At 69.9% G+C, this 57,548-nt stretch carries 49 protein-coding genes, 1 tRNA gene and 1 pseudogene (1 of these 51 only partly in view); 32 read left to right on the top strand and 19 right to left on the bottom strand.

The features are described 5' to 3' along the window. Positions 1–210: 210 nt before the first annotated feature. Positions 211–1,077 (top strand): class A beta-lactamase, encoded by an 867-nt coding sequence (gene bla, locus ACIQGV_RS10550; protein ID WP_402493201.1) that lies wholly within the window; start codon positions 211–213, stop codon positions 1,075–1,077. 207 nt (positions 1,078–1,284) lie between these two features. Here the strand turns inward: bla and ACIQGV_RS10545 are convergent, their stop codons facing one another. Further along, positions 1,285–2,103 (bottom strand): hypothetical protein, encoded by an 819-nt coding sequence (locus tag ACIQGV_RS10545; RefSeq protein ID WP_402493017.1) that lies wholly within the window; start codon positions 2,101–2,103, stop codon positions 1,285–1,287. Between the two features lie 191 nt (positions 2,104–2,294). Continuing rightward, a complete protein-coding gene (locus tag ACIQGV_RS10540) occupies positions 2,295–3,188 on the bottom strand; it encodes a hypothetical protein (protein WP_402493016.1) in 894 nt (297 codons plus the stop codon). 627 nt (positions 3,189–3,815) lie between these two features. On the opposite strand from ACIQGV_RS10540, the gene ACIQGV_RS10535 reads away from it, so the two are divergent. Beyond that, complete coding sequence (locus ACIQGV_RS10535) at positions 3,816–4,067, top strand: hypothetical protein (protein WP_402493014.1); 252 nt, start codon at positions 3,816–3,818, stop codon at positions 4,065–4,067. A gap of 80 nt (positions 4,068–4,147) precedes the next feature. Here ACIQGV_RS10535 and ACIQGV_RS10530 read toward each other — a convergent pair whose 3' ends face one another. Next, positions 4,148–4,273, bottom strand: a complete 126-nt coding sequence (locus tag ACIQGV_RS10530; protein WP_402493013.1) for a hypothetical protein — start codon at positions 4,271–4,273, stop codon at positions 4,148–4,150. 387 nt (positions 4,274–4,660) lie between these two features. Continuing rightward, a complete protein-coding gene (locus ACIQGV_RS10525) occupies positions 4,661–5,158 on the bottom strand; it encodes a hypothetical protein (RefSeq protein ID WP_402493012.1) in 498 nt (165 codons plus the stop codon). A 561-nt stretch (positions 5,159–5,719) separates the two neighbouring features. Between ACIQGV_RS10525 and ACIQGV_RS10520 the strand changes: the two genes are divergently transcribed. From ACIQGV_RS10520 to ACIQGV_RS10460, 13 genes are all read left to right on the top strand, one after another. Further along, positions 5,720–7,564, top strand: coding sequence for a thiamine pyrophosphate-requiring protein (locus ACIQGV_RS10520; RefSeq protein WP_402493010.1), 1,845 nt, complete (start codon positions 5,720–5,722; stop codon positions 7,562–7,564). Further along, positions 7,561–7,686 (top strand): hypothetical protein, encoded by a 126-nt coding sequence (locus ACIQGV_RS10515; protein ID WP_402493008.1) that lies wholly within the window; start codon positions 7,561–7,563, stop codon positions 7,684–7,686. Before ACIQGV_RS10520 ends, ACIQGV_RS10515 begins: the two co-directional genes overlap by 4 nt. A gap of 1,031 nt (positions 7,687–8,717) precedes the next feature. Continuing rightward, positions 8,718–10,055 carry a cytochrome P450 gene (locus ACIQGV_RS10510; RefSeq protein ID WP_402493007.1) on the top strand — a complete coding sequence of 446 codons (1,338 nt, stop codon included), beginning with the start codon at positions 8,718–8,720 and terminating at the stop codon, positions 10,053–10,055. 129 nt (positions 10,056–10,184) lie between these two features. Then, positions 10,185–11,528, top strand: coding sequence for a cytochrome P450 (locus tag ACIQGV_RS10505; protein WP_402493005.1), 1,344 nt, complete (start codon positions 10,185–10,187; stop codon positions 11,526–11,528). A 201-nt stretch (positions 11,529–11,729) separates the two neighbouring features. After that, positions 11,730–12,152, top strand: coding sequence for a hypothetical protein (locus ACIQGV_RS10500; protein ID WP_402493004.1), 423 nt, complete (start codon positions 11,730–11,732; stop codon positions 12,150–12,152). A 519-nt stretch (positions 12,153–12,671) separates the two neighbouring features. Continuing rightward, a complete protein-coding gene (locus ACIQGV_RS10495) occupies positions 12,672–13,631 on the top strand; it encodes a hypothetical protein (RefSeq protein ID WP_402493002.1) in 960 nt (319 codons plus the stop codon). 187 nt (positions 13,632–13,818) lie between these two features. Beyond that, positions 13,819–14,145: a hypothetical protein gene (locus tag ACIQGV_RS10490; protein ID WP_402493000.1), complete on the top strand. Its 327-nt coding sequence runs from the start codon at positions 13,819–13,821 to the stop codon at positions 14,143–14,145. A 1,007-nt stretch (positions 14,146–15,152) separates the two neighbouring features. Then, entirely contained in the window at positions 15,153–17,846 is a 2,694-nt protein-coding gene (locus tag ACIQGV_RS10485) for a hypothetical protein (protein ID WP_402492998.1), read from the top strand. 2 nt (positions 17,847–17,848) lie between these two features. Continuing rightward, positions 17,849–21,601 carry a hypothetical protein gene (locus ACIQGV_RS10480; RefSeq protein ID WP_402492997.1) on the top strand — a complete coding sequence of 1,251 codons (3,753 nt, stop codon included), beginning with the start codon at positions 17,849–17,851 and terminating at the stop codon, positions 21,599–21,601. Between the two features lie 24 nt (positions 21,602–21,625). Further along, positions 21,626–22,528 (top strand): hypothetical protein, encoded by a 903-nt coding sequence (locus ACIQGV_RS10475; RefSeq protein WP_402492996.1) that lies wholly within the window; start codon positions 21,626–21,628, stop codon positions 22,526–22,528. Between the two features lie 259 nt (positions 22,529–22,787). Next, positions 22,788–23,501, top strand: a complete 714-nt coding sequence (locus ACIQGV_RS10470; protein WP_402492994.1) for a hypothetical protein — start codon at positions 22,788–22,790, stop codon at positions 23,499–23,501. 139 nt (positions 23,502–23,640) lie between these two features. Beyond that, positions 23,641–24,525: a hypothetical protein gene (locus ACIQGV_RS10465; RefSeq protein WP_402492993.1), complete on the top strand. Its 885-nt coding sequence runs from the start codon at positions 23,641–23,643 to the stop codon at positions 24,523–24,525. A gap of 210 nt (positions 24,526–24,735) precedes the next feature. Then, complete coding sequence (locus ACIQGV_RS10460) at positions 24,736–24,891, top strand: hypothetical protein (protein ID WP_402492991.1); 156 nt, start codon at positions 24,736–24,738, stop codon at positions 24,889–24,891. A gap of 696 nt (positions 24,892–25,587) precedes the next feature. Here ACIQGV_RS10460 and ACIQGV_RS10455 read toward each other — a convergent pair. Together ACIQGV_RS10455 and ACIQGV_RS10450 are read right to left on the bottom strand one after the other, a co-directional pair. Beyond that, on the bottom strand, positions 25,588–26,214 hold the full coding sequence (locus ACIQGV_RS10455) for an RICIN domain-containing protein (RefSeq protein ID WP_402492989.1): 627 nt from the start codon (positions 26,212–26,214) through the stop codon (positions 25,588–25,590). Positions 26,215–27,205: 991 nt separating this feature from the next. Then, positions 27,206–27,634, bottom strand: coding sequence for an organic hydroperoxide resistance protein (locus ACIQGV_RS10450; protein ID WP_402492988.1), 429 nt, complete (start codon positions 27,632–27,634; stop codon positions 27,206–27,208). Positions 27,635–27,734: 100 nt separating this feature from the next. Here ACIQGV_RS10450 and ACIQGV_RS10445 point away from each other — a divergent pair, with 100 nt between their 5' ends. Both ACIQGV_RS10445 and ACIQGV_RS10440 read left to right on the top strand, forming a co-directional pair. Then, entirely contained in the window at positions 27,735–28,436 is a 702-nt protein-coding gene (locus tag ACIQGV_RS10445; protein WP_402492986.1) for an alpha/beta fold hydrolase, read from the top strand. A 16-nt stretch (positions 28,437–28,452) separates the two neighbouring features. After that, the gene (locus ACIQGV_RS10440; protein ID WP_402492985.1) at positions 28,453–29,130 is read left to right on the top strand and encodes a winged helix-turn-helix transcriptional regulator; all 678 of its coding nucleotides are present in this window, start codon (positions 28,453–28,455) and stop codon (positions 29,128–29,130) included. 352 nt (positions 29,131–29,482) lie between these two features. On the opposite strand, the gene ACIQGV_RS10435 is transcribed toward ACIQGV_RS10440, so the two are convergent. The 3 genes and pseudogenes from ACIQGV_RS10435 to ACIQGV_RS10425 all read right to left on the bottom strand — a co-directional run. After that, entirely contained in the window at positions 29,483–30,028 is a 546-nt protein-coding gene (locus ACIQGV_RS10435) for a DUF3291 domain-containing protein (protein ID WP_402492984.1), read from the bottom strand. A 426-nt stretch (positions 30,029–30,454) separates the two neighbouring features. Beyond that, on the bottom strand, positions 30,455–32,053 hold the full coding sequence (locus ACIQGV_RS10430; RefSeq protein ID WP_402492983.1) for an MFS transporter: 1,599 nt from the start codon (positions 32,051–32,053) through the stop codon (positions 30,455–30,457). 129 nt (positions 32,054–32,182) lie between these two features. Next, a pseudogene (locus tag ACIQGV_RS10425) lies at positions 32,183–32,725 on the bottom strand (NAD(P)/FAD-dependent oxidoreductase); the annotation flags it as partial. Between the two features lie 98 nt (positions 32,726–32,823). Between ACIQGV_RS10425 and ACIQGV_RS10420 the strand changes: the two are divergent. The 3 genes from ACIQGV_RS10420 (at position 32,824) to ACIQGV_RS10410 (ending at position 36,015) form a co-directional block, all read left to right on the top strand. Next, positions 32,824–33,414 (top strand): helix-turn-helix domain-containing protein, encoded by a 591-nt coding sequence (locus ACIQGV_RS10420; protein ID WP_402492981.1) that lies wholly within the window; start codon positions 32,824–32,826, stop codon positions 33,412–33,414. 133 nt (positions 33,415–33,547) lie between these two features. Beyond that, entirely contained in the window at positions 33,548–34,414 is an 867-nt protein-coding gene (locus ACIQGV_RS10415; RefSeq protein WP_402492979.1) for a class I SAM-dependent methyltransferase, read from the top strand. 305 nt (positions 34,415–34,719) lie between these two features. Beyond that, entirely contained in the window at positions 34,720–36,015 is a 1,296-nt protein-coding gene (locus tag ACIQGV_RS10410) for an alpha/beta hydrolase family protein (RefSeq protein WP_402492978.1), read from the top strand. A gap of 90 nt (positions 36,016–36,105) precedes the next feature. Here ACIQGV_RS10410 and ACIQGV_RS10405 read toward each other — a convergent pair whose 3' ends face one another. The 4 genes from ACIQGV_RS10405 to ACIQGV_RS10390 all read right to left on the bottom strand — a co-directional run bounded on the left by ACIQGV_RS10405 (position 36,106) and on the right by ACIQGV_RS10390 (position 39,811). Further along, positions 36,106–36,453: a VOC family protein gene (locus ACIQGV_RS10405; protein ID WP_402492976.1), complete on the bottom strand. Its 348-nt coding sequence runs from the start codon at positions 36,451–36,453 to the stop codon at positions 36,106–36,108. A gap of 337 nt (positions 36,454–36,790) precedes the next feature. Continuing rightward, positions 36,791–38,056, bottom strand: coding sequence for an MFS transporter (locus ACIQGV_RS10400; RefSeq protein ID WP_402493199.1), 1,266 nt, complete (start codon positions 38,054–38,056; stop codon positions 36,791–36,793). A 17-nt stretch (positions 38,057–38,073) separates the two neighbouring features. Next, positions 38,074–38,613 carry an ArsR/SmtB family transcription factor gene (locus ACIQGV_RS10395; protein WP_402492975.1) on the bottom strand — a complete coding sequence of 180 codons (540 nt, stop codon included), beginning with the start codon at positions 38,611–38,613 and terminating at the stop codon, positions 38,074–38,076. Between the two features lie 511 nt (positions 38,614–39,124). Further along, positions 39,125–39,811 (bottom strand): hypothetical protein, encoded by a 687-nt coding sequence (locus ACIQGV_RS10390; RefSeq protein ID WP_402492973.1) that lies wholly within the window; start codon positions 39,809–39,811, stop codon positions 39,125–39,127. A 663-nt stretch (positions 39,812–40,474) separates the two neighbouring features. Here ACIQGV_RS10390 and ACIQGV_RS10385 point away from each other — a divergent pair. Then, positions 40,475–40,548: transfer RNA gene (locus ACIQGV_RS10385), tRNA-Ala, on the top strand. 170 nt (positions 40,549–40,718) lie between these two features. Here the strand turns inward: ACIQGV_RS10385 and ACIQGV_RS10380 are convergent. Next, positions 40,719–41,765, bottom strand: a complete 1,047-nt coding sequence (locus ACIQGV_RS10380; RefSeq protein ID WP_402492971.1) for an amidohydrolase family protein — start codon at positions 41,763–41,765, stop codon at positions 40,719–40,721. 454 nt (positions 41,766–42,219) lie between these two features. Between ACIQGV_RS10380 and ACIQGV_RS10375 the strand changes: the two genes are divergently transcribed. Next, positions 42,220–42,387: a hypothetical protein gene (locus ACIQGV_RS10375; protein ID WP_402492969.1), complete on the top strand. Its 168-nt coding sequence runs from the start codon at positions 42,220–42,222 to the stop codon at positions 42,385–42,387. A 290-nt stretch (positions 42,388–42,677) separates the two neighbouring features. Here the strand turns inward: ACIQGV_RS10375 and ACIQGV_RS10370 are convergent, their stop codons facing one another. Together ACIQGV_RS10370 and ACIQGV_RS10365 are read right to left on the bottom strand one after the other, a co-directional pair. Further along, the gene (locus tag ACIQGV_RS10370) at positions 42,678–43,073 is read right to left on the bottom strand and encodes a cupin domain-containing protein (protein ID WP_402492967.1); all 396 of its coding nucleotides are present in this window, start codon (positions 43,071–43,073) and stop codon (positions 42,678–42,680) included. 122 nt (positions 43,074–43,195) lie between these two features. Continuing rightward, the gene (locus ACIQGV_RS10365; protein ID WP_402493197.1) at positions 43,196–44,128 is read right to left on the bottom strand and encodes an NADP-dependent oxidoreductase; all 933 of its coding nucleotides are present in this window, start codon (positions 44,126–44,128) and stop codon (positions 43,196–43,198) included. An 88-nt stretch (positions 44,129–44,216) separates the two neighbouring features. On the opposite strand from ACIQGV_RS10365, the gene ACIQGV_RS10360 reads away from it, so the two are divergent. Next, positions 44,217–45,176: a GlxA family transcriptional regulator gene (locus ACIQGV_RS10360; protein WP_402492965.1), complete on the top strand. Its 960-nt coding sequence runs from the start codon at positions 44,217–44,219 to the stop codon at positions 45,174–45,176. A gap of 124 nt (positions 45,177–45,300) precedes the next feature. Here the strand turns inward: ACIQGV_RS10360 and ACIQGV_RS10355 are convergent, their stop codons facing one another. After that, positions 45,301–46,245: an SMP-30/gluconolactonase/LRE family protein gene (locus ACIQGV_RS10355; RefSeq protein WP_402492964.1), complete on the bottom strand. Its 945-nt coding sequence runs from the start codon at positions 46,243–46,245 to the stop codon at positions 45,301–45,303. A gap of 107 nt (positions 46,246–46,352) precedes the next feature. On the opposite strand from ACIQGV_RS10355, the gene ACIQGV_RS10350 reads away from it, so the two are divergent. Then, positions 46,353–46,805 (top strand): Lrp/AsnC family transcriptional regulator, encoded by a 453-nt coding sequence (locus ACIQGV_RS10350; RefSeq protein ID WP_402492962.1) that lies wholly within the window; start codon positions 46,353–46,355, stop codon positions 46,803–46,805. Continuing rightward, on the top strand, positions 46,802–47,488 hold the full coding sequence (locus ACIQGV_RS10345; RefSeq protein ID WP_402492960.1) for an HAD family hydrolase: 687 nt from the start codon (positions 46,802–46,804) through the stop codon (positions 47,486–47,488). Before ACIQGV_RS10350 ends, ACIQGV_RS10345 begins: the two co-directional genes overlap by 4 nt. Before the next feature lie 115 nt (positions 47,489–47,603). On the opposite strand, the gene ACIQGV_RS10340 is transcribed toward ACIQGV_RS10345, so the two are convergent. After that, positions 47,604–48,146 carry a hypothetical protein gene (locus ACIQGV_RS10340; protein WP_402492959.1) on the bottom strand — a complete coding sequence of 181 codons (543 nt, stop codon included), beginning with the start codon at positions 48,144–48,146 and terminating at the stop codon, positions 47,604–47,606. Here ACIQGV_RS10340 and ACIQGV_RS10335 point away from each other — a divergent pair. Further along, the gene (locus ACIQGV_RS10335; protein ID WP_402492958.1) at positions 48,133–48,306 is read left to right on the top strand and encodes a hypothetical protein; all 174 of its coding nucleotides are present in this window, start codon (positions 48,133–48,135) and stop codon (positions 48,304–48,306) included. The genes ACIQGV_RS10340 and ACIQGV_RS10335 overlap by 14 nt on opposite strands. Before the next feature lie 123 nt (positions 48,307–48,429). Then, positions 48,430–49,140, top strand: a complete 711-nt coding sequence (locus ACIQGV_RS10330) for a hypothetical protein (RefSeq protein ID WP_402492956.1) — start codon at positions 48,430–48,432, stop codon at positions 49,138–49,140. A gap of 52 nt (positions 49,141–49,192) precedes the next feature. Here the strand turns inward: ACIQGV_RS10330 and ACIQGV_RS10325 are convergent, their stop codons facing one another. Further along, positions 49,193–49,576 carry a hypothetical protein gene (locus ACIQGV_RS10325; protein ID WP_402492955.1) on the bottom strand — a complete coding sequence of 128 codons (384 nt, stop codon included), beginning with the start codon at positions 49,574–49,576 and terminating at the stop codon, positions 49,193–49,195. A gap of 983 nt (positions 49,577–50,559) precedes the next feature. Here ACIQGV_RS10325 and ACIQGV_RS10320 point away from each other — a divergent pair. From ACIQGV_RS10320 to ACIQGV_RS10300, 5 genes are all read left to right on the top strand, one after another. Next, positions 50,560–53,571: a hypothetical protein gene (locus ACIQGV_RS10320; RefSeq protein ID WP_402492953.1), complete on the top strand. Its 3,012-nt coding sequence runs from the start codon at positions 50,560–50,562 to the stop codon at positions 53,569–53,571. Beyond that, entirely contained in the window at positions 53,571–55,133 is a 1,563-nt protein-coding gene (locus ACIQGV_RS10315) for a hypothetical protein (RefSeq protein WP_402492952.1), read from the top strand. Before ACIQGV_RS10320 ends, ACIQGV_RS10315 begins: the two co-directional genes overlap by 1 nt. Next, complete coding sequence (locus ACIQGV_RS10310) at positions 55,133–56,488, top strand: hypothetical protein (RefSeq protein ID WP_402492950.1); 1,356 nt, start codon at positions 55,133–55,135, stop codon at positions 56,486–56,488. The genes ACIQGV_RS10315 and ACIQGV_RS10310 overlap by 1 nt, the downstream gene beginning before the upstream one ends. A 285-nt stretch (positions 56,489–56,773) precedes the next feature. Continuing rightward, the gene (locus tag ACIQGV_RS10305; protein ID WP_402492948.1) at positions 56,774–57,193 is read left to right on the top strand and encodes a hypothetical protein; all 420 of its coding nucleotides are present in this window, start codon (positions 56,774–56,776) and stop codon (positions 57,191–57,193) included. A 198-nt stretch (positions 57,194–57,391) separates the two neighbouring features. Then, positions 57,392–57,548: the 5' end (the start) of an SMI1/KNR4 family protein gene (locus tag ACIQGV_RS10300; protein WP_402492946.1), read on the top strand. It continues 524 nt past the right edge of the window; the window shows 157 of its 681 coding nt (coding positions 1–157); it begins with the start codon at positions 57,392–57,394; its stop codon lies off the right edge, out of view.

Below are 57,548 nucleotides of genomic sequence, written 5' to 3'. Positions count from 1 at the left end.
GGTTCGGGGCCGGGTCGTCGGGGCGGTCCTTGAGGGACTTGGTGAGGGCGTAGCTCCCCAGGTCCGCCCTGGCCGGGATGCGGCCGTCGCGCCGTCCTCCGACGGTCTGCGGCTGCGCAACCAAGGGATGGCGGAAAGCGTCGATCACTGCGGAGACCGTCGAAGGTCCCCCAACCGAAGGAGAGCGACGTCTTGACCCCCCACTCCCCCATGAGCCGCCGTACGCTGCTCACGGCCGGAACCACGGCCGCCCTGCTCGGCGGCGTCCCGGCCCACGCCGCCGCCCGCCACGACGTCACAGCGCGCTTAAGCGCCCTCGAGGAGCAGCACGGTGCCCGGCTGGGCGTGTTCGCGCACAATGTGGCCACCGGACGCACCGTGTGCCACCGTGCCGACGAACGCTTCCCGGTCTGCTCCTTGTTCAAGACCCTCGCCGCCGCGGCCGTGCTGCGCGATCTGGACCGGGACGGTGAAGTGCTGGCCAAGCGGGTCCACTACACCGAGGCCGACCTGGTGGAGAACTCGGACAAGACCCGCGAGCACCTGGCCACCGGCATGACCGTGGCCGAACTCGCGGACGTGGCCATCCGGTTCAGCGACAACACGGCCGGCAACCTTCTGCTGCGCGAGATCGGCGGCCCCACCGCCGTGACCCGTTTCGCCCGCTCCGTGGGCGATCGGGTGACCCGTCTGGACCGCTGGGAGACCGAGCTCAACTCGGCGGAGCCGTGGCGCGTCACGGACACCACCAGCCCGCGCGCCATCGGCCGTACCTACGCGCGGCTGGTCCTCGGCGACGCTCTGAACCGCCGCGACCGCGCCCTGCTCACCCACTGGCTGCTGAACAACACCACGAGCGCCAACCGCTTCCGGGCCGGCCTTCCCACGTCATGGACGGTCGCGGACAAGACCGGCGGCGGCTCCTACGGCGCCAACAACGACGTCGGCATCGCCTGGACGGAGGACGGCGTCCCGCTCGTCCTCGCGGTCCAGACCACACGGCCCCACCAGGACGCGGAGTACGACCACGCCCTGATCGTCGAGACGGCGGGGCTCCTGGCAGACACGCTCATCTGAACCTCCGCGTGCAGCGCTTCCGCCACGGCTCCTTCTCCACGTGGCGGTCGCAGCCAATCCGTGCAAGGTGCACGGCCTCCTCGGCCGCCACGCCGCCCGAGGGCCACGAGGCACACCGACGTGTCCCCGTACGGGAGGACTCCCGTCGAGGTCTTGTCGGCCTTCGGGCCGGCTCCGAGCCGCCGTCCGTGCACGAGACAGTCGTGCTCAGGAGGCGTCCAGATCCACACCCGCGAGCTCGGGCATCATCCGCAGAAAATCAGTGACATCGCGGAGTTCGTGCAGCCGCTGCTCGTAGGACTCGATGCGCTGCGCGCAGTCCGCGGCAAGGGCGGTCAGCGGGCCCCGCAGATCAGTGCATGACGCGACGACGACCGAGTCGTGGTTGCCCGCATCGGAACCGATCGTGAGGTCGAGGAAGATCCCGTCGTCGCCGAGGACGTCGCCCAGGACCGGCCGCACCGGGCCCCGCAACGCCGCGGTCAGACGCTCGAAGCGTTCGGCGCCCGGGGGAACGGCGAACACGGTGATCTCCGAGGAGGCATCGAAGATCACAGCGTGCAGCGCGGACACCAGGTCCCGCGGGGTCGCCAGCGGGAACAGGCCCGCGCGGCCGGCGTTCTCCACCTCCCACGCGGTGGGAGGTGGTCGGAGCGTGAGCGCGGAGCGCCCGGGAACGAAGCCGTTGTCGCGCGACTCGGCGGTCAGCCGCTCGGCGTCGACGTCGTACTCCCAGTCCACCAGAACCGGCTCACGTCCCAGCGTCCGTGCGGCGTCGTCGCGGTAGTACGCCGGAATCGCATAGCGGGCCAGCCCTGCTGTCAGGCGCCAGACCAGACCCACGTAGACGGCGACTTCCTCCGTGTTGTTGTTGTTCACCGCCCACTCGGAGAACGGTGTCCTCCCCTCGGGCCATTCTTCGGACAGCCCCGGCCAGTGCCTGGACACAGGCACGTCGTCGCCCGGGAGGTGGTGGAAGACATGGACGCCGTGGCGCTGGACGGCCTCGAACCGGATGGGATGCACGGAGTCAACCTAGCCGTCGTCCCGTCGCTGAAGCTCGCCGTTCTCGCCTCCGCTCCCGCAACAGGAGCAGTGTGACCTCCAGCCGGTGACAGCACTTCACCTCCACGCGGCACGGCCGCTTCGAGGAGCGCAGTCTCACCGCCGCCGAATGCCCCGGGGCGTCTCCCCGTCCCCGGCCCGGCCGCCCCGGGTCATGCCTCGGAGTCCGGAAGGCGCCAGCCGAAGGGCATCAGGTCCCGCTCCCATCCGGGCGATCCGGCCAGCGCGTCGGCGGCTTCAGGAGCGCGCAGGAGGCAGCGGTGGCGCAACAGCTCGCGCCGCTCGCCCGGTGTCAGGAGCCTCTCCTCAAGACTGAGGTTCTCCGGATGACCGGGGTGCAGGTCGGCAGTGCCGTCGATCGGGCGGTCCCCCGCCACGTTGAGCCGATCGCCGGCCGGGGTCCGGTAGTCGAGGCGGAAGTCGGTGCGCCACTGGGAATTGTGGCCCCAGCCCTGGGACAGGTCGATCGTCGGCCGGTGACGGCGCCGGAAGGCCCAGTACAGCGGCGAGCGGTCCGCGACGCCGCGCTGCGCGTGCTCGACGCCGGCGCGGATCCGCACGCCGGCCCGGTCGAACAGCAGCCGGCCCAGCATCAGGCCGGGCCACAGGACCTCGGTGATCTCGATCGGCGCACGCGGATCATCGGCCTGTTCGACCTCGGCGATCTCGTGGAGGAACGGATCGAATGCTTCGCCGTCCTCGAACGGCGTCATGCCGAGCGAGGTGAACATGCCGAGGTACTCACGCTCCGAGAGCAAGGGCGGCAGGTCCGGGCCTCCGGACTCGTCGGAGGGAGGCTGGAGGGCGGGCAGCAGCCGGTCGCTGACCCGGTGCAGGGCATAGAGCTCCCGCACGAGTTCCTGGCCGGCGGGCCCGGTTTCCTTCTCGGCCCACCATGAGCCGTCTTCGGCCGCCGCGGCCAGCCGGACGCGGTAGCCGTCCCGGGCCCGGTCGAGCCATGGCACGACGATCGTCTCGTAGGGCTCCGCCCCCTCGTACCGGTCCAGGGCCTCGTACAGTTCCCGCGCATCCACCCCGTAAGACATGCTCAGCAGCCTATGGGAGGCGCCTGGAACGTCCGGGCGACAGCCCTCACCCGCGCGACGGCCGCCTGCGCAGAGGCATACCGGGACCGCCCCGGAGCCGCTCGGCACTGCGGTCCCGGCCGAACTCCACGGCGGATGACGGATCTTCGACCGCCCTCACCGTCGCCGTCGACGCTTCTCACCACACTCATGCCCGATGTGCGGCGATACGCCTGAACCGACAGGCAGCGCCTGGACGCTGTGGTAGGCAGAACCTTGTGCGGACCTCCGATCCGTCGGTGCGCTCCGGGCAGAGGGGACGGCATGTCGCAGGGCTGGAAGGTCACCATCACCTCGATGTCGGCAGGCGTGATCGTCTCCACACCGTCGGCACGGCTGCTGAGCAGCCCGGCCGATTCTCAGTTCCGTGTTCCGTGTTCCGTGTTCCGTTTCCGTGTTCCGTGTTCCGTGTTCCGTTTCCGCTCGGACCCCAGGCCAGCATTTTCCTGCATGAATTCGTCACCGTTCGAAGGGACAGAGAGCTCCGTGGGCAACAATGAGGGGCGTCCGCACGGCGACAGCCGTACGGCAAGGCCAGGCCAGAGAAAGGCCGGCAGGTCCAAGCGCGCTGCCGGAAAATTTGTGCGCATGTACCGCCGCTACCACGCATGGCGTGCCCCGTTCCCGCTGTGGGCGCGGGTCGTGTGCGACATCCTGTTCTGGGCCGTCCTCGCCGCCGCGGCCTACGTGGCCATCGGCAGCCTGTGCGGAGCAGTCCTCGTCGCAGCTCCCCTTCTCGGGATCCTCGGCCTCGCGTCGAGCAAGGAGCACGACGACGGCATCGACTGGAGCGACCACCGGATGGGAGGACAGCCCAGGAACCCCGGGCCCAAATTCTAGGCTCTCCTCACGACCCAGAACACGACCCGACTGCCCCTCGACGCACCGAGCTTGTTGCCGAGCCGGTTTCGTGCCAGGCGTCAGCGGCGCGGTTTGCAGCTGACGCCGTACTTCGTCCAGGTCACGTCCAGGACGTCCTCGCACTCCGCCGGACCGCCGACGGCACGGTGGAAGCGGAACTGGACGAGGCCGTGATCCGGCGGCATCCGGAGTTGGACGGAGAGCGGTTCGACCCGGTCGAGAAGGACGCGAGACCGGCGTTCTTCGACTACGAGGGGGCTTCCTCGACGAGGACACCGCCGTCGTCGGGACCGCCGAGAGCGACGAAGATTTCGGCGCGGTCCGCCACTGGCTCATCGGCACCGCCCCCATGCGGCCGGCCGGATCGCCTGCCCCTGCGAGGTGTCCAGCCCCCCGACGGCCCTCGGTGACGGCACCTGGTACACCGTGTCCGACACCGACAACACCCTTCGTCTCTGGACCCTGTGACGGCACGACTCCAGCGGCCGGACAGCGAGCCGGACAGCGAGAAGGCACACGCCCCAGCCATCCGACACGCGCACCGCATCGGCCGATGTTCCGCCCCACCCGTTCTAGTCGGGGATTCCTGGCATGCCCCATCGGGCGGCTCTGTCGCCGACGTCGGCTCTCGGGCATGCATGGCGCCATGCCGTAAGGGCCGGGGGTCGGCCCGGGCGTCCGAAGAGGAGCTGCCTGCCGTGCAGGCTCAGGCGGAGTTTTGCCAGGTCGTGGACGTTGTCGTGGATGACGAGGACGCGGACCGCCTGGTGGGGGTCGTGTTCGGTGATCTGCCCGCCGACGCGGCGGAGGCGGAGTCTGGCGGGACCGCCGGCTTCGCCCGGGACGATGCGCGCCTCGACCAGGCGCCGTCGGTCCCACCCCCAGTGCACGATCTCCCCGAGCAGATAGAAAGCACCTGCGTAGAGGGCCCATGCGGCGTTCGAGTCCGTCCACAGCAGCAGGCCGAAGAAGCCGAGGAAGCCGGCCGTCACACCGATGCGCCGGAGCCGCGGAACCATCCGCATGCCTTTGTCGTCCGCGTCCCAGAGCAGGTCTTCGCCGGCAGCCATGCCGCCATCATGGGCCCTGCCCGTCATCGGGGAAAGCCCGGAGCCTACCTACAAGGACGTCTGGGCCCAGGTGACTTCGACTCGGAGTGCGCTTGTGCGCCGGTCCGGTTCCGTCGGCTCCGACGCCCGGTCACGGTCGCAGCCCGGGACCAGCCGCGCCTGCGTCACCGGACAACCCCGGCTCTCTGCCGTCCGAGTGCCCACGGCGCAAGGCCGGCGCTTTCCGGCCAGGGACCGCAGGGCTGGACTGACAGACCGAGTCCCGATGGGTGGAGAGGCGTGCGGAGCTCCGGGCGGACAGCTTGATCCTGGTCGACAAGCCGTCCGCCAGGAGCTCCGCTTCGTCACGCAGGCTGTCCTCATGGCGTGCGCCACTGTCTGACATGCGTGTGGTGGCGAGCGCGTGAGCCAGGCCGACCGGCACGAGCGCTGCCGCGCCTGCGCCGGAGCAGGCCGACGTTTCTCCGGTGCCCGCACGGTTACCCGGGAGGCGTCGTACCTTCGCGCGCCCTCTGTGCACGACCTGGACGCCGAGGACAGTCGTCCGGAAACGGAGCTTGCATGGCCAGCACCAAGGTGTCCGACTACATCCTCCAGCGGCTGCGCGAGTGGGACGTGGACCATGTGTTCGCCTATGCGGGCGACGGCATCAACGGTCTGCTGGCGGCCTGGGGGCGGGCGGACAACAAACCGAAGTTCGTACAGGCCCGCCACGAGGAGATGTCCGCCTTCCAGGCTGTCGGATACGCGAAGTTCTCCGGCAAGGTCGGAGTGTGCGCGGCCACCTCCGGACCTGGCGCCATCCACCTGCTGAACGGGCTCTACGACGCCAAGCTGGACCACGTGCCGGTCGTGGCGCTGGTCGGCCAGACCAACCGCAGCGCCATGGGCGGCTCCTACCAGCAGGAAGTGGACCTCGCGAGTCTCTACAAGGACGTCGCCTCCGAATTCTGCGAGACGGCGATGGTGCCCGAGCAGCTGCCGAACCTGATCGACCGGGCTTTCCGCACCGCCTACGCCAAGCGCACCGTCACCGCGATCATCCTTCCGGCGGACGTGCAGGACCTGGACCACAGCCCGCCCACGCACGCCTTCAAGATGGTCCCCTCCAGCCTCGGACTGGGCCGGTACGCGCCGGTGCCGGCCGACGAGGACGTCCAGCGGGCTGCCGACGTGCTGAACGCCGGTGAGAGGGTCGCGGTCCTCATCGGGCAGGGGGCCCGCGGCGCCCGCGCCGAGGTCGAACGGCTGGCGGACGTGCTCGGCGCCGGCGTGGCCAAGGCGCTGCTCGGCAAGGACGCCCTGCCCGACGACCTGCCCTATGTCACCGGCTCCATCGGGCTGCTGGGCACCCGCCCCTCCTACGAGCTGATGCGGGAATGCGACACCCTGCTGATGATCGGCTCCAGTTTCCCCTACACGCAGTTCATGCCGGAGCTGGACCAGGCGCGGGCGGTGCAGATCGACATCGACCCGCACATGATCGGCCTGCGCTACCCGAACGAGGTCAACCTCGTCGGTGACGCCCGCGAGACCCTCCAGCGGCTGCTGCCCAAGCTGCACCGCAAAGAAGACCGCCGGTGGCGGGAGAAGATCGAGAAGAACGTCGCCCGCTGGTGGGAGGTCATGCAGCGCCGCGCCGCCGTGGACGCCGACCCCGTCAACCCGGAGTATGTCGTCCACGCCCTGGACGGCAGGCTCCCCGACGACGTGATCCTGAGCGCCGACTCCGGCTCGGCCGCCAACTGGTACGCCCGCCACCTGCGGCTGCGCGGCCGGATGCGCGGCTCCCTGTCCGGCACCCTGGCCACCATGGGGCCCGGCGTGCCGTACGCCATCGGGGCGAAGTTCGCCCACCCCGACCGGCCCGCCATCGCCCTGGTCGGTGACGGGGCCATGCAGATGAGCGGCATGATGGAGCTGGTCACCGCCGCGAAGTACTACCGTGAGTGGTCCGACCCGCGGCTGATCGTGGCCGTGCTGAACAACGGCGATCTCAACCAGGTCACCTGGGAGATGCGCGCCATGTCGGGCGCCCCGCAGTTCGAGGAGTCCCAGCACATCCCCGACCTGCCGTACGCGGACATCGCCCGGCGCATCGGCCTGGACGGCGTCCGCGTGGAGAAGCCCGAGCACGTCGAGTCCGCCTGGGACCGCGCCCTCGCCGCCGACCGGCCCTTCCTCATCGACTTCCGCACCGACCCTGCCGTCCCGCCGGTCCCGCCGCACGCCTCCCTGGACCAGATCGAGGCCGCGGCCACCGCGATCCTCAAGGGGGACAGCGACCGCGGCTCCATGGTGAAACAGGGCATCAAGGCCAAGGTGCAGGAGATGCTGCCCGGCACCCGGCACCGCGGCGACCGGCCCGGCGCCGGACCCCACGACAGCGCCGAAGGGAACAGGTGACCCAGCCTGCGCACCGGGGCCAGGTGCCGGTGTTCCCCGACGGGCCTGTCGTGGAGCACCTGGCCCTCTGCGTGTACCTGATCCCCGCCGGCGTGCCGGACGGGGAGGCGACCCTGGCCTGAGACGCGACGGCTCTCGTGCTGGTCGAGGCCACGGCGGCGGGCCGGACGGACCTCGGCTCCGCCTGCGGTTCGCCCGCCGTCGCCCGCGCCGCCCCACAGAGCGGCATCCAGCACCTCAGCCCCAGGAACTGCGTGAGAAGAACCCCGACCTCGTCCAGCTCCGCGACGGCGAACTCGCCCTCGCCCAAAGGTTCCTGGGCCGCCTCCCGGTCTCCGAACCGCTGCCCGGGACCGACGCGGAAGCGCCTCCGTCCGGGACGAGATCGTCGCCCTCCCCTCAGCCCCGCCGCGGTCAGGACGATCTGGGGGACGAGAGCCACGCCCTGCTGACCAGCGACGGTCCCCAGGCGGTCGGCGAACAGGCCGACCGCCTCGCCGGCATCGTCCGAGCCCGGACGAACAGCACCCTCACCGGCCGCCGGCAACGGCCCCGTCTTTTCGTCCTCGTCGGCGGCAACGACTTCAACGCCGCTCACCTCGCGGCCTCTTCGCGCCATGAACCACCACCGCGGCAGCCATGCCGCCCGGGGCGCAGACGGCGCCGTCCGAGAGCAGGCGGCAACAGCGGAGCCACCGCGCCCACAAGGCGTCAGGAGTAAGATCAGCACGCGCCCCGGGCACCCTGCCGAGCAAGATCGTCAAGCGCAGGACCCGGGGCTCGGCCCGTTCCGAAACGATCAGCAAAAGGGGTCCGGTCAAGGTGAAACCATCCGCGCGGGGAACCCCGGGCCCGCGGGCCATGGACCCGACGGCCGGTCCGATGCACCGACGGTGTCGACGGACGGCCTGAACCGGCCCGGGACCCGGGGCAGTTGTGGCTGCGGTGACCCGTCGACCTGGGCCGCCTCATGCCACGAAGGCCACCCGGGGCGTCACGAGGAAGTCGCGCAGGACCGGCCCGCCCGACGTCGCTCCCGTCTCGTCTGCGACGTGCGGGTGCCGAAGGGGCTGTCGGAGTGCCGTCGGACGTCTGCCTCTGGTTTCGCACCGTGATGGACCCGTGCTACGAGGAAGAAGGAGCAAGACACGACATGGACACCCATTCCGTACCTGTGCCGCCGCCGGGGTGCCCCGCTCACGACTCGGACGGCAGGGTGCCGCTGTACCAGCCCGAGTTCGCGGCCGATCCGCAGGCATACTACGACTTCTTACGCCACTACGGGCCAATGGCACCCGTCGAACTCGCGCCGGGCGTGGAGGCCACCCTCGTCACGGACTACACGGCCGCGCTGAATCTGCTGCGAGATCCCTCATTCCGCAAGGACGCCCGCCAGTGGCGGGACCTCCGCAGCGGCAAGGTCCCGGAGGACAGCCCGGTCGTGCCGCTGCTCGCGTACCGGCCGAACTGCATGTTCGCCGACGGCGCCGAGCACCAGCGGCTGCGCCAGGCGGTCACCGAGAGCATGGCCCGCATCGACTCCCGCCGTCTGGCCCACAGCACCGAGCAGGCATCCACGTACCTCATAGCCCAGTTCAGCGCCCACGGCTCCGCCGACCTGATGGCCGACTACGCCAGGCAGCTTCCGCTGTTCGTCTTCAACGAACTCTTCGGCTGCCCCGCCGACATCGGCGACCGGGTGCTGTCCGGTATCTCCGGGATGTTCGACGGAATCGACGCCGCGGAGTCGGCCGAGGTGCTGTACGGGGCGGTCGGTGAGCTGGTGGCCCTCAAGCGCACCCGGCCCGGCGACGACGTCACCTCCTGGCTGATGCAGCACGAGGCCGACCTGAGCGACGAGGAGATGCTCCATCAGCTCTCCCTGCTCCTCGGGGCGGGCGCGGAACCCCTGCGCAACCTGATCGGCAACACCCTGCACCGCATCCTCACCCACGAACGGGGTGCCTACCAGGACGTTCGCAACGCCATCGACGATACGCTGTGGCAGAACCCGCCGATCGCGAACCTCGCTGCGCACTATCCGGCGACCGACCGGATGTACGCCGGTCAGCAGGTGGAAGCGGGCCAGCTGATGATGGTCAGTTTCGCGGCTGCCAACACCGGCATAGCGCGGACAGAGGCCCAGGCCAGCAATCGGGCCTCGCTGGCGTGGAGCGCCGGCCCTCACGCCTGCCCGTCGCAGAGGCCCGCGACGCACATCACCGTCACCGCCGTCGACAACCTGCTCGGTCAGATCCCCGACATCGAACTCGCCCTGCCGGAGGCTCTGCTGACCTGGCGCCCCGGTCCGTTCCACCGGGCTCTGGCCGGGCTCCCCGTCCGCTTCAGCCCGGTCCAGGTCATGGGGCAGCCCACGCCACCGCCTCCCCCGCAGCACACGACGACGCAGACCGAGCACCACACCGCCGGGCAGCGCAAGGCGAACAGCCCAGGGAAATGGAGCCAGTTCCTGTCCTGGCTGAGGAAGTGACCACATGCCCCGTGCGGTCTGCACGACGGCCCGCACGTCGTAACCTTCGACCCGACGCACGACCGTCGCCCTGAACACCCGCCCCCGGTCCACCCCCCGGACCCTGCCCCCAGGAGCAAGCAAGCCGTCATGGACGCCAACACCCCGGTGCCCCCGCCCGGATGCCCCGCCCACGCCGTCGGCGGGCGAATACCCCTGTACGGGCCGGAGTTCGCGGCCGACCCGCACGCGTACTACACCTATCTGCGGCACTACGGCCCCACCGCACCCGTCGAACTCGCCCCGGGCGTCGACGCCACGCTCGTCACCGACTACACGACAGCGCTGCGTCTGCTCCAGGACAACGGCGCCTTCCGTAAGGACGCGCGCCGCTGGCGGGCCTTCAACGAGGGGCTGATCCCGCCGAACAGCCCCGTCGTCCCGCTGCTCGCCTACCGCCCCAACGCCATGTTCAGCGACGGCGTGGAGCATCTGCGGCTGCGGCAGGCCATCACCGACACCATGGCACGCGTGGACACCCATCGGCTGGCCCGCAGCACCACACAGATCTCGGACTACCTGATCTCCCAGTTCGGCTCCCGCGGCTCCGCCGACCTGATGGCCGACTACGCCAAGCAGCTTCCGCTGTTCGTCTTCAACGAACTCTTCGGCTGCCCCGCCGACATCGGCGACCGCATCCTGTTCGGTATTTCCGGAATGTTCGACGGCATCAACGCCGAACGGGCCGCCGAGGTCCTGTTCGGCGCCGTCGGTGAACTCGTGGCTCTCAAACGCAGCCGCCCCGGGGAGGACGTCACCTCGTGGCTGATGCAGCACGAGGCCGACCTGAGCGACGAGGAGATGGTCTATCAGCTCTCCCTGCTCCTCGGGGCGGGCGCCGATCCGCTGCGCAATCTGATCGGCAACACCCTGCACCGCATCCTCACCCACGACGAGTACGCCCACCAGGGCGGACTGATCGACGAGGCGATGGACGACACCCTGTGGGAGAACCCCCCGGTGCCCAACCTCGCACCCCACTACCCCGCCGCGGACATGGAGTTCGCCGGGCACAAGTTCCAGGCCGGCGACCTGATCATGGTCAGCTTCGCCGCCGCCAACACCAGCCCGGCAGTGACCGCCGCACGGCAGTCCGGCAGCAACCGGTCACACCTGGCATGGAGCGCGGGCCCGCACGCCTGCCCCTCGAAGGACCCCGCACGGCAGATCACCATGGCTGCCGTCGAGAACATCCTCAACAAGATCCCCGACGTCGAACCCGCCGTTCCCGAGAACAGCCTGACGTGGCGCCCCGGGCCCTTCACCCGCGGCCTCACAGCGCTCCCGGCCCGCTTCACCCCGCTCCCGCCCCCCGACCGGGTGCACGCCCCGGGCCGGACACCCGCAGACGGGCACACCGAACAGCGCGGCACCGCGCGCAAGCCCGAGGGCACAGGCCGGTGGAGCCAGTTCCTGAACTGGCTCACGAGGTGACAGGCACAACAGGCCACCGGCGTCCGCCACCCGCGTAACGGGCCGAACCCGCCGGTACGGCTGCGGGAAACGGACCGCGCACGGCCACCGGACACCACGACCGTTCGCCGCAGCCCCCAGCACAACCCGACGTCACAGACCGCAGAAGGCTGCCCGTCCCCCCGGGGGCGGGCAGCTTCCTGCATCATTCGGAGGTACGCAATGATCCGCCCGGAAACAGCCTGGGTCCTCTTCGCCGCCGGCCTGCTCTTCATCGCATCACTGGTGGTCGGGGTATGGAAGTGGCAGCAGTCGCTATCGTCCCCGGACGGAACGGCACACCGCTATGTCAACGTCGCGCACAACGCCGGACTGATGTACTCCTTCGCGACGTCGGCCGTCGTCGCACCGCTCGTCCAGTTCTCCGGCTGGCCGTCCGCGGTGAACATCACCGCCGCCGCGGCGATCATAGGCATGTTCACCCTGACGATCTCGAACTACGTGCGGCTCGGGATCCAGGCCCGCACCGACAACCAGATGCGCGATCTGAGGCCCAGCCTGCTCGGTGCACGCGAAGCACTGATCATCGGTGAGATCGGCGGCACCGCCGTCCTGCTGACCGGGTTCGCCTCGGCCCAGCTGTAGGCAGGCAGAACGCCCGGCCTGGACGATGCGGGACGCCTTCCGGCCCGAGGCGTCGATCGTCGACGACACCGGGTTCCTCGTGGGCGGGGATGCCTCGGCGTGTGTCGCGGCAGTGCACAGGCGCCGCGGCCCCTGCGCCATCCCCGCCCAGGCGGAACACATGGAGAAGTGACAGCCGGCCCTGGACATGACCGACGAGGCACGCTCATGGCGGATTCCCTCGTGCCGGTCACGAGCCGATGACGTTGGAGTGACGCCCCGTTCGTACCGTCGACATGAGGCGCATGCTGTCCGAGCGCCCCGTCGGCCCGCTCGTGGGCCAGGCCGCGGAGACCATGATCCTCTGCGGTTGCGCACCGCACTCGCGGTGCAGATCATGAAAAGCGGCGACCGGGTCGAGCGCCACCGGCCCGCTCGGCATCTGACCATCGTGCGGCGTGAACCCACCCTCTGCAGCGTTGCTGCAAGGCTGCCGAACCACATCGCCCTCGAGGTCGATTCACGAAAGATCCGCAAGCCATGTCGATACGTATAACGCTTGACATTTTCTCTGGCCGCAACAATCCCTGCTGGGAGGTCCGGGACCTCGATCAGGAGCGTGAAACAGTCGAGGATTTCGCTCGGCATCAGAGTGCGCTTGGCGACATAGGCAGCGGTTTCACGGGGCTCGGGTTCCGCGGCATCAAGGTGGACTTCACCAGCGATGTCAAGATCGCCGGCCTTCCCTCGAGTTTCGAATTGGCAGGAGGCGGCGCCCAGGACCCCTTCGCGAGCGCCGGTCTGGCGGACCGAGTCCTGGATACGGCGCCACACGGATCGCACGACACCGACGTAACAGATGCCGAAACAAAGGAGTACTGGCTCGCGATGCGGGCTACCGCCCGAGAAGAGATCAGCCGTGCCACCCGAAGAGGGTTCACCGAGACGCAGACCTTCGAGCCGCTCTACCGGCAGGAAGACGACGGACTCGCCGCAGAGGCCGAGAAGCAGTTGCGAGAACTGAATCAAAGATCTGCAACCTGCGCTTGGGATGCTGCGCCATTTCAGCCGGACTTCTGGAACCAATCGAGCGTCCAGCCGTACAACAACTGCTACAACTACGCCGTGAACATCCGGACCGACACCCGAGCGAAGCCCGGACGCTATCACGGGTTTCAAATCTCACCTTGGGTGACCGGCTCCGAAGTGGCGGCCGGAGTGTTCAAAGACGGACTGAACGTCTGGGGCACCTGCCAGCCCGAAGGAAACAACCGTGTCATCGTAGCCATGGTGACGGGCGCTTTCTCCACAGGTGTCAGGGATTTCCACTTCTACCGCCTGGACATCGGCGGCCATTGGTCACACAAGATGGCAGAGAACATGGCTCGCCGCACCGACAACTCGGGTATTCCGATCACCAACCCATACCTTTGCGACCGCGGCATCTACACGGAATGGAATGGGTTCTTCCAATCACACAACTCCGTGCGGATCAAATGAACTGCACGGCCTGCAGCCGGACTCTTTCGCCCATCGCCATCGCGACAGGTCCGCACCGCGGAGCAATCCTGCGGGGGTGAAAAATCAGCCCCCGACGCCTCCTGGCGCATCACATCGACGACAGCCGGCTGCCGCCCATGAAGAAGCAGCACCGGACTCATGGATGAGATTTCGGAGGAAGCAAAAAATGACCTACCTCGCTTACGTCTACAACGCCGGCCTCGGAGCCAGCTTCCCTACGGCCAATGTCACGTTTCCCGGCTACGCCTCCTCACCGGTCAGTGGATATCCGGGCTGGTATGTCGTAGGCGTGGGAGAAAACCAGAACTTCTACGCCACGGCCCCTGGATTCCACCCCGGACCCGTGACCAACAGCGACCAGGTGGACCCCAACACCTACTACTTCATCTTCGCACTCCTGCCGATCGGGACTGCTCAAGCAGCACCGCCGAACGAGCTGCTGGAAAGAGCAGCCAAGCACCACGCCGACCCAAGCGGAGAACTCCCTTCCTGAGCTGAACGTCCGGGAGAGGCAAGGCCGGTGGGCGCCACTCGGCAGCGGCGTCCACCGGCCGTCACCACGTGTGGCAGAACCAGAGCGCAGCGGGGTCCGCTCAAACTCAAGTGGACCCACGTGACGTGCATCCGATGTCGGCGGTGGGAAACGGGCGTCATTCCGACGTCATCACGCCGTCACCGGCACGAGCGCTCCCCCGAAGGGCATGCCAGACTGATGGTGTGCGTCGAGGACGCGCTCCAGAGCCGCCTCGGAAGTGACGACCGAGCCGAGTGTCACAGGGTTTCCGGGCCGGCCTGTCGAGGTGCGGGAAAACCAGAAACTCTCCGCCGCAGTCCCGGGATTCCACCCCGGACCTGTGACCGCCGGCGGTCAAGTGGCCTCCACCACCTACTACTTCGTCTTCGCACCCCTGCCGCTCGGAACTGCTCAAGCAGCAGGCCGAATGAGCCGCTTGAGCTGCACATCAGAACGAGCGGTCGGACAGGGTCAGAACTCGCCCCGGAAGCATGGCAGTTGCGTCAGAAGCTCTCGCCGGATGCCGCAATGCAGCAGGCTGCATCTCGCACTGGAGGCAAGGATGGCACTCGAACTCGGCGACCACGCGTGGCACTGGAACCATGCGAACTCAGTGACAGCAGCCCTGAGTGGCCGGGCGTCGACCAGGGGCGGCGACCTCGACGACTCCCAGACGGCCGTCGTGCAGAACGAGATCCAGAAGGCCGAGGGAACCACCCCCGGCGCGAGCCTGACGTGGGACTCCGACGAGATCCCCGTCGAGACCTCGGACCTGCTGCCGGGAGGCGGGGGGACCGTCGGCTGCCCGCGCGCCCTCGTGCGGGTCGGCAGCACCTTCACGGCCGACGTCCCGGCTCCGGTCAGGGCAGCCCGCCGCCGGAGCCGGTCCGGCACTCGGCGCGGCTCGGCGTGCCGCATCGCTCGCACGTCCCGGAGCCCGCGAGCGCCTACGTCACCACCGTCTCGGACAGCTGGGAGCGTCTGACATGGCTGCCACAGAGCGGTACTCGGTCCTGCGCCCGAGCGATCTCGTGTCGCTGACGATCCGCTCGACGGGTCTGCAGGAACGGACCGGCACCACAGGGGTCACGGAATGGGTCGCCACAGGCGAAGGCCGCCTGATCGTCGACCTGCAGCCGCAGCACGTCGCGGAGAGCGTGGTCGGCTCGCCCTCGGCGCAAGGGCGACCGGCAGGGCCGTCCAGCCTGCACTTCCTCGTGCCGTCCGGTCACGTCATCCCCCTGTCCGTCGAGGGCGTACTCGCCGCGGCGAACGAGCTGAAGCTGGTCGGCACACCACGCGAGCAGGGAAAGGCCAGCACGCTCGAGCTGCCGTGGCGGCTGCTGCTCGCCGTCGAGCACGAGGCCCGTTGCCGGCACCGCCACCGCCCCGCGACCAGCAGCGACGGCGTCACCCCGATGTGGCACACCCGGATTCTGGCGCCGGCACCGCGCTCGCACGCGTACTCGGCAGTCTTCCCCTTCGCCAGCCTGCCGCTGGAGACGCCGTTCGCCGACAGCACCCCGCTCGGCGACAGCGTCAAGAAGATCGCCGCCCAGGGCCAAAACCACCCCGGTACGCCTGTCGCAGTCGACAAACTCGTCCTCACCACGTGCGGCGCATCGTTCTCCGGCTCGGTGAGCTACCCGGACCTGGAATGGACCCACCGCATCGCGATGGGGCGCGACGTCTACGTCCGGCTGCTGCAGCGCGGCGTCCTGTTCCCCTTCGGGCACGAAGCCTCCACCGTGGAGGTGACCGAGCGGAAGTTCGACCCGGGCACCGGGGTGGCCGGACTGCACCGCACCCTCACCCTGGTCGTCACACAGCCCGTCCGCGATTACGACATCAAGGTCGCTCAAGAGCACGAGTTCCCGTTCCACCAGGTCGCGATCGACCCCGTGCTGGTGACCCCGCTCGACCGGCCTGAATCCGGGGCCCGCGCCTTCTGGCTGACACGGGACGGCCGCCCGGTGCTGTTCACAGTCCGCGCGTCCTCCGCCGGTGACGTCATTCCCCTGCACCTGCCCCTGCTCTTCGCCGAGAAGGGCACCGACGTCGGGCACCTCAACACCCTGTACGCGGGCGGGCCGCGGGAGGATCTCGAAGCCGCCCCCGTTCCCCCGACGGCCGTCGTCGACCGGGCCGTTCCGCTGGTGGTGCGCCGACGAGCGGACGAGGTCGTGGAGGCGGTCGAGCGCACCGAACAGCACGTCCGGTCAATCACCCTCGCAGCCACCAGAATCGGAAGCGGCACGGCGTTCCATCCCCGGATCGCCGGGCTCGAGGTGACCCTCCCCGCCGTGCAGCAGCTGCTGGGCCAGCACCAGACCATCCGCGCGACACTGGCGCCGGATGTGGCGAAGGCCGCACAGACCGGGGCGGTGCCGGAGGTCCTGCTTCAGTTCCCCAAGGTCCTTCTGAACTTCGCCGCCGCTCGTGCCGGTGTCGCGGCCGCGCCGTCCATGGCCGTGGACCGGGTTCATCGCGCCGGTCCCACGGTGGCGAACCTGCCCACCGACCCGACGAAGCTGTTCGACCGCGGCGCCAAGCTGCTCGGTGTCGTACCCCTGGTGGACATCATCGGCCAGGTCACCGGGCGTCCGGCGATCACCTGGTCGCGTACCCCCACACCGAAAGCCACCCTGCACTGGAGCGAGCGCCTCACCGGCGAGAGAGGTGGCCCCTTCGAACCCATGGCCGGCTGCACGGTGACGCTCGACGTGCGGACGGAGCTGGTCGAGGGCCGGCCGCGGAGCACGACCGACGGCACCGTCACCGACTTCGCGATCGGCATCCCCTCCCCCAAGGAGGAAAAGTACCTGCTCAAGCTCGGGTTCGCCGCCCTGAGGTTCCACGCCGAACCGGACAGACTGCCGCAGACCACGCTCGAGATCACCTCGGCGCGGCTCGGCCAGCAGCTGAAGTTCGTGCAGAAGCTCAGCACCTACCTCCCGGGCATCGGCAGCAAAGCGCCCACCGTCGACGTCGGCGCCCGCGAGGTACGGGTCCGTTACGCCCTCGACGTCTCCCCACCGCCGCAGTTGGGGGTGTTCGTCCTGCAGAACCTGCTGCTGCAGGCCGGCGTCACCCTGTCGCTCGGCGACGATCCGGTGACGGTCGACTTCGCCTTCGGAACCCGGGACCGTCCGTTCCTGGTGACCGTGATGGGATTCGGCGGCGGCGGCTACCTGGAGCTGGGCATCCGGGCCGGCGGGAACGACTCCGGCCTGGAACGATTCGTCGGCGGCATCGAGTTCGGCGCCGCCGTGGCGATGGACTTCGGTGTCGCCCGCGGCGAGGTGCACGTCTTCGGCGGCGTCGTGTTCACCAAACAGGGCAGCAGAGTCGAAGTCACCGGCTACCTGCGCATCGGTGGATCCGTCCGCGTCCTCGGCCTGGTCTCGGTCTCCGTCGAGCTCACGATCAGCCTGACCTACGTCGAACCGAACGTCCTGCGCGGCAGGGCCCGGCTCATCATCGCGGTCGACCTCACCTTCTGGTCCACCTCGGTCGAGATCACGTGCGAGAAGACGTTCACCGGATCGGACGAGACGGTGGCCCTCAGCGACAGGGACGCCCTCGCGGCCGCGGGTCCGTCCCCGGTGCAGCAGGCGTGGGGTCCGGTCGGATCGTCGTTCCCTTGGCACACCTACTGCCAGGCATTCACACGGGAGTGACCATGGCACTCGCCCTCACCCGTCAGTTCGTCTGGACCGTCCTGCCCAGCGGCCGCACGGAGACCACCGGAGGACAGCGGGCGCTGTTCTCGGTGCTGCTCACCCCACGGCTGCTCGCCCCGCCCGGCACCACGCCGACCGTCGGACAGTTCGGTATGCAGACCTGGCCCTCCCGCCTGAAGAACATGAACTTCGCCGCGCACCGGGGCGACCGGCCGCTCACGCTCACCCGGGTCCAGATGACCTCCGAGGACGGCCGGCCGATCTGCACGCCGGACCAGCAGCTGTCCGCCTGGCAGACGATGTTTCCCGCCTCCATGCCGGTCCGGCCCCATCAACCGGCCACCTATCGGGATCGCCAGGTCCGGGACTTCCCGGCGGACGAGGCCGGCGCGGAGATCAAGCAGGCGTACGCCCGGGCCACACGGGCCCTCGCCCGAACCGGCGCCCGCGACCACCGGCAGCGCGCCCAGCGGGAGGCGGCGTTGCGGGAGATCGCGCGGACCTGGCAGGCCGCGGCGGTTCTGTCCGACCACGACACCGACGAAGCCGACACACCACCGCTGGTGCGGGCCTACCAGTTCTACCGTCGGGAGGAGGCCGGCCTCACCTCACACGCCGACGAGGAGGCGGCCCCGGCCCTGGACTTCCACGACGTCGTCGCCCGGCTGGCCGGTCACCCCCTCCTGCTGCGCACGCTGGGCCTGGTGGTCGACTTCGCGGTACCGGTGACCGAGCTGACCTCCCTGGACGGCCCCGCCCACATCCGCCTCGAACCCAAGTGGCCCGTTCCCGACCTCGCCGCCCCGGCAGGCTGGGCCGACGCACGCCAGGACGATCTCCGGCCGACGACCGCCTACTCGCTGGTCGGCTCCCGGTTCGTCCCGCTGATGCCGTCACCGGCGGGGACCACACGTCCCCAGGGGATGCTGCCCCTGGCCAAGGTCACCCTGGCGGGCACACCCACGAACTCCCCTTACACGATCATGCCGTTCGACGTCGACAGCGCGGCGCTGCGTATGGTCAGCGTCGCCCAGTCGGACCGCGGCCAGGTGCCGCCGGAGGCGGCGGGGGCCGCCGGCCTGCCCGCCCTGCGCTCCACCGGCTTCGCCTTGGTCGAACGCAACCGTCGGGAGGAGCACCTCGCGCGGCTGCAACGGGCAGGCGACCGGGACACGGCGCAAAAGCTCGTGGGCTCGCCGCTGACGGCGGAGAACCTGGTCGCGGGGTACCGGCTCGACGTCTTCGCCGCCGGACGGTGGCACTCGCTGTGCCGGCGCCGGGCCCGCTACACCGTCGGCGGGGTCACGATCCCCTCCGAGGCCGGTCAGCCCGGCCTGCTGGACGAGGGCTTCGTCCGCATCGGCTCGGCGACGACAAGCCCCGGTGCGAACGCCGCGCTCTACATCCACCAGACCGTGGCCCGCTGGGACGGCTGGAGCCAGGTGGTGCCCCGCCCCGAAAGGGTGGTCGATCCGGTCGCGGCCGAGCCGTCGCCGTTCACCATGGCCACCGAGACCGAGCCCGGGTCGCTGCCCCGGCTGAAGTTCGGCTCGACCTACCGGTTCCGGGCCCGGCTGGTCGACCTCGCCGGCGGCGGGTTGCGGCGCGACCAGCCCGGCGCGGAGGACGCCACCGAGAAGATCGTCCATCGGCGCTTCGAGCCCCATCCGGCACCGGCCCTGGTGCCGACCGCGGCCTACGTCGACGGCGCCGGGCCGCACCGCATGGCCGTCCGGACCGAGCGCGGCACCGACGCGGCCGCCTACGCCGCAGCGCACGGCTACCCGGCCGCCGAGCTCCGGTACCTGTTCCCCCCGAAAAGCTCGCTCGAACTGGCCCTGCAGTACAACGGGGCCTTCAGCAGCGCGTTCGGACCGGGTGTCGACATGGACGAGGTCCGCAAACAGTTCGAGATCGCGACACGCGCGGACAAGGACGTCGGAGACATCGCCGGGGCGCGGCACGAGAGCGCCTCGGACGGGTCAGGAACCTATGTGGTCGCCCCCGCCGACCCCCCGTTCCCGAAGCCGCCCTGGCTCGCCGACCGCGGGACGGTCTGGGTCAACCTCCAGAACCGGCCGCGGCCGACCGATCCGGACACCGGCTATCCGGGAACGGCCGACGGGTTCGACTCGAAAGAATCGCAGAGCCTGTGGCGGGGGACCTGGCCCGACATGGAGCCCATCGCGCTACGGGTCGAGCCGGCTGCCGGCGGGTGCACCATCAGGCGCAGCCCCGGCCTCGGCCCGCGCACGTTCACGGTCTCGCTGGGCCCGGCCGAGCAGGTCACCGTCGACATCCCCTCGTGCCCTTCCATGCTCGCCGTCCCGGATCTGGGCATCCCGTACTGGGCCGGTGCCACGCAGGATCCGAGCAACCCGGTCAACGTCGACGCGGAGCACGGCCGCAACCCGCTCGTCAGCCCGCCGCGCACGGTCACCATGGTCCACGCGGTGCAACGCCCCCTGGCTCACCCCACCGGCCGGTTCCTCGCCGCCCGGCGCATGGGCGACACGGATGCCGAGCTGGAGACATCGGCGTTCCACATCGACGTGCGCAGCACCGGGCGGATCGACGTACAGGCCGAATGGACCGACGTCGAGGACATCGCTCCCGAACCGCCGGTGTCGAGGCGGGTCGTGGCGAACGTCGGCTCGTTCGAGATCGCGCACAAGCCGCTCCTCCTGAAGCCACCCGACGGCGCGTTCCCGCTGATGCGCCACGAGTTCGGCGACGCGCGGCGACGGAAGGTCCGTTACACGGTCACGGCCATCTCACGCTTCAGCGAATACTTCGGCCGGGTCACCGCACAGGATCCGCGGGCATGCACGGTCACCAGGACACTCGAGGCCACCGACGTGGCGAGCACGGCCCGGCCTCCGGCGCCGGAGGTCCGCTACGTGGTGCCGAGCGTGCGGTGGACCCGGTCCCGTGAAAGCGGCGGGGCAGTGATCCGGTCCTCGCGCAGCGGCGGCGGCCTGCGCGTCGTCCTCGGACGGCCATGGTTCGTCACCGGCGTCGACGAGGCGCTCGCCGTCCTGGTCTGGCCGCAGTCGTCGGCCTCGCCCACCGACCGCCAGCGACGCCATCTCAGCCTGGCCGGCCGCGACCCGCTGCGAGCCACCGCGACACCGTCCGCCGTCCTCGACAAGACCCACGTCCGCGCGACCGTCGCCGAGACAGTGAACCTCGCGGAGCTGGGCGGTGTCCCGGTCGTGGCGATGGTCAGCCCCCTGGACCCCCGTTCGAGCTATGACGAGGACGTCGACTGCTGGTTCGCCGACCTCGACCTCTCCCCCCTGGCTGCGGCCTCGTACCGCCCGTTCGTCCGACTGGCGCTGGCCCGCTACCAGGCGAACACCGCTGACCGCGACCAGCGGCTGTCGCCGCCGCTGGCGATCGAGCCGGTCCAGCTCCTCCCGCCGCGCGAACTCGTCATCACCCGCACCTCCAGCCGGGCGGAGGCCGTCCTCAGCGGTCCGGGGCCGACCGGGTCTCCCTTCACCGCGGTCCGCGCCGAGCTGCAGGCTTTCGCCGGTGACCCGCGTGCGGCCCGGGACGGCCTGATCGGGCCGTCGGGCTGGACCGTGCTGGCCCAGGCGACCGGACGGCTGAGCGACAGCCTCGGACTCGATCTGCGGCCCACCGACGGACGGCCGATGCGTATCGCCGTCACCGAGACCGAGTCCGTCCCCGGGGCGGCGGGCGACCCGGGGCGCCTCATCTACGCCGACATCGCCGAACTCACGTGACCGCCCATGTCCTGAGGAGAACCGATGGTGTTCCAACTCTTGCCGGAGAGAGAGCCGATCGAGATCCGCGGGGGCGCGACCGGGCCGCTCGTCCCGTTCGTCGTGCCCCTCGAGGCAACCGAGATGTTCATCCGCGTGATCGCCCTCTGGCGCGACAACCGTCCGCTCGTCGGACGTGCCCCGACGTTCGAGCTCAAGTCCGGCCGTGACGGCCAGCTCACCGCCGTGGACGCCGGGACGGGCAAGGTCGAGATCCAGGAGATCAAGGGCGACATCGCGGCATTGGCCGAGGTCCAGCGGCTGCCCCTGGACAGCTACCTCATCACCCTGGCCGGGCTCGAGGAGAACCCAGGCCCCTGGTACCTGCGCATCACCAACAACGACGCGGAGACCTTGCGGTTCGCCTGGGTCTCGTCGCACTGCGAGGAAGAGACTCTCCAGCCCTGGATGGTGCTGGAGCGCGCCACGACATCCCAGGACGGTCTGCTGGCGCTGCACGGTGAGAACCCCGAGACCGTGATCACGGTACGGAACCAGGGCACCGCATCGCTGACCGTCAACGATCCACCGGGCACCCGGCTGGGTTCGGAACGATCGCCGGTGGTCCTGCGGCGGCGTCCCGCGTCGATCGCCCCGCACGACACGGACGAGCTGGTGGTCGAGTGCGAGCAGGTCCGCTTCGCGGATCGCTTCAGCCACACCTTCGACACCAACGACATGAACCGCGCACGGACGACGCTGTCGTTCGAGGTCCTGCCTCACTCCTCCGCGCACGACTCGCTGGACGACGAACCGGCCTTCTGCCGAGCCTGCGAGCGGTGCCCGGACTATGTGCCGCCACCGCTCGACATCGGCGGTCCGTGCGAGACCTGCGGGCATCGCGGTGCCCAGCACTTCGATGTCCCGCCGGATCACCGGAACGTCTAGGCAGGGCCCTTCTGATGGATCTCCGTGGGAGCGGGAGCGGCGTCCGGTGCGTGCGACCGGCGTGCGGTGCGGAGGGCCGTGCGGCGGAGCCATCCGGCCCTTCGCACCGTGCGGCGAGCGAGCGTGCGTGCGTGCCGGGCGTCGCGACGCCGCGGAGATCCGTCAGAAGGGCCCTGGGGCGGCGTTCACGGTGCACGAACCGCTGCCGCAACACCGCGCACGGACTTTCCACACCGGCATGAGAACTGGGTGATATGCGATGAGCGTGATCCAGATGTTCCCCCCCGACAAGCCGTTGACGCTCATGCCCGGCGAGACCGGCCCGCTGATCAAGTTCGACGTACCGATCGAGCCCGTGCCGATGTTCCTGCGGTTCATCGCGCTGTGGACCGACAACACACCGCTGGGGCGCGACGCTCCGACCTTCGGGATCAAGCTGGGCGAGGGCCTCATCACCACGGTCGCCGCGGACGGCACCGAGGTCGGCATTCCCGGGCCGAAGGAGGGAGGGACGGCGAGCTGTCGACGCCTGCCCGATGACATCTACCTCCTGACGGTCGTCAATCACTCGGAGTCGAGCACCACGTGGAAGCTGCGCATCAAGAACAGAGCCGATGAGACGTTGCGTTTCGTCTGGGTCAACTCGAACATCACCGACGACACGTTCCAGCCCTGGATGGCACTGGACGACCAGCTGTCGATCATCAGCGGGAGCCCGGGCGGCTTCGCCGCCGTGCGGAACTGGGGACCCGGAACGCTCACGATCGAGGACAGTCCGGGAACGCCGGTCGGCGGACAGGAATCCCCCGTCGTCCTCGTCCACCGTCCGGCGGAGATCGCCCCGCACGGCGTCGACCACCTGGCCTTCACCTGTGGGAACGTCTTCAACCGCATGAACCTCGAGCACACTTTCAAGACCAACGACGACAAGGCCGACCACGCCACCCTGCGGATCGTGGCCGACCCGTTCTGAGAGGCGAGCAGAAGAGGCCGACATTATTTCTCTTGAACTGCGGACGATCAACGGTTCCCGATGAACCGTCCGCGAACGAACTGACGCCTGCCCTCGGACGACTGCGTATTCGATCGCATGCAGCAAGGGTGAAGAGATCATGGTATTCAAACCGTTCCGGACCATCCGCCTGACCGAGAATCAGAAGAGCTCTCCGATCGAGTTCGTCGTGCTGCTGAATGCCGAGCAGACGTTCCTCCGCGTGATCGCACATCTGCACCCCAACGTCGTACACGGCGGCTCACCGCCGACGTTTCTGATCAAGGCGGGCATGGGCGATCCCACGGCCGTGGACGAGGGCACCGGCCCGGTCGGCATCCCGGGAAGCGGGGGAGCGACAGTGGCAACCGCCGTTTGCCGCCGTACCGCCGAAGACATAGACACATACCTGGTGACGGTCACCCACAGCGCCCCCTCCGGACCCTGGCAGGTTCAGATCAAAAACAACGAACCCGAAGCGCTGGAGTTCGTCGGCTTCATCTCGCACGAGGAGGACGAGACGCTTCAATCCTGGGTGGAATTCCCAAAACCGCAACTGCACGCACGAGAAGAAATAGAAACCACTCACGGGATCGGCGCCTACAACGCCGGCACCAAACCGTTGACCATCAAAGATCTAACCGGCTCACGATTCGGCGACGACGGATCCCCCTGCGTCATAAAGGCCCGTCCCGATCTGATCGCCCCTCATGACGAGGGCCTGATCACCGTCAAATGCAGCCCCCTTGTGGGAGGACGCAATGAACGGTCGGAGGGATTTGCGCACACCTTCAGCACGAACGATCCTGATCCCGCGCACTCCCGAATGAACTTCAAGGTCGTGTGGCCGTCCTTCCCCACCATGTGCCAACCTTTCGAAGGGTGTTTTGTCAGGTGCAAGGAGTTCGTTCGACGGTTGCCGCCGGACGAGTTCCAATGCGAGAACTGCTTCCATGACGCCGGCTTCCACGGACTCGAAAGCAACCCTGTCGAGAATCCACCCTGAGGGCAGAGCTCGGCAGTTGGGCCGCCGACGTGGTGAAGCCCTGGTGGATGGGCCTCCGGCCAGGAGAACCGTCTCCCCCGGAAACTCCACACACTCCCCCGCCTGCGGGTGGGACACACCTGTGCCCGGCTCCCGGCCGGAAGCGATGACGGCGGGGTGACAGAACTCGCCGATCCCGGAACACGGGCGGGCTCGTCCGGAAGGAGATCGGTGACGAACGCACTTCTGTACGATCGGAGCAACAGGATCGTCGAACTGATGGAGCAGCCCGCGCAGCGGCGTGACATCGACTGGATGCAGGACGCGGCGCAGCAGGCGGTCCTGCTGGAACTCGCCACGCTTCCCCCGTGTCTGTGCGGCCTGTGATCGATCGACACCTCGACCGGGGACGGCTCCGCCTTCGACGAGACGACGGCACCGAAGTACCCTGCTACGTGGGTCCATGAGGGTCTCGACACCGGTGAGGTCATCGTCCACGGGCCGCCGTTCGCCGACGCGGCCGATGAGTTCGACGCGCTGTTCACCACCTTCGAGCACACGGCCTGGCGCTGTGCAGTGCCGTACGCACGGTTCGGGAGTCACTGACGAACGGCCAGTTCACGGAGTGGCTCGGCGCAGCAAGTTCAGGACCGGCCCCGCCTTGGCCGCGATTGAACGTGCCTCCAGGGCCGCCGGCGCCTCGGAGACAGCCTTCTTCTGCGCCGACGATGAGGCGCACGTGGGCAGACCTGGCTTCTCGGGAGGCTGCGGAAGAGCCGGAGGAGTCCGTGAGGGCACGGTCGGCCGAGCTCAGCGAAGGACCACGGCCCCCGTGCCACCACAGCGGTGTACGGGGGCCGGATGTCCGACTACGAGCACCTTGCATGCAGGCGTTCGGCGGTGGGCCGACGTGAGCATTCGATCAAGCCGCCCCGGTCAGGGCTCGCTCACCGCCGGACAGACACGACCGCTGCGGTCCCGCGGCCGACCTCGGCCTCGATCCCGTCTCCCGAAGGGCCCTGGCTCCCGATCCGGCCTGCCCGGCGTGGCGCGGACCGGCTTGCGACGTCAGTACCAGAGCTGTCAGTACCAGAGCTGGTTGTCCCCACCGGTGTAGCGCCACACGTGGGTGTAGGCACCGTTGTTCGTGGCGTAGTTGGCGACATCGAGGAAGCCGCCGTTGTAGCGGTTCTGCCACTGGTAGACCGTCTTGTTCGAGCCTTCGAGAGATCTGGTGCCCCGCGGGATCATGATCCACTGCTGACTGCTCTGGTACACGTACCCACTGCAGTTCCACTGGTGCACCCGGACACCGTCACCCGTCCACGGGCCCTGGATGTCGATGCACTTGCCGGTGTAGAGGTTCCTGATCCGGTAGTACGAGTTCCCGCCCACGCTTCCTTCGTTACGGAAGCACCAGAGCTGGGGCTCTTCTCCGCGGTTCTCCCAGAGCGTCACCGGCTTGCCGTCCGAGAGGCTCGGTCCGTCGATCTCGGTGACCGTGCGCACTCCCCGTGCCCTGGTCGCCTGGACTGCCCCCATCCACTGGGGGTAACCGCCGGCGTTCCAGCCGCTGCCGTACTTGTTGAGACAGCGGTTGTCCGCCGCGCTCGCCGTGCCTGCAGTGGCGATCACCACGACCGTCCCGAGCGACACGAGCGTCACGAGACTCACGAACATGGAGCTGAGCTTCCTGAAGAGCTGCTTCACCTGTTCCTCGCCTTCTCGACCGGTGGAAAGGAACCGCCGACGGGCGCAGCTCACCACACACGAGATGCCGGCCGGCCCCGAAGAGAACGGGGCGCACACAAGACATCCCGCCTGGGACGAGATCAACGATGTTCCCCCGGTGGCACGTCCCCTCGCCCTGCACCCCGCAGGGCTCGCCGAGGCTATGGCCAAGGTTTCGGGCCGTCAAGATGTTCGGAGTGCAATCGTTTTGCCAGATGAAGATCGATTTTTTTAGGAATGTGCGGCGCTGCCAGTTTTGCAGCGTGCCGAGAATGCGCGGGGCGGGGTGAGGTGAGGGCGGGACGAGGGCGAGCAGCCCGGGGGCACATTCAGTGGTCCGAGCGCCGCGATCAGCACCGGCAAAGGCGGCGACCGGCTGTTGCACGGCGAGCCGCATCCGGGCAACCTCCTGGACACAAGGAGAGGACCACTTCTCGTGGACCTCGCCACCTGCTGCCGTGGGCCGATCGAGTTCGGCCTCGCCCACGCGCCCGGAGAAGCGGGAAAGCACTGTGCGGGGGCCGGCCACGACCTGATTCACCGGTGCCGCGCCCTGAACTGGGCGATGTTCCCGGCCTGGCGCCGGCGCCGGGACGACCGGATGCCCGACCGGGACCACCGGAGAGTGGAGGGCTCAACCGGGTTCGTGCCGCGCTCGATCCCTGCGGACCGGGCTGAACTCGAAGCAGAGGGGCTGCCGGGCCGGTTCCGATCCGCTGCACCGTATGCGGAATCCCGACACGGTGCGACGGTCGAACCCGGCCGGCTTCAGACGCCTTGGCACGGTGCAGAGAAAGGGCACTGCAGCTACGGCTTCTTCGCCGAACGGCCTGCGCCCGCCGCCCTTTCCACGTCCCCGAGGAGTCCACCGAGAGTCAGCGGCTCGGCGGACATCCCCGCACGCGCCGGGCGCTGTGGCGTGCCGGGCTCGGCGCGTGGGGCCCTGTCAGCAAAGGGACGTGAGCGGCCGTCAGAGCCGGTTGCCGTTGGCCACGAGGAGGACGTCGATGTTGCCGCGCGTGGCGTTGGAGTAGGGACAGACCTGATGTGCCGTCCTGACGAGTCCGGCAGCCTGCTCGTCGGTGACGGAGGGCAGGGTGATGCGCATCTCGACGCCCAGTGCGAACCGGCCGTCTTCGCCCGGGATCAGCGAGACCGACGAGTCGATCATCACGTCGTCCGCCGTGAGCCCACTCCGCTGTCCGACCAGTGTGAGCGTGGCGCCGAAGCAGGCGGCGTAGCCGATCGCGAAGAGCTGCTCGGGGTTCGCTCCCTCGCCGTCCCCGCCCAACTCCTTGGGCCGGCGCAGCACGAGATCGAGCGTTTCGTCCGTGGTGCGCCCGCGGCCGCTCCGGCCACCGGTGACGTGCGCATGTGCCGTGTACAGAGCCTTGCTCATCCTCAACTCCCCTCATTTGCTTCCTGATTCAGAATCTGACACTTCAAAATCTGGAAGTCAACATCTAGCATCGGGGGCGAGCGACCACGAGGAGGACCCGATGACCACGTTCGTTCTCGTCCACGGCGCCTGGCACGGCCCCTGGGCCTGGGACCGGGTCGTCCCGCTGCTCCACCGGGCGGGGGCCCGCACCGTCACACCCGATCTGAACGCTGCCGCGGACGCCGGGCTGCACGACCACGCCGAGGAGGTCGCCTCCGCTCTGGACGCCGTTCACGGGCCGGACAGCGTCTTCCTGGTCGGCCACAGCTACGCCGGCCTCGCCGTCCGCGAGGCCGCCGACATCCGGCCCGACCTGGTGGACCACATCGTCCTCGTCGACGGGTGGGCGGGAGCGCACGGCGAAAGCCTGCTGGACCTCGCCCCGCCGGCATTCGCCGACGCCGTGCACGCGGCGGCCGACGAGCGCGGCGCCGGAAGGGTCGTCCCGCCCCCTGCGCCATCGGCTTTCGGCGTGACGGACCCCGCGGACGCCGTCTGGCTGGCGCAGCGGTTGCGCCCGCAGCCGCTGCGCTCCTTCACCGAGCCCACGCGCCTGAGCGGGGCCGTGAACCGCATCCCCGGAACAGCCCTCTGCTGTCGGCCGCACGCCTACCCTTTCGACCGGTTCGCCGAAGCCGCGGGATACAGGACGCAGCCGCTGGACGCCGCTCACGACGTCCCCCTGACGGACCCCGAGACGCTGGCCGCGCTCCTCCTGCACACCGCGTCCACCGGGCCGGTCCGGGAACAGGAGGCGTGACATCTACAGTGATGAAGTGGAACAGCGAACGTACAACCAGTACTGCGCGACCGCGCGCACCCTGGACATCGTCGGCGAACGGTGGACACTGCTACTGATCCGCGAACTCCTCACCGGACCCAAACGGTTCGGCGACCTCCAGGGCAGTCTGCGCGGACTGGGCACCGGACTGCTCGCCGCCCGGCTCAAGCACCTGGAACGCGAGGGCCTGGCGCACAGGACGACACTCCCCCCGCCCGCGCGGACGGCGGCCTACGCCCTGACGGAAGCCGGTGAGGAACTCGCCCCCGCGATCCTGGAACTGGCCCGGTGGGGACTGAAGTGGGCGATGGAGGAGCCACGCCCGGCCGACACCTTCAGCCCCGCCTGGGCCGTACTGGGACTGCGGGCCTGCTTCGATCCCGAAGCCGCAGCCGGGCTCCGCGCGCTCTACGACTTCCGCATCGACGACGAGCACTTCCACGTCAGGATCGACGACGGCGGCATCGAAGCACTGCACGGGCCCGCCCAGCACCCGGACGCGACCATCACCATGGACCAGGAAACCTTCCTGCGTCTGACCGGGCAGCACCTCACCCTCACCAGTGCCATCGAAACCGGCGCCGCCTCCGCGTCCGGCGACCCCCACGCCCTGCACCGGCTCGGCAGCCTCTTCCGCCTGCCGCCCCACCGCTCCCGCACGACGCAGCAATGACGGTGGGACAGTGCCGGCCCGCGGGACGACGGGCCCGAGTCAACCGCCCTCTGAAGACGACGGCGACCTCCCCCCCTCGACGGGGGCATGTGCGGCAGCATCCGCCTCACCGACACCCGTCACCCCACCACCGGGGCCGGTTCACCGTCCTGCGTGCGAAGGAAGACATCGGCGACCGGTGGTTCGCCGCCGCCATGGACGGGCGTCCCTTCCGTCAGGTGACGGGCTTCAACGCCGGTGAGGCAGGCCGCCGTTCCGCCGGCTCCGCCACCGCGAGGCTCCCCGGCCGGACGAGGGTGTATCCGCTGATCGACTGGGGCCGGTGGCGGCACGAGGCCGAGAACTGCCTGCTTCACCGGTTCGGCCCGATGCCTTTGATCCTGGTCGCAGTTCCGTCCGGGGCGAACGAGTCGCGGAAGGTGAAGGCGTACGGCGCGGAGCCGTGGCCGTGGAGGTGCTCCAGCCTGGAAACCCCGTCCCGCCAGGTGGGTATCACGCCGTCGGCCACCCACCAGAACACGTAATTGGGGTGTCCTGTCCTCTCGAACCAGTCGTAACGCCTGTTCAGCGCCTCACGGTGCAGACCGGTGTGGACGGCGTCGAAGGCGGGGCGCAGGTCGGTCCAGAGGGAGAGGGTCGTGGCCAGGGCGGTGGTTTCCGCCGTACGGCCCTTGCCGTACCAGGTCGGTACGGCGAACTCTCCCCATGCACCCCAGTCCGCCTCGAAGAGCGCGCCCCGGTCACCGTCTGCCGCTTCAGCACGCGCGAGGTATCCGGGATGCTGACCGATCTTCCGGTAGACGGCCTCACCGATGTCGTAGAACTCGTGCGTGAGAGGTGCGGGATCGGCGAGAGGCGACTTCAGGACACCGAATGTGTACAGAGCAAGATGGGGCATGCGTCTCTTTCTGGTTGAGGCTGCCTGACGTGGACCCGGTCCGGTGGCTTACGCACAGGGGTGAGGGTTCGTGGGGCGCGATGGACTCGTCCCGTCGCGGCAGGCCCAGCCCGAAGGAACCCCCTGAGCGACCGCGGGCGACCGCCGAGGACCAGACGAAGGTAGCTGCCTCTGCGAGCCATGTCGAAGTTGCAAGTTCCCTGCCCACGTGGCTTCTTGTGCGGGCCCTTGCGGGAACCGGGGCGCCCGCGCTGCCTGCCGCCGTGGAAGTCCGCATCGGCCCGGCACATGCCGGGAAGCAGCATCGGCAACCCCGCTCAAGCCCGTGTGCCGGGCCGGGGCGTCAGGCATCGCGGGATCGCGACGCCTGACGGATGACGCCTGACGGATGACGGATGACGGATGATCTGCCCCGTTGTCATGAGGTCATCGGACGGCGACGGTCTCCGTGGTCTCCGTCTCGTCCGCGATGGCGAGGTCTGAGCTTCTCGGCCCGCGAAGAGCGACGTGGACGAGCAGCATGCCCATGATGACGACGCCTGCCCACATGGCCTGCTGCCAGCCGTCGACGAAGGACTGCTGCGCGGTGTGGACAAGGTCCTGGGCGTGGCTGCCGGTGCTCGGGGCCACCTCGACGGCGTTGGCGATGCCTTCGCGTGCGGTGTCCGCGGCCCCCTGGGGGATGCCACCGAGCTTGTCGTCGATGGCGCTGCGGTACCCGTCGGCCAGGAGCGCGCCGAGCATCGCGACGCCCAGGGCGGTGCCGAACTCGCGGGTGACGTCGTTGAGGGCCGAGGCAACGCCCTGCTTGGCGCGGGGCAGGGAGCTGGTGATGGCCTCGGTGGAGGGCGTCATCGACAGGCCCATGCCGATGCCCATGGCGAGCATGCCGGGGAGGACGGACAGGTAGCCACCGTCGACGGAGACGGACGACGCCATCAGTGCCAGGCCGAGGGTGGCCAGGGCGATGCCCACGGTCATGGTGGAGCGGGCGCCGATCCTGGCGGCCGTCTTGGGGGCCAGGCCGGACGTCGTCATCATCATGATGGCCATGGGCATCATCGCCAGGGTGGACAGCAGGCCCGACCAGCCCAGCACGGCCTGGAAGAACGGGAAGAGGACGACGGCGATGCCGGCCTGGACTCCGAAGACGACGAGCAGCGTGACGGAGCCGCCGGCCAGGCCGCGCTCGCGGAAGAGGCGTACGTCCAGCAGGGATGCGTCGCGGCGGTGCAGTTCCCAGGCCACGAAGGCGATGGCGGCGACGACGCCGACGGCCAGGCCGATCAGGGAGACGGGGTCGGTCCAGCCGCGCTCGGGGCCTTCCTGCAGGACGAAGATGAGTCCGATCACGGCGACGGTGGATACCGACGCTCCGACGGTGTCGAAGGAATGGGTGGAGCGTTCGCGGGAGTCGGGCACCGACTTCAGGGTCATGGCCAGCGCGACGACGACCAGGATCACGGGCAGCACGAACAGCCACCGCCAGTCCGCGACGTCCACGAGGAACGCGGAGAGGAACATTCCCAGGATGCCGCCTCCTCCGGCGACTCCGGTCCATACGCCGATCGCCTTGCCCCGTTCCTCCTCGGGGAACGTCGAGGTGATGACGGCCAGCGTGATCGGCATGATCATCGCGGCGCTGATGCCCGCGGCCACACGGGCGCCGATCATCACTGCGGCCGACGGGGCGAGCCCGGCGACGACGCCGGCCGCGCCGAAGACGATCAGTCCGGTGATCAGCATGGGCTTGCGGCCCAATCGGTCACCGATCGCACCGAGCGGCAGCAGCAGGGCGGCCAGGGCAAGGGTGTAGATGTTGATGATCCACAGGACAGTGGTCTGTGAGGCGCCCCACTCGACGGCCATGTGGGTCTGGGCGACGTTCAGGCCGGACACCGACGCGATGACGGCCATCAGCGCGATCGACACGGCGATCAGGATCGCGCGCAGCTGACGCGCATCCGGCACACCTCCGCCGTTCACTGGCGTGGCCGCCGCCTGGGGAGGCTGGTTGCTGCTCATGGTTTCCTCTCAGAAAGGGCATGCGGAATCAGCGCGCCGGCGCAGGGCCGGCCGCAAAGGGGTGGTGAAGCAGGAGGTTGCGCGGACCGCTGGGCGCAGTCGCGCGGTTCAGCTGTGGCAACCGGAGTGTCAGGCGGAGGTGTTCGCGGCCTGGGCGGCGGCGAGGGCCGCGTCGGTGTCGGCGACGGCCGGCAGAGCGTCGATGTGGGATCCGGCCAGGGCGCCGGGCGCGGCGGACGCACCGACCTGCGCGGTCGGGTCGGTGGCGTTGCCCGCCGCCCACACGCCGGGGACGTCGGTGGTGCCGGCCATGGCGGAGGCGAAGCGGCGGCCCATGGCGTCGGGCAGGTCCTCCATCGGCAGCTTCAGCCCGTCCAGGCCCTCGGTGCGGGCCTGCAACCGGGTGGCCACCGCGATCACGCGCCGGGCGACGAAGGTGCGGTCCACCAGGCGCAGACCGGTCAGGGCGCCGTCCTTGTCGACGGCTTCCTGCACCTCGGTCTCGACGATGCGGATGCCGCGGGCGGCGAACGGGGCGCGCGCGTCCTCGTCCAGGCCGGTGCCATGGGTGAAGTGCACCAGATCGTCGGTCAGCTGACGGAACAGCAGTGCGTGGTGGAGGGAAGCGGGGCTGGTGGCGACGATGCCGATGGGCTCGTCGCGCACTTCCCAGCAGACATGTCATGCCCTTTCGTCGTACCTGGCCCCGTACCGGACCATCTGCGTTCGACGTTAAGCCCGCATTGCATTCAAGGCATACGATGTTGCCTATGACGCAAGAAGACGGGCAGCTGGACGGCCTCGTACGCAAACGGATCCGTGCCCTGCGGGTCGCTCAGGGCTGGTCCCTGGAAGAGCTGGCCACCCGCGCCAATCTCAGCCAGTCCTCACTCAGCCGCATCGAGAACGGCCGGCGCCGTCTCGCCCTGGACCAGCTCGTCACCCTCGCCCGCGCCCTGGACACCACCCTGGACCAGCTGGTGGAGAACGCCGCCGATGACGTCGTCATCAGCCCGATGATCGACAGCGCCCACGGCCTGATGCGCTGGCCTGTGAAAGGTGACCCCGGCATGAGCGTGACGCGCCAGCGGATGACCGAACCGCCGCCCGACAACCCCGCCCGCATGCGTGCCCATCCCGGCCGCGAATGGCTTGTGGTCCTGTCCGGCACCGCCACTCTCATGCTCGGCCATCGCCGGTTCCGCATCGAGACCAACCAGGCCGCCGAGTTCCCCACCATGATGCCGCACGCGATCGGCGCCGAGGGCGGACCGTGCGAGATCATGGGCATCTTCGACCGTGACGCCCGCCGCGGCCACCAACGCGATGCCACCGAGACCGGCGACAGCGGCGACGCCTGAACGTCCCGCGAGTGACGGTGCGGGAGGCCCGGCGCGGGCCCTGTCTTGCGTGACGGGCAGCAGGAGAAGCGACCTTCTTGCGCAGGCCGCAAGAAGGTGTGCCGCAGGCGCATGAGGCTCTTACGGTGTCGCCATGACCCAAGCGCACCAGCACACCCCTCACGGCGAAGGCGGCCATCACCATGCGCACGACGATCGCAGCCAGGCCGAGATCCTTGACCTGGATGCCGAGGTGCTCGCCGAGCACCTCGCCCTCATCACCGCCTGGCTGCCGCTGAAGGCCGAACCGCGCCAGATCGTGGACCTGGGCTGCGGCACCGGGGCGGGCACCTTCGCGCTCCTCGACCGTTTTCCCGAGGCGCACGTCACCGCCGTCGACACCTCGGCGGGACACCTGCAGCTCCTGCGCGAGAAGGCGCGCGCCCATGGGACGGAGAAGCGCGTGCGCACCGTGCAGGCCGACCTCGACGCCGCCGCCTGGCCCGGTCTCGGGACGCCGGACCTGGTGTGGGCCTCGGCCTCGATGCACCACATGGCCCACCCCGACCGCACCCTGGCCGGCGTCCACGATCTGCTCGCCCCGGGCGGCCTGTTCGCCGTCGTCGAGCTGGACGGCTTCCCCCGCTTCCTGCCCGCCGACGCCCCCGAGAACCGGCCCGGTCTCGAAGAACGCTGCCACAGGGCGACCGACGCCTTCCACGTCGAGCACGTCCCGCACCGTGGCGCCGACTGGGGGCCGATGCTGTCCGCCGCCGGTTTCACCGTCGAGGACGAGCGCACCGTCACCGTGAACATCGAAGGCGACCGCAGCGAAGCCATCGGCCGCTACGCCCACGGCAGCCTGCGGCGCATCCGCGGCGCCGCAGCACCGGCGCTCAGCCCCGAAGACCTCGCCGCACTCGACGAGCTCCTCGACACCGACAGCCCGCACAGCATCCTGCGCCGCGACGACCTCACGGTACGCACCGAGCGCACCGTCTGGGCAGCCCGCCGCGCCTGAGTTCCGGCCGACCACGAAGCCTGGCGCCGAAGCCGGCGGGAGAAGATCTCCGGCGCGAACGGCAAGGCCGGCGTCGTCGCCGAGGAGGACGAGGGCTCCCGCCGGTCCGCGTCCAAGGGCTCGGCAGACCACAGGCCGGGCAGCCGGGCCCGGGACACCCCTGGGCCCGGCTGCCCGACCGCGGTCAGGGCCACTGTCGCTCTCCCGTGCGACGGAGCCGGGCGAAGGACAGGGGGATATCCCCCTCCAACGGCCGGGGGCAGTCCGGGTGTCGGCGGTGGCGGGCTGTCCGTAGCGTTCCGGACATGACCACCAGGACCAGCACGACGAAGACCGCCCGGAACGCGGGGCTGCATCGCGGGGCCGCCGCCGTGGCCCTCGCGGCCGTACTCGGCGGTGTCATCACGCCCGTCGCCCGAGCCACGCCCAGGGCCCACGCCACAGCCACAGCCAAGGTCTCCGCCACCGCCACGGTCTCGGCCTCCGTGACCGCCCGAGGCCGCCTGCTCGCCGTCACACCGCTCGACACCGTCGACCGCGCCGAGGTCGTCGAGACGCTGACCGGCTTCGGCGTCGATCCCGCCACCGTCAGGTACGGCGTCACCGCGTACCGGCTCACGTACGCCACGATCGGCCCTCACGGCCGTCCCGCCACCGCCACCGGTCTGCTGGTCCTGCCGTGCGGCGGCCCGCACCGCCTCGACCTGGTCTCCGACACCCACGGCACCGTGTCCCACCGCGACGACGCCCCCTCCGGAGGCGCAGGCCGCAACCGGCTCACCCCGTATCTGCACGCCTCGGCGGGCCGGGCCGTCGCCGCGCCCGATTATCTGGGGCTGGGCGGCGGGCCCGGCCGGCACCCGTACGTCGACACCGCGTCCTCCGTCACCGCCTCCCTCGACATGCTGAAGGCCGCCCGTACCGCCTCTCACCGGCTGGGCCGCCCGCTCACCCGCACGGTGTACGTCACGGGATTCTCACAGGGCGGCCAGGTCGCGATGGCCCTGGGCCGCGAACTCTCGCGCGGCCGCGACGGCTTCCGGCTGCGCGCCCTGGCCCCGATGGCCGGCCCGTACGACCTGCTCGGATCGGAGTTTCCCGGCATCGCGGACGGGCGGGTCGCGCCGCGCTCCGCCGTCTTCTACCTCTCGTACTTCTTGACCGCGCAGAACCGGATCCATCCGCTGTACAAGGACCCTGCCGAGGTGTTCCGCGCGCCCTACGCACAGGCCGTGGAAGATCTGTTCGACGGAACTCACAACGAGTCGGAGGTCATGGCGGCACTGCCCGCGACGCCGGGGGAACTCCTCACGCCGGAGTGGGCCGAGAACGTCCGTGCCCCGCGCGGGGCTCTGCGCGCCGTGCTGAAGGCGAACGACGGGGTCTGCGACTGGGCACCCACCGCGCCCGTACGCCTCTACGCGGGCGGCGCCGACACCGACGTCCCCAGCGCCAACACCCGCGCCTGCGCCGTCGGCCTGGCCCGGCTGGGCGTCCGGGCCGAGGTCGTCGACCAGGGTCCGGACGTGGACCACTTCGGCTCCGCGATCCTCTCCGCCCCGCAGGTGGTCCGCTGGTTCGACGCGCTCGGCGGGCGCTGAGACTCGCCGTCCGCCACGAGGCGTCCGTGCTCGTCGCGGCCGTCGGCGAACGGCTGTGACGAGCACCTTCCGCCATGGCCGGGAGGACCGTCAGCGGTGGCCCAGCACGTTGACCACCCGGCCGTTGGGGTCACGGACGAAGAACCGGCGTACTCCCCACTCCTCGTCCTGCAGGGGGTGGACGATCTCCGCGCCGCTCTCCCGCACGGCTGCGTAGGCCGCGTCCACGTCATCCACTTCGACACTCATGTCGGGAGTGACGGGGGCGGTCTTGTCGCCGGCCATGAAGCTGATCTGCGCCGTCGGACTGGACGGGGACGCGAGCGTCATGATCCAGCCGTGGTTCATGACCTCCTCGAATCCGAGCAGGCCGTAGAACTCCCGGCTCTCCTGCGCAGCTTCCGACTGCACATTGGGCACGACACGGCGAACGGCCATCGGTGACTCCAGGTGACAACAGACCGGCATCGAGACCCTCCAGGAGTACTACGCCGCACCGGCCACCGCACGCACTTTCGATGCGCGTCCGAGAGCTCTGCTCTGACGGCCGCCGGCAGCGGCTGACGCCCCTCCGACCACCGGGCCCCTCCGCGCACGGCTGCCCACCGGCCTCAGGCGCAAGGCGGCAGGCGGCAGGACCTCGATGATTTCGGCGATGCCGACGGCCGGTCGGGCCGCTCGCTGCATCCCGTGGAGGCCGGGCGTCCGACGCTCCGGGGCCGAGGCGAGGAACGCCGAGCCGGGTTCGGCCCTGGCTCAACGATCCCGCGGAGCCCTAAACGGCGGTCTCCTGAACGGGATCCCGGGATTCCGGGTGAACTGGATCCTCGGCCGGGGCGGCGGCACGCAGCGCCGCCTCGACCCGGCGGTTGCTGGTCATGGTCGCCGTGACGGCGGTCATGGTGAGCAGGAGGCCGGCGGCGGTCCAGAGCGGGGTGCGTACGTCGTAGGCGGTGGCCAGCCAGCCGCCGAGGAAGGCGCCGAACGGGGCGGCGCACATGGCGAGCATGCGGGAGGTGGAGGCGACCCGGCCCATCAGGCGGGCGGGGACGATCGCCTGTCTGAGGGAGGGGCCGAGCACCATCGTGGCGCCCATGCCCGCTCCGCAGGCGGCGAGCGCGAGGCCGGCGACGTACGGGTCCGGGGCGGCGGCAAGGCCCAGGACGGCGAGCCCCTCGACTGCGGCCGTGCAGGTCAGTGCTGTGCCGGTGCCGAGTCGCCGACCGAGGAAGGAGGCGATGCCCGCGCCGAGCAGACCGCCGGTGGCCTCCGCCGTGAGGAGCAGGCCGAAGCCGAAGGTGCCGATGCCGAGACGCTCGTGCGCGAAGAGGGCGAGTACGGTCTCCACGGCGAGGAAGGCGATGTTCCCGACCGCCGGACGCAGCGCGAGCCCGAGCAGCAGCTGATCCCGGAAGACGTACGAGGCTCCGGCCCGAGCCTGCCGCAGCAGCGACTCACGGGCCTGCGGGACGGGCCGGGACACGGCAGGCAGCGACCGTACGAGGAGTGCGGAGAGCGCGAACGACACCGCGTCGGCGAGCAGCGGAGCCGCCCGACCGAGCGCGAGCAGGGCACTGCCCGCAGGCGGCCCCGCGAAGCCGGACGTGGCGGTCTGGGCGCCGCGCAGGCGGGAGTTGGCACGTTCCAGGAGCGCGGGGTCACGACCGAGCAGATCCGGCAGATAGGCCGTGGCGGCCGTGTCGAAGAAGAGTCCGCCGAGGCCGAGCAGGAAGGCAATGGCCGCGAGCAGTGGAATGCTCAGCACGTCGAGCGCGGCCGCTGCCGCCGGTATCGCGAGCAGCACCGCACGCGCCACGTCCGTGACCCACATCGTGCGCCGCCGGTCCCAGCGGTCCACCAGCGCACCGCCGAGCACTCCGAAGAGCAGCCACGGCAGCGTTCCGGCGGCCGTGACGACGGCGAGCGCCAACGGATCCCGCGTCAGCATCAACGCGAGCAGAGGCAGCGCGGCATGCGACATCCCGTCACCGAGCGAGGAGATCGTCTGCGCAGTCCACAGCCGTCCGAACCCGACCGGCAACTTACCCACGGGTGAGGTCACTTGACGTCCCCTTCGGCCTGCTCACGCGGTGCCGGGCGGAACAGTGCGAAGACGAGAGACGCGTCCGGCAGCGACGGATCGGACAGCTCCCGGTACTCGTCCGCCAGAGCCTCCAGCCGTGCCCCCAGCTCCGCGAACTGCTCGTCCGTAAGCCGCAGATGCGCCATCCGCACATGCCGCTCGCCCTCCACCGGCGCCGCCTCCAGGTCCGCCACCGCATGCCGCATCAGCACATCCGGCCCGCCTTCACCCGGATCCGGCAGCACGATCGCCCGCGCGGCCATCGCGTAGTACCGCTCGGTGACCCCCCGTACCTTCCGTGTCCGCACCACCTTCACCAGGCCGGCCCGCTCCAGCAGACGTACGTGGTAGCTGGAACTCCCCTTCGCAAGGCCCACTCGCTCGGCGATCTGCGTGATCGTCGCGGGCTCGAAGCGGAGCACGGCCATGATCCGGTGACGCGTGAGGCTGGAAACGGCACGCAGCTGCTCGTCAGTGGTGACGTGGAACATCTCGGGAAGGTCGTCGGTAGGCATGCACTCAATGGTCAACACTTCTTGACCATTGAGCAAGGGGTTTTCGCGCGGACTTCCGGAACCGTCGGTCCAGCACGTGAGGCTTTCACTCCGGCGCTCTCCCTGTCGGCCTCGCCCCACCCGCATCCGGGCACCTTCGCTCCGCCTGCCGCGAAAGCCCGGCCGATCCGGCCGACGTGGCGGTGCAGTTGCCCGGGGCGCGGGTCGCCGACGCGCTGTTCGCGCACGTCGCCGCAGCCTGCGAGCACGACGTCCGTGAACCCCGGACCCGGTCCCGCCCGACCGCATGACAGGTCCGCTGCCTGCTGCTCGTCGAAGCCCTCGGCCAGACCGCCTACGACCGGATCGTGCCCGGCCGCCGGGCACACATCAACGACTCGCCGCGCCCGGCCTTCCTCCAGCGCCTGCCCTCCCCCTGTTCAGCGCGAACGAGTACCGGGCCTCTGCGCCGGTGGTCCTGGCCGACCGCAGCCACCCCGCCTTCCGCCTGCGCGACCGGTCACCTGACGGGTTACTGCATCAACTCGGTGTGGGGGTGCTCCGGCGACGCCGGGCATATATAAAGCTGCTGGTCGTAGCCGCTGCCGATCTGGACCGCGGTGGGCTGCCCGGGGTCGAAGTGGCCCGAGCCGGGGGACGGTTCATCGGCTGCTTCCCCGTACGGGAACCAACTGCGCGTTTCGTCGTCCCCTTCTTCGAACGTAACGATGCTCAACAGCGGATCCATCCTGTTGCCGCAGGCGGAGCAGTACTGCGGATCGGGGTCGGTGGCATCCCAGGAAGGCCAGCCGCCGACTTTCCAGCCGGGTGCAACGGACAGAGAGAAACGGTAGAACAGCTCCGGTTCGGACGCGTAGGGGTTGTCATCATCCGCGCCGGCTGCCCGCCACCGGCTCCAGTCCCCGAGCTCCTCTCGCAGTTCCTTGCTCAGCTCCCTGGGACCGGGGTACTCGGTGACCTGCTCCGGGCTGAGCAGACACGGTTCGGGCAGGTAGTCGTCGAACTGCATCGCGGGCGGTTCCGGGGGTGCGGTGAGAATGTCCGTGACCGTGGCCGCCGACCGCCAGAACAGTGCGGTCTTCGGCATGATCGGATGGTCGAAGGGACACCACAGAACCTGCAGCAGGTCTGCCTCCTCGGGTGCGTGCAGATCGGGCACGTCCCGCACGTACAGCTGCGCCACGGGCAGCATCGCCATGGAACCCTCGTACGGCCCGGCCGCCACCCGGAGCGGAGACTTCCGGGGCGGACGGATCCGCTCGAGGGTCTCCCGTTCCTGCGGGGTCAGGCTCCTGCCGTGCGAGGCGGCACGGATCCGCCGCTCCACCCGGACATCCGCCGGCGACAAGGCCGGGTTCACCCCATCCACCACATGAGGACCGTCGCAGTGGGGCCACGGCTCGTCGGCGGGCCACAGCAGCGGCCCGCCGATCGAACTGTCGTGTGGTGACGGAGCCCCGGGACGGGGGTGCAGGCGGGTCGCGGTACGTGCCAGCGGGGCCAGTTGAGGAAAGACCGCGGTAACGTCGAGCGGCCGCGGCGGAGTTGCAGGCGTGGCGTTCATGGCCTCGATCCTGGCAGCAGCCTCTGACACAAGGCATACCGGCCCATCACAGGCATGCCGATGCCGGACCCGATGCCCTGTGACGCGGGTGGCGGACGGAGACCCGACGACGTCCGCTCCAGGACCGCAGCCATCGGCGCGGCAGTGGTCGTCCATGCCTGCGACACGGCCGTTCAGTCTCCGGCCACCTCGCTCATGGACACACGGGGCCCTGCCGGTTTTGTGCATGAACCTGTCGGTGCCCTGGAATTTCAAGAGCGGCAGGGTGCGGGCGGCTCGTATGATCGACAGCGGGATGGGGCTCGTAGCGCAGAGGTCGTCGCGCCCTCACCGCATGTGGGAGGACGCCGGTTCGAATCCGGTCAGCCCCATCCTGCCTCTTGTCCGGCAACGGTCCGTCGCTTCCGAAGGCGAAGCCGAGCAGGGCAGTTGAACTGCCGTGCACCACTGGCCACGTCACGCTGCGGCCTGGCCACGTCCACGAGACGGCCGGCCTGAGCGAATCTCGACCGGGTGAGGGGCGGGGAGACCCTGCCGGGCATCAGGCGATGACCCGGCCACGCAGGATGATGCGGCTCGGACGGGCCAGAACCGAACTGTCGAGGGTCGGGTCCGTGTCATAGGCGACGAGATCAGCGGGGGCTCCATCGACCAGCCCCGGCAGACCGAGCCAGGACCTGGCCGACCACGACGCCGCGCCCAGAGCCGCTTCGACCGGCAGACCGGCGCGGACCAGCCATTCGACCTCTGAGACAACAGTGCCGCAGGGGAAACTGTCGGTGCCCGCGAACACCGCGACGCCGGCTTCGTGCGCGGCCCGGACGTTGGGCAGCATGCCTTCCCATCCGCCCAGCCACCAGTCGCGACGGGCGCTCGGCTCTTCGGCACGCCGTCGCTCGGCTCCGGCGCCGAAGACGCTGAGTGTCGGGACGAACGCGGTGCCTTGGGAGGCCATCTGATCAATCAGTCCGGGGTCCAGATGCATACCGTGTTCCAGGCTGTCGACGCCTGCCCGAACAGCGTTGCGACTGCCGTCAGCGGTCTGGCAGTGAGCCGCTACGCGGCCGCCGATCGCATGCACAGCCTGCACGACGGCAGTGAGGACATCCTGTGGCAGCGCCGGCTCGTCGTGCCTCCAGTCGGCGATGACCTTGCACCAGCCCGAGGACGCCTTGGCTTCCTCGACCGCCGCGCGCACCAGATCCTCTTCACTCACATCACGCCCGAACCCGGGAAAGAAGCGGCCAGGAGTGGCCAGCCACCGCCCGGCGGAACGGACCCGCGGCATCCGGGGATCCTCGTCCACCCATTCCGGAATGCGTGCGGCAGCCCCGGGCGTCCGCACCAGCAGCACGCCGGCATCCCGGTGATCGGTCAGGTGCTCGCGGAGCATCTCGTCGCTGAACGGGGCATCGAGGTGCTCGGTGCCCGGATGCGTGTGCACGTCGACCAGGCCAGGCAGCAGCCAGCCTCCCCCGACGACGACATCCGCGTCCGGGACCGGCTCGGTCCGTAACCGGTCTCCATCGATCCAGAAGGACCGCTCTTCCCGTTCCGGCAACACGACGCCTCGCACCTGCAGCACCACCGGCGACCGCCTCCTCGCACCTGCGCGTAGACCATTGACGATCCCTTGATCCTAGGGACGTTCGAATCAGCAGAGCCTTGACCGCGTCCCGGGTGCACGGCATCCGGCGGGCTGCCACAGCGGTGCCGCACCGTCCGCCGACGGCGAGGACCTGGTGGTGCTCCTGCGGGAAGTGCCACCCGGAGCGCACGATGCAGCAGCGCTCACGCACCTGACCAGCAGGTTCATCAAGCCCGTCCCCCGAGAGCCGCCTCCGCTCAAGGTGCTCGCAAGTTGATCACGGTCTTACATCGTTCTCGATCATGAATGGCGTGCACCGGCCGCCGACGTGTTGAATGAACCGTCCCCTCCGGATGTGAAAGCGCAACCGGCAGGTGGCTGATTCAGGCCGCAGCGGGGCGCGAAGTGCGCCACCGGAGAACTACGGCTTCCGGTTCAAGCAGCAGGAGCGCACATGCGAACGCGCCAGTTCGGCGGAATGCTGATACTCGCCGTCTTCTTCACGGCGTGCGCGATCGGCTACAGCCTCAACGACGGCACCCCGAGCGTGCCCTGGGGCATCGCCGGAGCCGCCGTCGGACTCCTGCTCACCTTCCTGATACGGCGCACCGGGGGACGCTGACAGCGCCCGACCGTTCGACCCGCCGATCACCTCGGCCGGCCCGCGCATGCCCTTGCTGCCTCCAGGAGCCCGCCTCGGATGATCCAGGTGCCGGTCACCACCCTGGAACACGGGATCAGCCGCCTTCAGGCATGGCAGGAGGAGCTGCTCCCGAGGAGTGACCGCTTTCCGTTCGTCACCGGGACGAGCGGGGCAGTGCGGTGGGCACAGGGGCGCGGCGAACAGGGGCAGAAAGAGCGAGAGGTGGCGTCCGGCGTGGAGGACCGGTCGGGCTGTTCACGGGGACGGGGTCACTCTGCCCACGGAAGCGGGATCTTGTCCTCGCTGCCCGGCAGCATCGCCCTGCCGCCCACGGCCATGGCGACGACGGCCTCCGCCGGGCCGCCCACGGCCTTCAGCCGCCGCACGGCACCAGCAGGCACGATGACGGCCTGACCGGCCTCGGCGTACCGGATCTCGCCCTCCGCCTCGATCTCGAACTCGCCGGACAGGGGCATCCACACCTGCTCGCGGTCGACGATGTGCACCGGCGTGGCGGAGTCCGCGCCGAGTTCCACCCGCCAGGTGCTGACCTCGGCACTGCCCTGGCTGGGGGCGGCCAGGGCGAACATCGAGCCGGACGGCGTCCTGGTCGTCCGCTGCTCGCTCTCGCTGACCACATACATGTGGGCACCCTTCCATGTCATGCAGAGAATCTCTGAGGTGTGTGGCCGTGCCGCCGCGACCGGACCACGGGGTTCGGGCAGGGAGGTGACCACCGGGCATCGAGGGGCAGGCGGGCGCCTGCCCCGGGCATCACGGCTCGGGCTCAGGGAACGGTCAGCACGATCTTGCCGGTGGTGCGGCCCGACTCGCCCAGAGCATGGGCCTTGGCCGCATCGGCGAGCGGGAAGACGGCCTCGACGTGGACGTGCAGGGAGCCGGAGGCGACCAGGCCGGCGACGGCGTTCATGCCGGTGTGGTCGGCTTCGACGAGGAGGGTCTCGACGCGGACCCGGCGGGCCGCGGCCTTCGCGCTCTCGTCGGGGTCGGTTCCCGGCAGGAGCGACACGAGGACGCCGCCGGGGCGCAGGACGTCGAGGGAGTGGGTGCGGGTCTCACCGGAGAGGGGGTCGAGAACCATGTCGACGTCCTGGACGACGTCGCGGAAGTCGGTGGTGCGGTAGTCGATGACCTCGTCCGCGCCGAGGGAGCGTACGAAGTCGTGCTTGGGTGCGCTGGCGGTTCCGATGACGTGTGCGCCGCGGGACTTGGCGATCTGGACCGCGAGGTGGCCGACCCCGCCGGCGGCCGCGTGGATCAGGACGCGCCCGCCGGCGCGGACCGCGGCGGTGTCGACGAGGGCCTGGTAGGCGGTCAGGGCGGCGAGTGGCAGGGCGCCTGCCCGGACGTGGTCGATGCCGGCGGGCTTGTGCGCGAAGGCGCGGGCGGGACCCGTCACGTACTCGGCATGGGAGCCGACGCCGTGCGGGTAGGGCAGCATCCCGAAGACCTCGTCGCCCGGCTTGAAGATCGTGACGCCGAAGCCGACGGCCTCGACGACGCCGGACACGTCCCAGCCGAGGACCAGCGGCAGACGGCCGAGGAAGAGGCCGGAAGCGCGGTGCTTCCAGTCGGTCGGGTTCAGCCCGGCGGCGCGGACGGCGACGAGGATCTGGCCCGGGGCGGGCGCGGGGCGGGGCAGGACGACCTGGTGGAGGACCTCAGGGGCGCCGTGGGCGTCCTGGCTGACGGCGCGCATGGTGGTGGGGTCGGTCATGGGCACCAGCCTCGCCGGAGACACTTCCCCGTACCATGGCATGAATGCCAACTTCCAACGGGATCGTGCCATGACCGCTGTCCACCGTGTCGCCGTCCTCGCCCTGGACGGGGTCTACCCCTTCGAGCTCGGCATCCCGAGCCGGATCCTCGGTGCTCTGCAGGATCGCTACGAGGTCCTGACCTGCTCCGTCGACGGCGGCCCCGTCGCCACGAACGCCGATTTCTCGGTGACGGTGGGGCACGGCCCCGAAGTCCTCGCGACGGCGGACACGGTGCTGCTGCCGCCCTTCGACATCTCCCGGATCGCGCGCGAGTTGCCGCCGGGAGTGGCCGAGGCTCTCGCGACGGTCCGGCCCGGGACCCGCGTCGTGTCGATCTGCACGGGTGCCTTCGTGCTCGCGGCGGTCGGACTGCTCGACGGCCGGCCCGCCACCACCCACTGGGCCGTTGCCGGCGTCTTCCGGTCCTGGTACCCGGCGGTCGCGCTGGATCCGGACGTGCTGTTCGTGGACGACGGCGATGTGCTGACCTCGGCCGGCGCCGCCTCGGGCGTCGACGTCTGCCTCCACCTGGTACGGCGGGATCACGGTGCGGCCGTCGCCAACCACGTGGCACGGGTCTGCGTCGTGCCGCCGTGGCGGGACGGCGGCCAGGCGCAGTACATCGAGCACCCGGTGCTCCCGCCGTCGGTGAACGGCACCTCGGCCACCCGCCAGTGGGCACTGGAGAACCTGCACGAGCCGCTGACCCTGGTACAGCTCGCCGGGCATGCGCGGATGAGCCTGCGGACCTTCACGCGCCGGTTCAACGAGGAGGTCGGGACGAGCCCGGGGCGCTGGCTGATCCAGCAGCGCGTGGCCCGGGCCCAGCACCTCCTGGAGACCACCGACCTGCCCGTCGACGACATCGCCGGACGGGTCGGTTTCGCCACCGGGACCTCCTTGCGCGAGCACCTGCATGCGGCGATCGGTGTCTCGCCGACGGCCTACCGCCGTACCTTCCGGGGGACCGCCGTGCCGACAGGGTGAGCGCCTGCGCGCGGACCGACCGGCCGGGTACGGCTCACTCGGCGCCGGCCCGATCCTCTGTCGTCCCGCCCTCGGTCACGGACCGACCGGTGAGGAATCGGCGGAGAGTTCGCCGGGGCGCCGGTCACAGCCAGGGGCGTCGTCCCGGTCCGGTGGGGTGTGTGCCGGTGACGCCCATGACCACCGAGTACAGGCTGGTCTCGGCGGCGATGAAGAGGCGGTTGCGCTTGGCGCCGCCCCAGGAGATGTTGGCGACCGCCTCGGGGACGTTCAGGCGGCCGATCAGGGTGCCGTCGGGGTCGTAGCAGTGCACGCCGTCGTCCATCGCGGCGGCCCAGAGCCGACCGCCGTCGTCGAAGCGGAGGTTGTCGAAGCGGGCCTTGTCGCGGCCCCCTGCCTCGGCGAAGACCTCCCCCTCGGAAAGGGTGCCGTCGTCGCGCACGTCGAAGACCCGGACGAAGCCCGCTCGGGTGTCGGAGACGAACAGCCTCGACTCGTCGGGCGAGAAGACCAGCCCGTTCGGCGCGCCGAAGCAGTCCGCGACCAGCCGCACCTCACCCGTGGCCGGGTCGATGCGGTAGACGTTGTTGGCGCCGATCTCGCTCTGCGCGCGGTACCCCTCGTAATCGCTGGTGATGCCGAAGTCCGGGTCGGAGAACCAGATCGAACCGTCGGACTTCACCGCCGCGTCGTTCGGGCTGTTCAGGCGCTTGCCCTGCCACCGGTCGGCCAGCACGGTCACGGTGCCGTCGTGTTCGGTCCGGGTCACCCGGCGGTTTCCCTGCTCACAGGTGATCAGCCGGCCCTCGCGATCGAGGGTGTTGCCGTTGGTGTGCCCGGCGGAGCGGCGGAAGACACCGACCGAGCCGGTCTCCTCGTCCCACCTCAGCATCCGGTCGTTGGGGATGTCGCTCCACACCACCTGGCGCCAGGCGGGCACGTAGACGGGCCCCTCGGCCCAACGGCAGCCGGTGAACAGGACCTCCAGCGCGTCATCGCCGTTCATGCACCTCCCGGCACGGAACCGGTCGTCGAACATCTCGTACAGCCCCGGGCGCTCGTCGCTCATGGAGTCCACTCCTCACGAAACCCATCACATGCCGAATCAGAATCGGCCTGAAGCGCATGCTGCAATATGACATACTGTCATGGCCAGTAAATTCCGAATGGAGAGTTGTGGATCACATCGATCGCGCACTGTTGGCCCGGCTCCAGCAGGACGCCACCCAGCCCTACGCAGCCCTCGGACAGGCCGTCGGTCTGTCCTCCGGAGCCGCCCACGAGCGGGTCCGGAAGCTGCGCGAACGCGGCGTCATCCGGCGTACCGCCGTCGAGGTGGACCCGGCCGCCGTGGGCAGCGCCGTCCTGGCCTACGTGATGGTCGACTCGACGTCCTGGATGGGTGATTCGGCGCAGGACTTCGCCGCGCTCCCCGAGATCCTGGAGGCGCACGTCATCGCCGGAAGCGCCACGGTGCTGGTGAAGGTCAGGACCGCGACCACCGAACAACTGCAGGACGTGCTGCGCCGGATCTACGCCATCGAGGGGGTCAGCGGAACGCAGGCGACGGTGGTCCTGGAGACCTTCTTCGAGCGGCCGCTCTCACCGCTGACGGGCGACCGGCCGTGACCCGCTCGCGCCCCGGCGCCCGCGTCGCCGGAACGACGAAGCCGACAGAGCTGGTGATCTTCGACTGCGACGGCGTCCTGGTCGACACCGAACGCCTCGCCGTCCGCCTTCAGATCGCACTGGGGGCGGAGCTGGGCCGGCCGCTCGGCGCCGACGAGGTGGTCGAACGCTTCATCGGGCGCTCCAAGGAGTCGATCACCGATCAGATCACCGAGCGGCTCGGCGTCGAGACGGCCGGCCTCTGGTGGAGCCGGCTGATCCAGCGTCACCGGGACGCGGTGGACCTCGGCCTCGACCCGGTGGACGGACTTCCCGAGGCGCTCGCCGCCCTCACCGTGCCGACCTGCGTCGCCTCCAGCGGTTCACACGAGAAGATGCGCCACACCCTGGGCCGGACCGGGCTGTACGACTTCTTCGCCGGCCGGATCTACAGCGCGAGCGAGGTGTCCCGCGGCAAGCCCGCGCCCGATCTCTTCCTCCATGCCGCCCGCCGGATGGGCGTCGACCCGGCGGCCTGTGCGGTGGTCGAGGACAGCGGGCCCGGCGTCGCCGCGGCACGGGCGGCCGGTATGCGGGTCTTCAGCTGCGCCGGAGGCCCGACACCCGCCGAACGGCTCCAAGGACCGGACACGACCGTGTTCGACGACATGCGCGAACTGCCGGGCCTGCTCACGGGGCGGTGACACTCGCCCGGGACACCCGGCCGTGCGGGCCCTCGCAATGCCCGCACGTGCGCGGTCGGTTCCTCGGGGGGAATGCCCGTGACGGCTCATGGGCAGAGAGCTGTGCGCCTCCGTGTCAGAACGGCAGGTCTCCGGCGCAGCCGCCTGTCCCGTTGCTCGCCCACCATGGATCATGGTCGGCCATGCGGGCGTGGAGTTCTCGGGCCGTCATGCCGTTCGAGTTCCCCAAGGGGCTGGTGTCGTGGCCCCAAGCATTCAGCGCGTCCAGCATGCAGGCGCGTTCGTATCGGTCCGTGCTGGTGCCGAGCGGGTGGCGGGCGTGGTCAGCCGGCTCGTTCCGGTGCTCGGCGAGGGCGGGGTGCTCGGCGAGGGCGGGGTCAGCGAGGGCGGGGTCGGCGAGGAAAATGGCGGCGGCGAGGGCCGCGTCACGCACCCTCGCGTCGCCGTCGGCGAGAAACGGCTGAACGGCGGAGCAGATCACCGGGCGCAGGTCCCGGAAAGCCCTCCTGTCAGGGCATGCATCGAGAAAGCCTTCACCGAAATGGCGTTCGCCCATGGCGACGCACTCGTCGTCGGCGTCGTGGGCGATGCGGCCGAGCCATTCCGGCAGTGCCCGCCTCGCCCGGGAGGGCATTCTGATGACGATGACGACCTCCACCCAGCGGTTGCTCGGCATGGCCGCCGCACCCGCAACCGACGGCGAAGAGCTTCTGCCGCTCGTACCGGCCGAGTGGGAACCGACCCTCGTGGCCCTGGTCTGCACAGAGATCACCGAGGCAGCAGCCCGGCGCGGCGTGTCACTCCTCCCGGAGGAGTGACCGCTTCCGGCCATCCCCCGGAAGGCCGGGTTCATGCGCTGGACCCCCGCCCCGGCTCCTGTCATTATATGAAGTGCGGCCGCTGGACCGGGCCGCCACCCGACCTGGAGGGACACCCCTGCCATGACCTCGCGCGATGAGCCCCGTCTGGCCGACGCCGCCGAGATCGCAGCCGAACACGGCCTCACCCCCGCCCGCATCAGCGGCCTCTACACCAACCGCACCCCCAACGCCGCAGGCACCCCCTTCCCGGAGACCGCCGGGCAGCGCGGCCGGGCCCGCCTGTGGAACCACGCAGAAGTCACCGCCTGGTTCGCCGACCGAGGCCAGGCCCGCCTGCGCAGCCACACACCGCCCGCCCGCGACCCGCAGGAACTCCTCAACGCCGCCGAAGCCTCGCGGTTCCTGGGCTACAAGAACGCCAACCAGGTCACCACCTACGTCCGCGACCATCCCGGCTACTTCCCCGACCCCGACGTCGTCGAGGAGATGGGGACCGCCGACAACCCCTACCGACGGCTGCAATGGAGGGTGCAGACCCTGACCGACTGGATGGCCACCCGGCCCGGACGCGGCAAACGCACCGGTGCCACGCGCAGCGCTCCGGCTCTGCCGGACGTCCCTCTCGACGGCGACCCCGACGAACTGCTGGGAGCCACCCAGGCCGCGGCGCTGCTGGGGTTCAAGAGCGTCAACTCCTTCTCCTCCAGCCTCGCCCAGGGAAACCTCCCCCTGCTCGCCACGCCGGACGCGCTCAGCGAGAAGGGCGGACGCCGGCGCTGGACCCGTCGGCGCATCCTCGAACAGGCCGCCCAGCGCGGTACCAGGCGGTAGAAGCGGGCGGGCGGTCTGCGCGCCCGTTGCCCGGCAGCGCCCTTCGGCGCTCTCAGGGCTGATTGCGTCTCAGCAGGCGAGCGAGCCGGGCGGGCCTTCCGTTGCGGGGCTGGTTGTCCCTGTCGATCAGGAAGCGCGCCGTCTGCAGCGGGTCCCGCGGCACCTGGCCTCTTTGGTGACGCTGCCAGTAGCGGGCCACCCTCTGCTCCAGGGCGGCCAGGTCGGCCCTGTCGGTCCTGGCCACAACGACCGGGCCTTTCCAGCCGTCGGGGGCAGTCAGCTCCAGCAGACGGCCGTCCGGCGAGTACGCCGCCGGGTACTCGCCTTCGGACACGTCGATCGCCTCGAGGTGGTTCGTGGCGTGCGTGAACGACTCGAAGACGCTCAGGTCTTCGTCCCGGTCGAAGACCAGCACGGTGTCGGGAGGCAGATCCATACCGGTCACTGTGACAGCAGCTCCCACCGTGCCGCACTTCAATTGCCGTGACGGTGTCCGCGGTGGCGGTCGCGGAGAGGGCGGGGTGCCGGTCGAGGAAGATCCGTACAGCCGGGTGAGGGAGTTGCCGGCCGGCCGCACCCTGGCCGTCCCCGGCACCTTCGGCACCCAGGCCCCGGCCACGGCAACTGCATCGGCCGAGGCGGTGACCGGCCGCCGGGTGACACCCTCACCCGCGCCCGCACCACCGGGCGGATGATCCGGGACCCGGCCGGCGCCCCCGGGCTCCTCAACCGCCACCGGCGTGCCGGCCCGGCCGCCAAGGCGATGCGGGAGGCGTCGACGGACGCGCGCCGCCTCGGTCTCGGCCTTCCCCGCCCCTTCCTCGTCGACGACGCCGCCACGCCCCTGGACGCCTGGCCCTGGTGCGAGAGGGGGCCGGAAACCGGGAGGGTGCCAGAGTCCTCGCCCGCCGAACCGGCGACCACGTCAGCGACCACGCCGAGTGCCCGACGGAGACACGCAGGACTGCGATCGCCGAACAGCCGGGCATGTTCGGCGCAACAAGCCCCGGTCGAGGACCTGCCGCGGCTGCGTGTGCCGCGGGACCCGTGACGGCCGGCCTCGCGGCATGACGCCTTTCTTCGATGACCGAATATGTCGCATTTCGAACGTATGACAAAGAATGATGAGTTCCGGCCCGGAGTGTGCCTTCGTCTCCTAGCCTTGTTCCGTCTCTGGACGGACTAGGTGGGGGGGCCGCCATGGCCGATGTGGATGGACGCCGGCAGGACGCGGCAGCCGGGGAGCCGGAAGGGGAGTGCGATCCGGACTCCGCCACTGGGCAGGAGGGCGAACCCGGCGCCGGCTCTCCGGTCGGCCCGCCCCCTGTCCAGGACTCCGGTCCCGACCCGACTCCCGACCGGACGCCTGCACCCGCACCCGCTCCGACCCCGCTCGGCGGCTGCGGTGACTCCTTACCCATGCTGTCGATCACCCGCCACTTCGACTTCGGTCAGTTCGTCCACGTCCACTCGGAGACCGAGGGGGACAGTGGCGGACAGTCGTCCGAGCGAGTGGTCGTCGACCCGACCGGCGGCAAGTACGGCGCCTACCGCTCCTGGCTGGAGGAGTTCCGCAAGGCCGACCTCGTCAAGATCGGCCCCCGCCCTCCCGAGCAGGACCGGGGCCCGCTGAGAGACCCCCTCGGCGGCGTCTCCCTCTTCCAGCTCGTCGACTCGCGCGGCCCCACCGCCTGGGCGCCGCTGGAGATCCCGGTCGCCTCGGCGGAGCTCGCGGACGTCATCCGCAAGGGCCGTGTCCCCTACGGCAACCGGTCGGTCGTGCTCCAGCTCGACGAGGAGGCAGTCGCCTCGCTCGCGGCGGGTCGCGAGACGCTCGTGATGGCCGGCCCGCGGGACGAGGCCACCATGCCTTTCCTCACCAAGCTCGTGGTCCAGGTACCGACGATCCGGCTCGACGACGACGCCGTCGACCAGGTCCTCGCCGAGGGCAGCATCGTGGACGGCGAGATCGAACGCCCGCTGGCGGTCGCGGAGGAGGTCACCCGGGCTCTCCTCGACGGACGGCCCGTCGTGGCCTGGACATCCGAGCGATCACCCAGGCTGGTCCGGCTGGAACCGCCGGGCGAGGGACGGCGGGCCACCGCGGCCGAGGTGGTCGTCCGGGATCTGGCGGGATTCCTGTCTCAGCCGCTGGTCCCCGGCTCGGACGGGCGGCCTGTCTCCGTCGCCTTGAACCGCTCGCAGGTCAGTGCCCTGCGGATGGACGGGACGACCACGGTCAACCTCGGCGGGGACCAGATCACCCTCATCGACGGCAACCGCGAGGAGCAGGCGCTGCGCGACGGCCACCGGCTGGCGGCCCGCGCTCTCACCGAGCGCGTCAGCCTCACGGCCGGCGTGGCACCCGTGCGCCGGATCGAGAACCGTACGACGGCGGCCCTGCCGTCGCCGGGCGTCCGGAGCGCCGGCGAGTCGGGTGCCGTGGTGCCGCTCGGACTGCCCGTCGCCGTCTTCATGCCCTGGCGGCAGATCTGGCAGCTCACCGGGTTCAGCCGGGGCGAGCTGCGCGGCAGTGTCGCGCTCGCTCCCCAGGAGGAGACGACCATCGAGGTGTCCAGCTGGGAGCGCAGGTCACGGACGCTCGACCAGTCCTCGCAGACCGAGGTCGACCAGTCCTTCGAGTCCGTCCAGACCCAGCGCGACACCGACGACGTCTTCGCCGAGCTGACCCGGCGCCACGACTTCGCCTGGCAGCTGGAAGGATCCGTCGACGCCACCTACAGCACCGGCAACGGTTCGATCACCGTGGCCGCCGGCGGGAAGGTCAGCGACACCAGCCAGCTCCAGTCGGTGGCCCGGGTCACCCAGCAGCGTATGAAGGAATCGACCCTGAAGTCCGCTGCCCGGATCCGGGCGCTCCGCACCACCCGTATCACCGACGCCGTCGAGACCGGCGGCCAGAGCAGGGTCACGCGGCTGATCAGGAACACCAACTATTCACGTACCCTCACCCTCGACTTCTTCGAAACACTGGCCCACTACAAGGTCACGCTCGTCCCGCGCCCCGACCGGCTCGTCCTGGTCGCGCTGCTGCCCAACCCTCTGGCCACCAAGCAGTTCAACCGCGAACTGGTGCGCCGCCACGAGTCGACCCTGTACCGCGCCCTGCTCGACCCTGCGGTCGCGGACGGGTTCGCCGCGTGCCGCACGACCCGGGCGTACGAACTGGCGAAGCTGGTCATCGCCGATCAGGCGGCGATGGGTAAACAGGTCGACACGGCGGCCGACGACCTGAACCAGGGGCCGACCACCCCGGCCACGAAGACCAGCCCGCAGGAACAGGCCGTCATCGATCTGCTCAAGCTCATCCGTGCCGCCTTCGCGAGTGTGTCCGAGGGAGCGGCGAAGGGCTGCGATCCGGCGCTCAAGCGGATCCCCCCGGGACAGGACATCACGCCCGACGAGAGGAGCGCTGCCCAGCAGTGGCTGTTCCAGCAGTTGTGCAGCAAGTATTTCCCGGCGGTCTGGTCGGCTCTGGCGCGCGTGCCGGCCGCTCCCGGCGCCGCCGACGCCGAGCTGCTGGTGGCCGTCGTGCCCGCCCAGGGTTCGGCAACCACTCTGTCCGGCCTGAACGACAAGTCGGACTGGGACAAGGAACAGTGCGGGCTCGGGGAGAAGATCGGTGATCTGGTCGGCCGTTTCAACTGGAACTGGTCCTCGGGCCGGGCGCGCGAGGAAAATCTCTACACGGCCGACGACGGGGGCCTCGCCGGCCTTCTGGAGCGTCTGAAGCTTGCCTACCAGGCGTATCTGGGCAAACAGGCCGAGGGCGAACTGGCGGCGGAGAAGGAGGTCGTCATCGCCAAGGCCAACGCGCAGCAGGACAAGCTGAGCACGGCGGACAAGCTCGCCATGGCCTTCCCCCTCGACGAGCTGGCCGCGGCCGGGGAACGTGAGGAAGCCCTGCTGGCCCACCTCAACGAGCATCCGGACCACTACAGTTTCGCCCTGTTCCAGGGCATGTCACCGGCGGGGCAGAGCCGTTACATCGAGGTCGCCTCGCAGGGCGCGCTCAAGGTCGGCATGTTCGAGCCCCGTGTGATCGCCGTGAACGGTGCCGAGCTCGCCGTTCCGCTGGCACCTCAGCCGGCCGGTGGGCTGCGGGACTTCGTCGAAGGACTGCGCGACAGTTTCGCGGCGGCCTTCACCGGAACGGCGGACACACCCGACGAACTGGTCTTCCCGACTCCGGGGCTGACCGTCAGCACCCGGCTGGGGCAGTGCTCCACCAGCGAGGAGTACGTGGAGACCTCGCGCCGGACGGAACTGCGGCGGCTGGCGGCCGAGGCGCGCGTGGCCGAACTGGAGGCGGACCGGCGGGCCGCGCGCATCCAGGCCGGGGACTACGACGATCCCGGCACCGGTGCCGCGAGCCTGCGGGTGAGCCTCGACCAGCAGGGCGACGACTGATGGGCGCACCGGACCCGGGACGGGGCCCCGCGGCGGGCCCGGACCCGCAGGGTTCGGGCGCGGGGACGGCGTACCCCGGCGGGACGTATGTGCCCGACGTGGTGTGCAGACGCCGGGGTCCCGAGAACGCGCACGAACTCATCGTGGTCGTGGGGGGCGTGGCGGACAAGCCGAGCAGGTCGATCCCGGACGTCGACGCCCTGGACCGCGGCCCCTTCATCGGCCCGCGCGAGTTCGTCGACCGGCCACGCCCGCCCGTGAGACCCATGGTGACCGTCAACGACCGTCCGTACGAACTGCCCATCGGTGACCCACAGGCGCTCCGTGACTTCGTCACCATGGCGTACCTCGCGTACGGCTGGCCATCGGTGCTCGCCGTCCGGAGAGAGCTCGAAGAGATGCACGGCCTTCTGATGCACCCCACGGCCCGCACGCACGAACTGAACGCGACGCCGGCGAAGCGCGAAGCGCTGCGTGTCTCCGGGGCAGCCCTCGCCGACACCGCGCGCTGGATCAACGGGTTCGCGGACGCCACGACGCAGTTACGCCTGCGCGTGCTGCACATGGCACGGCTTCTCGAAGCCGAAGCCGCGTCGATCGCCGACTCGATGCTGCGCCGCAGCAGTGAACGGGTGATCGACGAGATGGCCCACTATTTCCAGTGGCAGGACAGGGCCGCGGCCTCAGCCGCGCTGGATGCGCTGCGCGCACCGAGGCTGCAGAGCCGGCAGCAAGCCGTGAAGAACCTCAAGGAGGCGCTCGAACGCCTGAAGCCGTTGGCCCAGCAGGTGAGGGCGACGAACACGGCGGCCGGGCAAACGCGCGCACGACAGCGACAGCAGCTCGGCAGGGAGCAGATCGGCATTCTGAACGACGCAGCGGTGTCCCACCTCAAAGCGCTCGACGAGGCCGCGTTCAGGGCACGGAAGAACTTCGCCGAGGCGCTGCTCCGTGAGGCCCCTGGCGCGCCCGTGCTGTACCGCTTCGACGTCGAGACGGTCCTCTCGAATCCTGCAGAACTCGAACGCGCCGTCTTCGACCGGCTCCGCAGATCGTGGCGGGCGAGCCAGGATCTGCGCGAGCGCGTGCGCCGCAGCCGCCCCGCCGACCGGGCCGAGGAGAAGGAAGTACGCAAGGACACGCTGCCCGAGACGCTCATCGCCAAGGAGACGAAGGGTTCGGTCTGGGAGTACGAGAAGGTGCTGCGGGCAGCCGTCTCTCGGCTGCCCGCCGAGGAAAGGGATCTGTACGAGCGTCTGCTGGACAGCATGCGCGCCGCCCGCGAGGGCGCGGACCTGGCCGAGGTGCGCACCGGAATCGCGAGGACGGCCGGTCTCGGCATGCTCACCCTCGCGCTCACCGTCGTCTGCCCGCCCGCGGGTATCGCCCTCGACCTCGGGCTGTCCGTGGCGGACATCGTCGAAGCCGCGTCCGACTACATGGATGCCGCCGACGAGACCGTGTCCGATCTCGACCCGCGTCAGTGTCTGTCCGACGTGGAACCGTCGTCCGTCGGACTCGTCATGGCGGTCGCGGGCGGGCTGCTGAGCGTGGCGCTCTGATGAGCGGGGGTGCGGCGGGCGACGACGCCCTGAAGCAGCTGGGAAAGCTGACCGGTCTGCTGGACGCGGTCCACGACCTCGATCCGGTTCTCGTCGAGGAGATCATCCTCACCGCTCTGCCGGTCCGGCTGTTCCGCAAGGGCGGCAGAGCGGAGGCCGACTTCCTGCTGGAGACGGGCGTGCGGGCGCTGGCCGGACAACTCGCCAAGGAGGAAGGGCAACTGGGCGAGGTGATGGCCGACTTCTACCGCCGGTTCAGGCTGGTGGTGAGACACCCGGGCAAGAAAGCGCCCTTCCTGCTGGACGAACTCCAGGCTGCGGGAGCACGCTGGCGTGAGCTGAGGCCCAGGCTGCGAAGCGGCAGAGCCGAGGGGGTCGAAGAGTTCATCACCTGGTTCGACCGGGAGGTCGACGAACTCACCGCAGTCGCCCGGCGGACCCGGAGGCAGGCCCAGAGGTCCAGGGGGCACAGCGCGCAGCATCAGCCCGCTCAAGCCAGGAAACCGAAAGCGACCAGGGCGAAAGCGGATGTGCCGGCGACCACCGAAGAGGACGGCCTGCGCATCTACGAGACCTTCCTCGATGCGGCGAGCGAATCCTCACCCGAGATGTTCGCCCTGATGGAACGGATCTCCTGCTTCCTTCCCCACAACGATCCGGTCTGGCGCCGCATCGCCGAGAAGGCGGCCTCCATGAAGAAGGCCGGCTCCCTCAGACCGAAGGACATCGAAGACTTCGCCATTCATCTGCAAGGCGTCCTCGGTGAAGCCCTGGCACTGCGCCATCCCTGGGTCGGCCATCTGATGTCGGAAGCAGGCGTCCGCGCCCAGAAGCTGGTCACGAAACTCGGAAAGGGCTGGCGGGTGGTGGTCGTCGAGTCCGAGGTGTACGCGACCAAGACCCGTGGCAGCGGGCTGGGACAGCTGTACGACGCGTCCCTCTGGATCGTCCGTGACGGGAAACGCGAGGCCGCACCACTGTGGATCATGGAGGTGAAAAGCGGAAGCCTGTCCACAGCGCCGGAACAGGTGCGAAAGAGCTTCTTCCGTGAGATCGGCGGCAGCGCCCGACTCCCCGTCGCCGGCGGCGAAGCCCAGCAGTTCGCCGTGAGCAACCTGCGGAGCCTGCTGGAAAGGAACGGCGTCGATCCCGCCGCATCGGGCCTCGACGACCTGTCGACACAGCGCCTCCTCGTCGCTCCCCGGCCGCCCACGGACAGAGCACTGAGCCGTGGTCTGCCCAAAGGGGTCGCCATCGACTACGTCCAGTCGGTCATGCCCCAGGCGGAGATCCGGGCCGTGTCGACATATCTCGCCCGCGCGATCAAGAAGGCCGAATCGGCTGCCGCTCCGTAGCCGCACGGAGCACGGCCGGGTGCGCCGGGGCAGTCACGGAGAGACCGTCACCGTCGCCGACCGTTCGTGACCGTGGCCGGGGACGAGCGGCTTTCCTCGACAGCGGGACAGGAACCGTCAGCCCCCGAAGGGGAACCACGTCCATGGCCTGCACACGCAGTGCCCGGCATCCAGAGCACCGGCGCTCAGTCCGGCCGACACCCTGGCGCAGCAGGCACTGACCGCGCTCGCGCAGCACAACATCGCCGCCATCAGCCGACCGCGACCGCCGCAGGACGCCGAGCCGTGGAACACGAACTCCAGCAACGCGCACCACAGTTCGCATCGCTTTCGGCCGCACCGGCAGAGCGCGATATCGGTCGAACGCCTCGCGAGCGTCCGGAACGAACTCCCGGTGCCGGACCGGTTGCTGCTCCGGATGACGAGTTCTACCGCTATCACTCCAAGATCTACCGCAGCAGCGAAATGCTCAACCTGACACACCCCACTGACTACGCGGCCGCATGGTGGGTGCTCCCGCGATGGAGGGAGGGAGACGGGTTCGCCAAGGGCGACACCGATCCATACATGCTGGTGAGCATCTCCCGGGACCCGGAAGGCGAAGAAACCCTCAGCGATTCCGAGCAAGAACCGTACGGAATGAAAACCATGGACCTCGCAACCGAGCGCACCATCGATCAGCTGCTGAAAGCAGCCAGGAAATAGTCACCATGTGATCGGACCGTACAAGCCGTACCGGCCGTACGGGCTGCTCCGCGTCCCACGTGCGGGGTGCAGCTGCCCGAGCCGGGCTCGGACCCGGTTGGGATCGGGGTGCCTGGGGCGTCGGGTCTTTCCTGAGCCCGTCGGAACGGCGGCAGACCCCGCGCCCCGGGTGTCGGTGGCTGCGCTTACGGTCTGCTCATGACTGATCAGTGGTGGGTCGGTGTACGGCAGAGGGTCGAGGCGGCGGGTTCAGCGCCTGGGAGCGACAAGGTGTTCGGCGCATCGGGGCACAAGTGGGTCCTGGAGGAGCCGCTCACCCGGGGCGAGCTCGCCGAACTCGAGGCCCAGACAGGCG

This window comes from Streptomyces sp. NPDC093094, assembly GCF_044754345.1.
GTDB lineage: Bacteria > Actinomycetota > Actinomycetes > Streptomycetales > Streptomycetaceae > Streptomyces.
Note: the sequence above shows the minus strand (reverse complement) of the source record. Positions and strands in the feature narration are given on the sequence as shown.

Excerpts from the sequence above, each read along its gene's own strand:
- bla (WP_402493201.1), top strand. The coding sequence starts at position 211 with ATGAGCCGCCGTACGCTGCTCACGGCCGGAACCACGGCCGCCCTGCTC.
- ACIQGV_RS10540 (WP_402493016.1), bottom strand. The coding sequence starts at position 3,188 with ATGTCTTACGGGGTGGATGCGCGGGAACTGTACGAGGCCCTGGACCGG.
- ACIQGV_RS10535 (WP_402493014.1), top strand. The coding sequence starts at position 3,816 with ATGTACCGCCGCTACCACGCATGGCGTGCCCCGTTCCCGCTGTGGGCG.
- ACIQGV_RS10530 (WP_402493013.1), bottom strand. The coding sequence starts at position 4,273 with ATGCCGCCGGATCACGGCCTCGTCCAGTTCCGCTTCCACCGTGCCGTC.
- ACIQGV_RS10525 (WP_402493012.1), bottom strand. The coding sequence starts at position 5,158 with ATGGCTGCCGGCGAAGACCTGCTCTGGGACGCGGACGACAAAGGCATG.
- ACIQGV_RS10520 (WP_402493010.1), top strand. The coding sequence starts at position 5,720 with ATGGCCAGCACCAAGGTGTCCGACTACATCCTCCAGCGGCTGCGCGAG.
- ACIQGV_RS10510 (WP_402493007.1), top strand. The coding sequence starts at position 8,718 with ATGGACACCCATTCCGTACCTGTGCCGCCGCCGGGGTGCCCCGCTCAC.
- ACIQGV_RS10505 (WP_402493005.1), top strand. The coding sequence starts at position 10,185 with ATGGACGCCAACACCCCGGTGCCCCCGCCCGGATGCCCCGCCCACGCC.
- ACIQGV_RS10500 (WP_402493004.1), top strand. The coding sequence starts at position 11,730 with ATGATCCGCCCGGAAACAGCCTGGGTCCTCTTCGCCGCCGGCCTGCTC.
- ACIQGV_RS10495 (WP_402493002.1), top strand. The coding sequence starts at position 12,672 with ATGTCGATACGTATAACGCTTGACATTTTCTCTGGCCGCAACAATCCC.
- ACIQGV_RS10490 (WP_402493000.1), top strand. The coding sequence starts at position 13,819 with ATGACCTACCTCGCTTACGTCTACAACGCCGGCCTCGGAGCCAGCTTC.
- ACIQGV_RS10485 (WP_402492998.1), top strand. The coding sequence starts at position 15,153 with ATGGCTGCCACAGAGCGGTACTCGGTCCTGCGCCCGAGCGATCTCGTG.
- ACIQGV_RS10480 (WP_402492997.1), top strand. The coding sequence starts at position 17,849 with ATGGCACTCGCCCTCACCCGTCAGTTCGTCTGGACCGTCCTGCCCAGC.
- ACIQGV_RS10475 (WP_402492996.1), top strand. The coding sequence starts at position 21,626 with ATGGTGTTCCAACTCTTGCCGGAGAGAGAGCCGATCGAGATCCGCGGG.
- ACIQGV_RS10470 (WP_402492994.1), top strand. The coding sequence starts at position 22,788 with ATGAGCGTGATCCAGATGTTCCCCCCCGACAAGCCGTTGACGCTCATG.
- ACIQGV_RS10465 (WP_402492993.1), top strand. The coding sequence starts at position 23,641 with ATGGTATTCAAACCGTTCCGGACCATCCGCCTGACCGAGAATCAGAAG.
- ACIQGV_RS10450 (WP_402492988.1), bottom strand. The coding sequence starts at position 27,634 with ATGAGCAAGGCTCTGTACACGGCACATGCGCACGTCACCGGTGGCCGG.
- ACIQGV_RS10445 (WP_402492986.1), top strand. The coding sequence starts at position 27,735 with ATGACCACGTTCGTTCTCGTCCACGGCGCCTGGCACGGCCCCTGGGCC.
- ACIQGV_RS10435 (WP_402492984.1), bottom strand. The coding sequence starts at position 30,028 with ATGCCCCATCTTGCTCTGTACACATTCGGTGTCCTGAAGTCGCCTCTC.
- ACIQGV_RS10430 (WP_402492983.1), bottom strand. The coding sequence starts at position 32,053 with ATGAGCAGCAACCAGCCTCCCCAGGCGGCGGCCACGCCAGTGAACGGC.
- ACIQGV_RS10420 (WP_402492981.1), top strand. The coding sequence starts at position 32,824 with ATGACGCAAGAAGACGGGCAGCTGGACGGCCTCGTACGCAAACGGATC.
- ACIQGV_RS10415 (WP_402492979.1), top strand. The coding sequence starts at position 33,548 with ATGACCCAAGCGCACCAGCACACCCCTCACGGCGAAGGCGGCCATCAC.
- ACIQGV_RS10410 (WP_402492978.1), top strand. The coding sequence starts at position 34,720 with ATGACCACCAGGACCAGCACGACGAAGACCGCCCGGAACGCGGGGCTG.
- ACIQGV_RS10405 (WP_402492976.1), bottom strand. The coding sequence starts at position 36,453 with ATGGCCGTTCGCCGTGTCGTGCCCAATGTGCAGTCGGAAGCTGCGCAG.
- ACIQGV_RS10395 (WP_402492975.1), bottom strand. The coding sequence starts at position 38,613 with ATGCCTACCGACGACCTTCCCGAGATGTTCCACGTCACCACTGACGAG.
- ACIQGV_RS10390 (WP_402492973.1), bottom strand. The coding sequence starts at position 39,811 with ATGGCGATGCTGCCCGTGGCGCAGCTGTACGTGCGGGACGTGCCCGAT.
- ACIQGV_RS10375 (WP_402492969.1), top strand. The coding sequence starts at position 42,220 with ATGCGAACGCGCCAGTTCGGCGGAATGCTGATACTCGCCGTCTTCTTC.
- ACIQGV_RS10370 (WP_402492967.1), bottom strand. The coding sequence starts at position 43,073 with ATGACATGGAAGGGTGCCCACATGTATGTGGTCAGCGAGAGCGAGCAG.
- ACIQGV_RS10365 (WP_402493197.1), bottom strand. The coding sequence starts at position 44,128 with ATGCGCGCCGTCAGCCAGGACGCCCACGGCGCCCCTGAGGTCCTCCAC.
- ACIQGV_RS10360 (WP_402492965.1), top strand. The coding sequence starts at position 44,217 with ATGACCGCTGTCCACCGTGTCGCCGTCCTCGCCCTGGACGGGGTCTAC.
- ACIQGV_RS10355 (WP_402492964.1), bottom strand. The coding sequence starts at position 46,245 with ATGAGCGACGAGCGCCCGGGGCTGTACGAGATGTTCGACGACCGGTTC.
- ACIQGV_RS10335 (WP_402492958.1), top strand. The coding sequence starts at position 48,133 with ATGACGACCTCCACCCAGCGGTTGCTCGGCATGGCCGCCGCACCCGCA.
- ACIQGV_RS10330 (WP_402492956.1), top strand. The coding sequence starts at position 48,430 with ATGACCTCGCGCGATGAGCCCCGTCTGGCCGACGCCGCCGAGATCGCA.
- ACIQGV_RS10325 (WP_402492955.1), bottom strand. The coding sequence starts at position 49,576 with ATGGATCTGCCTCCCGACACCGTGCTGGTCTTCGACCGGGACGAAGAC.
- ACIQGV_RS10320 (WP_402492953.1), top strand. The coding sequence starts at position 50,560 with ATGCTGTCGATCACCCGCCACTTCGACTTCGGTCAGTTCGTCCACGTC.
- ACIQGV_RS10315 (WP_402492952.1), top strand. The coding sequence starts at position 53,571 with ATGGGCGCACCGGACCCGGGACGGGGCCCCGCGGCGGGCCCGGACCCG.
- ACIQGV_RS10310 (WP_402492950.1), top strand. The coding sequence starts at position 55,133 with ATGAGCGGGGGTGCGGCGGGCGACGACGCCCTGAAGCAGCTGGGAAAG.